Source organism: Desulfovibrio piger (assembly GCF_012843875.1).
In the GTDB taxonomy this organism is placed as follows: domain Bacteria; phylum Desulfobacterota; class Desulfovibrionia; order Desulfovibrionales; family Desulfovibrionaceae; genus Desulfovibrio.
Window position 1 is genome coordinate 1 of record NZ_JABAFY010000020.1, and the last position, 41,250, is coordinate 41,250.

34 protein-coding genes, 2 tRNA genes and 1 pseudogene are annotated in these 41,250 nt (G+C 49.1%); 8 read left to right on the forward strand and 29 right to left on the reverse strand.

Features of this window, described 5'->3' with window-relative positions; genetic code table 11:
- Nucleotide 1 precedes the first annotated feature (1 nt).
- Together HF854_RS06615 and HF854_RS06620 are read right to left on the reverse strand one after the other, a co-directional pair.
- Nucleotides 2-75, reverse strand: a tRNA-Glu gene (locus HF854_RS06615).
- A 312-nt stretch (nucleotides 76-387) separates the two neighbouring features.
- Complete coding sequence (locus tag HF854_RS06620; RefSeq protein ID WP_168935588.1) at nucleotides 388-693, reverse strand: sunset domain-containing protein; 306 nt, start codon at nucleotides 691-693, stop codon at nucleotides 388-390.
- Between the two features lie 309 nt (nucleotides 694-1,002).
- Here HF854_RS06620 and HF854_RS06625 point away from each other — a divergent pair, with 309 nt between their 5' ends.
- Complete coding sequence (locus HF854_RS06625) at nucleotides 1,003-1,425, forward strand: pentapeptide repeat-containing protein (protein WP_168935589.1); 423 nt, start codon at nucleotides 1,003-1,005, stop codon at nucleotides 1,423-1,425.
- Between the two features lie 143 nt (nucleotides 1,426-1,568).
- On the opposite strand, the gene HF854_RS06630 is transcribed toward HF854_RS06625, so the two are convergent.
- The 5 genes from HF854_RS06630 to HF854_RS06650 form a co-directional block, all read right to left on the reverse strand.
- The gene (locus HF854_RS06630; RefSeq protein WP_168935590.1) at nucleotides 1,569-2,117 is read right to left on the reverse strand and encodes a flavodoxin family protein; all 549 of its coding nucleotides are present in this window, start codon (nucleotides 2,115-2,117) and stop codon (nucleotides 1,569-1,571) included.
- 339 nt (nucleotides 2,118-2,456) lie between these two features.
- Nucleotides 2,457-3,218: an RNA methyltransferase gene (locus tag HF854_RS06635; RefSeq protein ID WP_168935591.1), complete on the reverse strand. Its 762-nt coding sequence runs from the start codon at nucleotides 3,216-3,218 to the stop codon at nucleotides 2,457-2,459.
- Nucleotides 3,219-3,225: 7 nt separating this feature from the next.
- Nucleotides 3,226-3,837, reverse strand: coding sequence for a DUF456 domain-containing protein (locus tag HF854_RS06640; RefSeq protein ID WP_168935592.1), 612 nt, complete (start codon nucleotides 3,835-3,837; stop codon nucleotides 3,226-3,228).
- A 5-nt stretch (nucleotides 3,838-3,842) separates the two neighbouring features.
- Complete coding sequence (locus HF854_RS06645) at nucleotides 3,843-5,141, reverse strand: phenylacetate--CoA ligase family protein (protein WP_168935593.1); 1,299 nt, start codon at nucleotides 5,139-5,141, stop codon at nucleotides 3,843-3,845.
- Between the two features lie 33 nt (nucleotides 5,142-5,174).
- On the reverse strand, nucleotides 5,175-6,242 hold the full coding sequence (locus tag HF854_RS06650) for a DUF1786 domain-containing protein (RefSeq protein ID WP_168935594.1): 1,068 nt from the start codon (nucleotides 6,240-6,242) through the stop codon (nucleotides 5,175-5,177).
- 170 nt (nucleotides 6,243-6,412) lie between these two features.
- On the opposite strand from HF854_RS06650, the gene HF854_RS06655 reads away from it, so the two are divergent.
- Nucleotides 6,413-6,497 (forward strand) — tRNA-Leu (locus HF854_RS06655).
- Nucleotides 6,456-8,510 carry a tyrosine-type recombinase/integrase gene (locus HF854_RS12875; RefSeq protein WP_168935595.1) on the forward strand — a complete coding sequence of 685 codons (2,055 nt, stop codon included), beginning with the start codon at nucleotides 6,456-6,458 and terminating at the stop codon, nucleotides 8,508-8,510. Before HF854_RS06655 ends, HF854_RS12875 begins: the two co-directional genes overlap by 42 nt.
- 162 nt (nucleotides 8,511-8,672) lie before the next feature.
- Here HF854_RS12875 and HF854_RS06665 read toward each other — a convergent pair whose 3' ends face one another.
- From HF854_RS06665 to HF854_RS06700, 8 genes and pseudogenes are all read right to left on the reverse strand, one after another.
- On the reverse strand, nucleotides 8,673-10,322 hold the full coding sequence (locus HF854_RS06665) for a cobaltochelatase CobT-related protein (protein ID WP_168935596.1): 1,650 nt from the start codon (nucleotides 10,320-10,322) through the stop codon (nucleotides 8,673-8,675).
- Complete coding sequence (locus HF854_RS06670; RefSeq protein WP_168935597.1) at nucleotides 10,316-11,320, reverse strand: DUF3150 domain-containing protein; 1,005 nt, start codon at nucleotides 11,318-11,320, stop codon at nucleotides 10,316-10,318. Before HF854_RS06670 ends, HF854_RS06665 begins: the two co-directional genes overlap by 7 nt.
- 327 nt (nucleotides 11,321-11,647) lie before the next feature.
- Nucleotides 11,648-12,634: pseudogene (locus HF854_RS06675) on the reverse strand (AAA family ATPase); the annotation flags it as partial.
- A gap of 94 nt (nucleotides 12,635-12,728) precedes the next feature.
- Complete coding sequence (locus HF854_RS06680) at nucleotides 12,729-12,941, reverse strand: hypothetical protein (RefSeq protein WP_168935598.1); 213 nt, start codon at nucleotides 12,939-12,941, stop codon at nucleotides 12,729-12,731.
- 85 nt (nucleotides 12,942-13,026) lie between these two features.
- Nucleotides 13,027-13,398, reverse strand: coding sequence for a hypothetical protein (locus HF854_RS06685; RefSeq protein WP_168935599.1), 372 nt, complete (start codon nucleotides 13,396-13,398; stop codon nucleotides 13,027-13,029).
- Nucleotides 13,399-13,423: 25 nt separating this feature from the next.
- Entirely contained in the window at nucleotides 13,424-14,593 is a 1,170-nt protein-coding gene (locus HF854_RS06690; protein ID WP_168935600.1) for a hypothetical protein, read from the reverse strand.
- Between the two features lie 15 nt (nucleotides 14,594-14,608).
- Nucleotides 14,609-15,322, reverse strand: coding sequence for an ERF family protein (locus tag HF854_RS06695; protein WP_168935601.1), 714 nt, complete (start codon nucleotides 15,320-15,322; stop codon nucleotides 14,609-14,611).
- 99 nt (nucleotides 15,323-15,421) lie between these two features.
- Nucleotides 15,422-15,763 (reverse strand): helix-turn-helix domain-containing protein, encoded by a 342-nt coding sequence (locus HF854_RS06700; RefSeq protein ID WP_168935602.1) that lies wholly within the window; start codon nucleotides 15,761-15,763, stop codon nucleotides 15,422-15,424.
- Nucleotides 15,764-15,938: 175 nt separating this feature from the next.
- Between HF854_RS06700 and HF854_RS06705 the strand changes: the two genes are divergently transcribed.
- Nucleotides 15,939-16,220, forward strand: a complete 282-nt coding sequence (locus HF854_RS06705; protein WP_168935603.1) for a hypothetical protein — start codon at nucleotides 15,939-15,941, stop codon at nucleotides 16,218-16,220.
- Nucleotides 16,221-16,284: 64 nt separating this feature from the next.
- Here the strand turns inward: HF854_RS06705 and HF854_RS06710 are convergent, their stop codons facing one another.
- Entirely contained in the window at nucleotides 16,285-16,791 is a 507-nt protein-coding gene (locus HF854_RS06710; protein ID WP_168935604.1) for a MucR family transcriptional regulator, read from the reverse strand.
- A gap of 88 nt (nucleotides 16,792-16,879) precedes the next feature.
- Between HF854_RS06710 and HF854_RS06715 the strand changes: the two genes are divergently transcribed.
- Together HF854_RS06715 and HF854_RS12695 are read left to right on the forward strand one after the other, a co-directional pair.
- Complete coding sequence (locus tag HF854_RS06715; RefSeq protein ID WP_205906060.1) at nucleotides 16,880-17,215, forward strand: DUF4160 domain-containing protein; 336 nt, start codon at nucleotides 16,880-16,882, stop codon at nucleotides 17,213-17,215.
- A gap of 84 nt (nucleotides 17,216-17,299) precedes the next feature.
- Complete coding sequence (locus HF854_RS12695; RefSeq protein WP_240937681.1) at nucleotides 17,300-17,446, forward strand: DUF2442 domain-containing protein; 147 nt, start codon at nucleotides 17,300-17,302, stop codon at nucleotides 17,444-17,446.
- A gap of 75 nt (nucleotides 17,447-17,521) precedes the next feature.
- Here HF854_RS12695 and HF854_RS06725 read toward each other — a convergent pair whose 3' ends face one another.
- From HF854_RS06725 to HF854_RS06755, 7 genes are read right to left on the reverse strand one after another with little or no spacing between them, the layout of a single operon-like run.
- A complete protein-coding gene (locus HF854_RS06725) occupies nucleotides 17,522-20,323 on the reverse strand; it encodes an ATP-binding protein (RefSeq protein ID WP_168935605.1) in 2,802 nt (933 codons plus the stop codon).
- On the reverse strand, nucleotides 20,320-20,838 hold the full coding sequence (locus tag HF854_RS06730) for a hypothetical protein (RefSeq protein ID WP_168935606.1): 519 nt from the start codon (nucleotides 20,836-20,838) through the stop codon (nucleotides 20,320-20,322). Before HF854_RS06730 ends, HF854_RS06725 begins: the two co-directional genes overlap by 4 nt.
- A complete protein-coding gene (locus HF854_RS06735; RefSeq protein WP_168935607.1) occupies nucleotides 20,839-21,882 on the reverse strand; it encodes an AAA family ATPase in 1,044 nt (347 codons plus the stop codon).
- Nucleotides 21,883-21,894: 12 nt separating this feature from the next.
- Nucleotides 21,895-24,780: a DUF1156 domain-containing protein gene (locus HF854_RS06740; protein WP_168935608.1), complete on the reverse strand. Its 2,886-nt coding sequence runs from the start codon at nucleotides 24,778-24,780 to the stop codon at nucleotides 21,895-21,897.
- Nucleotides 24,781-24,783: 3 nt separating this feature from the next.
- Entirely contained in the window at nucleotides 24,784-25,569 is a 786-nt protein-coding gene (locus tag HF854_RS06745) for a retron system putative HNH endonuclease (protein ID WP_168935609.1), read from the reverse strand.
- A complete protein-coding gene (locus tag HF854_RS06750) occupies nucleotides 25,556-26,926 on the reverse strand; it encodes an AAA family ATPase (protein ID WP_168935610.1) in 1,371 nt (456 codons plus the stop codon). The genes HF854_RS06745 and HF854_RS06750 overlap by 14 nt, the downstream gene beginning before the upstream one ends.
- The gene (locus tag HF854_RS06755) at nucleotides 26,926-30,417 is read right to left on the reverse strand and encodes a helicase-related protein (protein WP_168935611.1); all 3,492 of its coding nucleotides are present in this window, start codon (nucleotides 30,415-30,417) and stop codon (nucleotides 26,926-26,928) included. The genes HF854_RS06750 and HF854_RS06755 overlap by 1 nt, the downstream gene beginning before the upstream one ends.
- A gap of 138 nt (nucleotides 30,418-30,555) precedes the next feature.
- On the opposite strand from HF854_RS06755, the gene HF854_RS06760 reads away from it, so the two are divergent.
- Nucleotides 30,556-32,718 carry an AAA family ATPase gene (locus HF854_RS06760; RefSeq protein WP_168935612.1) on the forward strand — a complete coding sequence of 721 codons (2,163 nt, stop codon included), beginning with the start codon at nucleotides 30,556-30,558 and terminating at the stop codon, nucleotides 32,716-32,718.
- Between the two features lie 141 nt (nucleotides 32,719-32,859).
- Entirely contained in the window at nucleotides 32,860-33,432 is a 573-nt protein-coding gene (locus tag HF854_RS06765) for a recombinase family protein (RefSeq protein WP_168935613.1), read from the forward strand.
- 127 nt (nucleotides 33,433-33,559) lie between these two features.
- On the opposite strand, the gene HF854_RS06770 is transcribed toward HF854_RS06765, so the two are convergent.
- From HF854_RS06770 to HF854_RS06795, 6 genes are all read right to left on the reverse strand, one after another.
- The gene (locus tag HF854_RS06770) at nucleotides 33,560-33,841 is read right to left on the reverse strand and encodes a hypothetical protein (RefSeq protein WP_168935587.1); all 282 of its coding nucleotides are present in this window, start codon (nucleotides 33,839-33,841) and stop codon (nucleotides 33,560-33,562) included.
- Entirely contained in the window at nucleotides 33,838-35,334 is a 1,497-nt protein-coding gene (locus tag HF854_RS06775) for a Y-family DNA polymerase (protein ID WP_168935614.1), read from the reverse strand. Before HF854_RS06775 ends, HF854_RS06770 begins: the two co-directional genes overlap by 4 nt.
- A gap of 382 nt (nucleotides 35,335-35,716) precedes the next feature.
- A complete protein-coding gene (locus HF854_RS06780; RefSeq protein ID WP_168935615.1) occupies nucleotides 35,717-36,205 on the reverse strand; it encodes a hypothetical protein in 489 nt (162 codons plus the stop codon).
- 33 nt (nucleotides 36,206-36,238) lie between these two features.
- Nucleotides 36,239-36,811, reverse strand: a complete 573-nt coding sequence (locus HF854_RS06785; protein ID WP_168935616.1) for a YagK/YfjJ domain-containing protein — start codon at nucleotides 36,809-36,811, stop codon at nucleotides 36,239-36,241.
- A gap of 690 nt (nucleotides 36,812-37,501) precedes the next feature.
- Nucleotides 37,502-38,674 carry a HipA domain-containing protein gene (locus HF854_RS06790; protein WP_168935617.1) on the reverse strand — a complete coding sequence of 391 codons (1,173 nt, stop codon included), beginning with the start codon at nucleotides 38,672-38,674 and terminating at the stop codon, nucleotides 37,502-37,504.
- Nucleotides 38,675-39,103: 429 nt separating this feature from the next.
- Complete coding sequence (locus tag HF854_RS06795; protein WP_168935618.1) at nucleotides 39,104-40,264, reverse strand: phospholipase D-like domain-containing protein; 1,161 nt, start codon at nucleotides 40,262-40,264, stop codon at nucleotides 39,104-39,106.
- Nucleotides 40,265-41,250 lie beyond the last annotated feature (986 nt).

Consider the following 41,250-nt stretch of genomic DNA (forward strand, 5'->3'; position numbering starts at 1 on the left):
GCGTCCCCAAGGGGATTTGAACCCCTGTCGACGGCGTGAAAGGCCGTTGTCCTGGGCCGGCTAGACGATGGGGACGCGATGAGGTGTATCTACGGGAAAGACGGGCCGTCGTCAAGCAAAAAATCGAGGACTTCCTTTTTTCTTTTTCACACCTTCCGTGTGGCCTGTCCTGATGCGCTACGAGGCAGGCTTTCCCCGCTAATCCAAGGCTGCCCTCCCCTTTCCCCTTCTCTTGATCCCAACAGGCAGAAGAGACCAGTCCCCTGTACGCTCTTACCGTAACGTTAATAACGGCGAAACAGCCAGGAGAAAGCAGCTAAAAACGGCTTCCCCTGACGGGCCCGCCCGCACAGGAAAAGCCGTTCACGGCCAGCAACAGATGCGGCCCTAGCCCTTGCAGACCTTGCAGGGGCGGTACCCGGCGGCCTTGGCATCCGCCGGAGAGGCAAAAGTTTTGCTGACGCTCTTGCCCTTATAATAGCGGCAGGAAGAGTTGTGATAGATCTTGCTTTCCGGGTTGCCGCGATAGCCTGCCTCCATCTTTTGGGGCGCAGCCTTGGGGGCGGGTTTGGCGGCAGGGGCCGGAGCCGTGGTCGCCGCCGGAGCGGCCTGCTGGGCAGGCGCACTCAGGGCGAGACCGGAGGAAGAGCAAACGAGCCCCAGGATCATCAGGATGGCGAGCATTTTCTTCATGGCAGATACTCTCCGAAATATTTTTTAAACTATCCGCAGCCGGACGAAACAGCACTGCATCCGGCCCATGCCATGCAGGATACATCATTCTGCCGGAAGCATAAAGACACGGTCCTCCCGTTGCTGTATTTCTTTCCCGCCCTTCTGCTTGCATAGCCTCCTTCCCCCCTTGCGCCCCTCAGGAAGGACGCGCCTGCAAGATCCTGGCTTTACCCCTTCGCGGGAGCAAGGCATCCGTCACGACAAAACAGTTGTAGCAAAGTAGCCCTCTGGGCTATCATGACCGGAAACCGTTTCAGGAGGGATTCGATGAGCCATCAGCATTCCCACCCGCAAAGCATGGCGGGGAAAAATTTTGCCAATGCCGATCTGGCCGGCAAGGATTTTCGGGGCGTCGAGCTGCGGGGGGCCAATTTCGCCGGTGCCGACTTGCGGGGCGCCAATCTGGAGCTGGCCGATCTGGCCGGGGCCAACCTCGTCAACGCGGAGCTGGCAAAGGCCAATCTTTCCTGGGCCAATCTGGCGGGAGCGGCGCTTAATGAAGCAGACCTGAGTGATGCAGACCTGCGGGAAGCCCGGCTGAATGGTGCCATCCTGGAGAATGCCCTGCTGGACGGTGCGAATCTGACGAGTGCCAGTCTTCGGGGAGCCGATCTGAGTGGGGCCAGCCTGCGTGAGGCCTGTCTGGATGGTGCGTGGCTGGAAGGCGTCATAGGGCTTTCGGACAAATAAGCCAGAGCCTTCCTAAACAAGGTCTTTTCTAAAAAAACAGGGGACAGCAGCCGCTCCTGAAGGTGCCTGCCAAGACAGACACACGGAGGCCACTGTCCCCTGCCCTTTTCTGCTGCCAGAGGATCCGGCAGACAGGCAAAGTCCTAGCGGATGCCCCTGCCCATATCGCGGGCAGCATCCAGGGCCGCAGGCGTTTTCCGGATGTCGCCGGATTCCGTCACGCCCAGCGCCTGCACCACGCCGCACAACCGGGTCTTTTCAAAACAGACCACCCAGCCCTCCATAGCTTTCTTGGGGCCTTCCATGGTCTTTTCGTCCGTATCGGCAGCACTGGCCAACAAATAGATGTCGCGGAAAGCATAGTCCCCGGCAAACAGGGGGTTGGTGCGATCCAGCAGGGTCTTCAGCTGCCCGCACAGCGAATAGAAATACACGGGGCTGGCAAAAGCGATCACCTCGGCCTGCTGCATGCGCGGCAGGATGTCATCCATATCGTCCCGGAGGATGCAGTGCTGCGTTTTCTGACACCCGAGACAGCCCTTGCAAAAACCGATCTTTTTGTCATGCAGGTTTATCTTTTCCACGGTATGACCGGCTTCCCGAGCTCCCTCGATAAAGGCATCGGCCAGCAGATCAGAATTGCCCATCCGGCGAGGGCTGGAAGAAATGACGAGGACTTTTTTCCCACTCATGGATCTTTCTCCTTTTGGCTCTGACCGGGACACAGACAGATGACAGCGGCCGGCCACGTGAACGGGCAGATGGTCTTCTTTGAAGGCCCGTTCGTCAACCGTTTTTCATCAAAAGTTCCGGGGACGACCGCCGTGCCTTCCTCTCCCCTTCTGTCCTTCCCGGGCCGGATCAAAGATTCTCCCCGCCCCTGCTCCGTAATCTCCGGGAGCCGGGGAGCCCGGCAGTCATATCCTTTGCTGTTTTTGCCCGCCGCGCGGAGCACCCTGTAAGGATGCAGGATACAAAAACAGCCCCTTCTCAGGGGCTGTTCATGGAGCATGGTTGCAGCTGTCGGGCGACTAGGCTTTGTTGCCGCCATCCAGCTTGTTACGAACCTGACGGCACAATCCCATCAGCGCGTCGTATTCATGCCGCCGCACCTGGGCCCGGGCCAGCAGGCGCCGCCACGGCATCAGGAAATAATCCGGGTTGTCCCCGTGCAGGCAATCCAGACGCAGCAGCATGTCCTTCAGATTGTCCAGCAGACGCTCGTAGTCGGCAGAGGAGATGACGCGGCCGGAGCCGCCCTCCGCCGGAGCCTTTTCCCCGGCAGCCTCATGCTGGCGGGCCCGTACGGCCTTGGCGCACTCATACAGCAGCAGCAATACCGACTGCGCCAGATTGAGGGAGCTGGCCTCGGGATTGGTGGGGATGGTCACCAGCCGCTGGCAATGCTGGATGGCATCATTATCCAGCCCCCGATCCTCAGGGCCGAACACGATGGCGACCTTTTCTCCCCGCTCCAGGGCCTGGGCCACTTCTCCCGCGGCCCGCTCGGGGGAAAGCAGGGAACGCCGCCAGCCACCTGTCCGGGCCGTCGTCCCGATGACCAGCGAGCAATCCGCCACGGCAGCCGACACGTCCGGTAGGACCTGGACGTCATCCAGCACGCCCTGCCCTTTGGGAGTGGCCAGAGGACGGGCTTTTTCCCTGTCCCAGCGCTCCGGCGCCACCAGACGGATGCTGTGGCTGCCCATATTCACACAGGCGCGGGCAGCCATGCCGATATTCTCGGGAAAGCGCGTCTGAACCAAAACAACTTGTAACAAATCCAGTGACATGATCACCTCAACACAGCCAGTTCTTCAGCAGCATCACGACCTGCCCGGGTTCCGGCACCACAGGACGCAACGGCGGCGGTACTGGGGCCATATCCGGCCAGATGCGGTGGGCCGTCAGCACGACCATTGCGCTGCCCGTACCCAGTTTGCAGACCGTTCCCAGAAAACGCCCCATCATGGTGCCGAAGGCCGCATCAAAGGCCTCCTTGCCGGGACGGCCACGCAGCAGTTCCATGACCAGGCAGCCCAGCCAGGCGCCCACCAGAGCCCCGATGAACGCCCCCAGCCCGAAAAAGAGCGGTGCCAGAAAGATGGCCCCGGCGATGGCCCCCACCATACCGGCCACGGTGCCGGACGTGCTGGAGCCGTGCCGTTTGGCATTCATGACCTGCACGCCCATTTCCAGCACCTCGCCCAGGACAGCCAGGCCCAGGAACATGATCCAGAACCAGACATCCAGGGCCCCGGCGGCCGGGTGCAGGAACTTCCACAGCACCACCAGCAGCACCACCACCCAGTTGGCGGGCAGGCCAAGGATGTTGAGCAGCAGGATCAGCCCCAGCAGGACGATGAACGCATAGGCCAGGCTGAACGAGGCCAGCGCGATGAATCCTTCCATACAGGCTACTTCTTGACGCGGTTGTCGTACACGCGCACGGCCTTGCCTTCGCTGCTGGGCAGGCTGTTACTCTGCACCAGTTCCACGCGCGGCGTCACCAGGATCTCGTCACGCAGCCGCTGGGCAATGGTCTTCTGCAGGCCCTGCAGGCAGCGCATGTCTTCCACGAAGTACTCGTCGCGGATCTCCACCTGCACGCGCATGACGTCGCCGATACCGTCGTTCTCCAGCAGGATGCAGTAGTTCTGCCCCACTTCGGGGAAGGTCATGATGACCTGTTCGATCTGCATGGGATAGACGTTGACGCCCTTGATGATGAACATGTCGTCCGCGCGGCCCAGGATGCGGTCGATGCGGCGATGATGACGGCCGCAGGAGCATTCCCCGGGCAGGAAGCGGGTCAGGTCGCGGGTCCGGTAACGCAGGATGGGCATGCCCTGACGGCACAGGCAGGTCATGACCAGTTCGCCGATCTCGCCGTCGGGCACGGGCTCGCCGGTCTTGGGATCCACAATCTCCGGCAGGTAGGCGTCTTCCCAGACATGCAGGCCGTTCTGGTTCTGGCATTCAAAGGCCACGCCCGGGCCGTTCATCTCGGAGAGGCCGTAGGAGTTGTAGGCCTTCATGTCGAAAAGTTCTTCGATGCGGCGCCGGAATTCCACCGTATAGGGCTCGGCCCCCACCACGGCGATGCGCAGGGGGAAGTCGCGCGGGTCCTCACCCATATTGCGCAGATGTTCGCCAAGGATGAGCGCATAGGACGGCAGGATGTGGGCGACCGTGGTCTTGAAGTCCTTGGCCAGCTTGATCTGGCGGCGCGAGTTGCCGGGACCGGCCGGGATGGTCATGCAGCCCAAGCGCTCGGCACCGAAATGGATCCCCAGGCCCCCGGTGAACAGGCCGTAACCGGACATGTTCTGGAACACGTCGTCACGGCGTACGCCTACCATATAAAGGCAGCGGGCCATCAGATCGGCCCAGCTATTGATGTCGTTCTGCGTATGGCAGATGGCCACAGGACTGCCCGTGGTACCACTGGAGCAGTGCATGCGCACGATCTCGCTGCGCGGTACGCACAGGAGCCCCGTGGGATACTGGTCCCGCAGATCCTGCTTGGTGGTGAAGGGGATGCGCCGGATGTCGTCCAGCGACGTGATGCTCTCGGGCGTCACACCGGCTTCATCCAGACGGCGGCGATAGAACTCGCTCTTGCGCACATGGGCCACGGTGGCCTTGAGGCGCGTCAGCTGGGTGTGTTCGATCTGGTCCCTGCTCCACAATTCCGCTGCATCGAAAACTTCCATGTCAAAACCTTATTGCTGCTTGTCCATCTTGAATTACAAACGCCCGGCGGCGTCGCCCCTGTGCGCCCATCCCCAGAGCAGGCCAAAACAGCCTGCCAGCATCATATCGCCATACGGGGCCAGGAACTGTCCCTGTCCCTGCAAAAATTCCCGCTTCGGTCCCAGTATATAGGTGGGTTCGTAGCCTCCGGCCTCCTCACAGTAGGGACCGAATGCCGTCCCGTGCCCTCCGTGTGCAAGGACCTCCTCGCACGGCAGCCAGGAACGCCGGAACTGCTCAAGATCCGCAAGGTATTCCTGCAGGGTACGCATGCCGGTATGATGCTCGTAGATGCCGCGGACCTGCCCCTGATAGACCAGCGCCGCCACCGTATGGCTGTTGCCCACATTGATGATGGTGATCCCTTCGCGCCAGCTCCGCTTCATGACTTCCGGCACGCACAAGGCGCCCAGCAGGGCACAGGTCCCCGTATCCGCCACCGGGCCGCCAGTCTTTTTCTGCAAGGCCAGCAGACGGGTGCATTCCGCCGGCGGCTGTTCGTAGATCCAGTTGGCCGGCAGGGCCGATGCCTGCAGCAGGGCCGTCCAAGCCTGCATGCGTCCCATGCGGTTGCCGTTGGGGTGAAAACCATGATCCTGACAGCCCGCCAGTACCAGATGCGGCAACGGGAGCCCGGCCTGCCGCAGCAGTCCGGCAAAAAATTCCGGGGAATAATCGGAAAGAGGCACCGGCACGGCACCGGCCGGACACTGCTCCGCTACCTGGACGCCCATGCTGCGGACGACTTCAGGGTTGTCGTGCAGGGCGCTGGCAGCACTGGCGGTACTGTAGACAGCATAACCCGCCTTGATGTGGTCACGTACGGCAAGGCCAAAGCCGCCACCGATATTTTCACCGTACAGCCATACCGGCTGCTTGAGCAGGGTCAGCTCACGAATGCGCTGCGCGGCCAGACGGGCCGGTGAAGGCAGGACGAAGCGTGGCCAGTTGTGGACTTCCAGTCCCGGACGGGCCAAAAGGACATCCTGGGTGTCGCTGCCGATATCGACACAAAGGACAGGACCTGTTTTTTGTAAAAAAGTACGAACACCGTCATCCATGGTTTTTCTCCAGGCCAAACAATAGCAAAGTTTGCCGTTTCTTGGTGTACCGGTTAGCCGGGCCCAAGGCAAGCCCCCAGCCTTTCCGACAGGGCTGCTCAAAAAAATTTTTCCAAAAATGCAAAAAAGTTCTTGCCAAGCCACCCTGTTTTCTGTATCACTCCACTTGTGCCGAGGTGGTGGAATTGGTAGACACGCTATCTTGAGGTGGTAGTGGCAACCGCCGTGCGGGTTCGATTCCCGCCCTCGGCACCAGCAAGACATCAAGGGTTGTGGCAACTAGCCGCAACCCTTTCTTTTTTGGTTGTTTCGAGCAGCGCAGCAAGCCCAGCCCGTCCCCTGTTTTTCCTACCTTTACGAATTTGGGTCAAACAGGTGGTACAAAAGGTGCCTCAAATGCCATCCGCTGCCGCTTCTTCCGCTCACCCGCACGGCACTTGCCACTCCCACCCAATAACCCGCCGTTCCGGTCAGCATCTTCTTTGTGTGGGCCGCATCTTCTATTTTCGTTGTGCTCTGCCTGCTGCTGCCAAAAAACGTCTGGGGAATGCCGAGATACGCCTGAGCCTGGGAACATGTTTCCGTCAGGAAGCCAAGCTGCTTGCCTGCCGGCTTTTTGCCTTGCTGCATGCTTCGTTACCTGGCGTACCTGATCTTCCCACGCTGCGGCATATCCTTATCCGGCATCTGTCTTCCATGCAGGGAAAGGATGTCAGTGAATACGGGAAACGTGGTCCCCGAAAAACGGCTCTGCCCTGCTCTTTTTCCCAACCACCAGCAATGACGGTCACAAACAGTATGGATGCAAGAGATGCGAGAGGCTTCACGGCTCCTTCTTTTGCTTGTGATCGGCAACCTGCATCATCGGCCACAGGAGCCACTCCATCTGCCAGGAAACCTGTTTGTCAGGATACCTGTCTTCATCCACTATCCCAACAAGTTACAGCAAAAATTTCCCAGCTTTCCACAACGATATTTCCTGGGAAACACGTAGCTGCCATATCACCTGACGGGGCTTTGGCTTCCTCTTCGACTACTTCCTGTTCCGCTGAAAACAGTATCAGGACAGACCATCCTCACGGGATGCTCTGCCCTGATACCTTGCTGTTATTGCGTGAAGAACTTTTGTCCCGAAATAATCTGAACCCGGATACCATTCGTGAAATCTTCAAGCGATACTTGAATAACTATGCTCCTGTCACTGTAGCTGCGGAACCTGAAACCTCACCGGTACACGTTTCCCGTAAAAAACGGGGGATTCGACTTTCCACTTTCATCCGGCGCTATACAGAGAGCAAGCTGGCGGATAAGCGTTGGACGGCAGATAATTTGACTACTCAGCAAGGACGACTGGAAACCCTGATAGAGATCCTGGGAGACAGGGATATCCTTCAGCTGCAACGAGATGACCTGCGATATTATCGGGATACGCTACGCAAACTTCCTCCCAACAGGAAAAAATCTCCGCTGTACAAGGGGAAAAGCATCTCGCAAATACTGGCCATGTCTCCTGCAACCACCCTCAGCATCAAAACCGTCAATGTGACTGTGGAAGCTGTCGCCAGCATGTTTGAATGGGGCATCCGTGAGGGACTGCTCACTACAAACCCTGCGAAAGCCTTGCAAATCAAGGATACACGACGAGATATCGAGTTACGAGAAGCTTTCACACAAGAGGACATCACCCTGCTCTTTTCTCCCAAGACATTCACGGAAAGCAGCGTCAAGCATCCTTCCTTCTACTGGGCTCCGCTTATTGGGCTCTATACTGGTATGCGCCTTGAGGAAATATGCCAACTGCACTGTTCTGATATCCGGCAGGAGCAGAACATCTGGTATATCGATATCAACACTGACCATCACGACAAGCGCCTCAAGAACAGAAATGCATTCCGCAAGATACCTATACACAATGATCTGCTAGCCTATGGTTTTATCAAATATGTTGATAAGATGAAGCTGAATGGCCAGGAACGCCTTTTCCCGGAGCTGCGTAAAACTGAGAAATGTCCCAAGTACGGTCATATGGTCAGTAATTTCTTCAGTCGATATATTGAACGCTGTGGAATCACAGGAAAAAAGAGTTTTCATTCTCTACGCCATACGTTCAGTGACTTCTTCAAACGCCTCAACCTGCATACAGATGTGTTTCGGCAGATCTTCGGTCACGAGATTCCCCACCTGGCTACACGACAATACGGGAGCGAGTTTCCTGTCAGCCAATGCTATCAGGAGATAATCAGCCATTTGGATGTACACAAAAAATGAAAGCCAGCTCGGGGAGGGATATTCCCTCCCCAAGCAGGCTATAATAGTATTTATCCAGACAGTTAGTTGCTATCCTTGCACTCGTCCATGATGACTTTGATAGCTCTCAGCACAGCAATGGCGATGAGGACCCATCCTGTTGCGGAGATAGCTTTCACTTCCTCAGTCATAACGCGTCTCCCTGAGCAAAGCATGTTGCAGCACTTCGAAAAGGGCTGGTGAAAGTTCCTCGAATCTGGAGATGACCCTGCTGCTGGTATCCGGCAAGAGACTTGAAATACAGTCGAATTTCATGCCTATGCCGTAAACCTCCACACCAGTCTTCCTCAGTGCTTCCAGTGCCTGCAAACATTGGGTCACGTCATCAGGAACACCATCTGTCAGGATCAGCACGACCTTTCTGGTTTCCCTGAGTATGAACATCTGGCGCATGACCCACCAAAGAGCTTCCGCCAGAGGAGTTCCTCCATGAGCCTGCATCTGCATCCTGTCAGTCATTTTCTGCCCATGTCTGACCAGGGGGAACACACCGATCTTCCCATCTCTGTAGGCTGGAAAGGAAGTGATCCCAAGGGATATCCCGGACAGATGTTCCAATGCCTTACCCACAGCATAGCAGGCTTGTACTGCCAGTTTGATGGATTCACCGTGCATACTCCCACTACTGTCCAGGAGGATATGCACTGCGGTATCAAGTTTGTGTACGCTGGCCCTTTTCTGGAAAACCCTGGTACTTCCCGTACTCAGTCGGTACAGCTTTCCTGTCTCCAGTTTACCCTGCCTGCCGGAAATAGCATGACGCAGAGTATGTGCCTGGAGCATACCCAGCATTCTGGCTTTCAGAGCCGTTGCCATGCGCACAGCTTTTTCCCTGTCCTGATCCGGTAACAGATGCACCTCACAAGAGCCTTCCACAGCCATCTCGACCTTTCTTCCAGAGTCTCCCGCTGCATGTGCTTCCAGTTGCTTCCCCAGCCAATTCCCCATGTCTACTGGCATTGACGGGATACCTGAAAGAATATCCTGCTCTGTTTCCCCTGCCGGTGAGCATGAGTTTTCCGCAGATGATGTCCCATGAGTTGAAGCCTCGGGTGTGCTTGCTTCGCTGCCTTTTTCCGATGCGGAGGTGTTTTCCGTCTGGGTTCCACTCTCCTGGTGTTGTTCCTCCTGTGACGGGGATTTCCAGGACTTGAGGCAATGTGCCAACTGGCGGGCATAATGGATGGCACTGGACGTATCTGGGCATTCCTGCCTGATTTGTGCAAGGATGAGATCCAGAGACTGTCGCATACCGGGGAAGTGAGTATCCAGAGAGGTCATTTCCTCTCCCAGCGGTTGTGACACTTCAGGGACATCCCAGGAACGCACTGTCAGCAGCACATAGTTCAAAACAGAAAGAGCGGGGGATCTTTCCCCCGCTCTTTCTTTGGTCGCATCTTCCACGAAGAACCGGTGTATCAGCTCGTGGAAATTGTGCCTGCATCCCGGGAATACCGCAGCCAGTCTGTTTTCCACCCTCCAGTCTTCGATGGCATTGAACAGATTTTTCGTCACCGCATCCAGAGCAGCCTCCTTAAATGCCTTGAAATCCGTATACCGGATATGGGCAGATTCATGGTCGATAAAGCCCCTGACCAGAAGCAGCAGCTCTTCCCCACAGTCTACAGGCAATGACGGTAACTGGATCATGTTCCCATCCGTACAGGCATCAGACCCACCAATACGCACATGCACACCATAGGTATTCCCAAGTACGGAAGCCAGAAGAGGCAAACAGCCCAGGATATCTTTCTCTCGCAGCTGCATCACCATAACCCCATGCTAGGAATCTCAGGAAGTACCGGTGCGGAAACGACTTCCGGCAACACAGGCAACTCAGCAGTCCCGAAAGGATTGTCCTCATCCGGCTGAACGCTTTCATCCTTTTTGAGCAACGCATCCAGAACGGAACCGGTCGAATTTCCTTCGATGACTTTCTGGGCATGAAGGATGAGCGCATGACTGTCCTTGAGAAGACAGACAAGACCTTGCAGGAGGATCAAATCGCTTCCCGTGATATTCCCTCTTTTGGGCATTCTATCCAGAGCGGACTGGATGATATCAGCCACAGGGCTCACATGAGGTTCCACAAAGCTGAGGCCTACCAGTTTGGATTGGAGAGTGCGCAAAGGTGACAGGGCCTTGTGAGTCACTTCTGTTCTTCCCTCATAAACACGCTTCCAGATATCCTTTGCAGTCCGGGACAGATCATCGAAAAGAGTGTTACCGAGCCCTTCCACTTCTTCCGCCAGACCAGATTCCAGCACAGCTTTTTCATCAGGATGCTGCTCCAGGGGGGATACCTTGTACAGCTGCCAGCGAAAGTCCATGCGAGCCCGAACATATTCAGGACTTACCGTGGAATCTCGGATGATTTCCGACCACTGGGAATGCTTGTCTATCCAGGCTTTGACGGATTCATCATAATCCGCCAGGAATGCTTCTTTTTCCCGCAGGAATTCGTCTCGGATGGCCACCAGTTCCTGGATGATGGCACCAGCTTTCTCTTCCGGGATAGCCCAACCAGACATGAAACGTACTCCATGTCTGTCCAGAAAACTGAAAGCACGGGCTTTCAAGGTGGAGAAAATCTTCAACGAACTGGGATCGGCGATACGCTTGGAACCCAAAGAAGCCAGGTCTTCGGGAGGAAGTTCAGCGCCACCGAAGTCTTCCACGGTCATTTTTTTCCGAGCTGACCAGAGACTGATATCCAGGTTCAGAGCCAGCAGATTGTCCAGGATGCGGATATCGGAAATGATCTGGGTCATATGATCCTCCTAAATTGAGCTTTTGGTTTTGATGAGGGCATACCCTTCACGCAATTTTTTGGCGGCTCGGGATGTCAGTTCCAGTATGGGGCTTTTGTCCTTGCAGGTATCCACAGGAACGAAATGCTGCTGTCCGCTTTGTCCAGAATGTCCCCAGGTAATGGTCAGTCCTTCAGCACCAGCATCGCCTACCCAATCCTTGGTCAGAGTTTGCCCATCCAGTACGTATTCCTTGCGCAGGAAAATACGGGGATAGGGAACAGCACTACTCCGCTGGCAATGCAGCTTCACGAACCCGAGTGCTTCCTCTCCCATGAGCAGATCACTTCCATTCCCTGTTAGATGCGGAAACATGCGTTGAGCCAGTTCATGCAGCATGGCTCTGGTCTCACGTGAAGCCCTGTAGGCAAGAGCTCTGTCCAAAGCATATGTCACCGGCTGGATTCCCTGTTTTGCCAGTGGCTGGAAACGCAAGGTCAAAGCGCCCCAGCGCAAAAGACTGCGCGTGGAGAACGTAATCTCGATGCTGCCGCTCAGAGTGCTTCCACTCACCTCTCCCATGAACAACCTGCGGACTTCATTGGCATAGTCTACCATCGTTTCACACAGGGATACGGGCAACGCCGGATAGCGATCCCGTAAGAGCTTCTTTTCCACAGAGGGATCAGGGTAGCCCATCTCGCAAAGGATGAATCGATCCGTGAAAGCCAGGTTCTGTCGCTGAGTTCCCTGGTAAAGACCGGTGTCATCCCCTGCGCCATTGGTATTGGCTGTAGCCACGAATCGGAACATAGGATGAGGGATGATGAGTTCCCCACCATTTTCCGGGATACACAGAGGAGAACCGTCCAGGATGCCATGCAGTCCTGCTGCGACTTCCGGTGAAGCCATATCCAGCTCATTGACCAGACAGATGCCTCCGTAACGCATAGCAAGCGCAAGTGGTCCGTATTCGTAGGACATACTCCCTTCATGCACGGTCAAATGTCCTGTGAGATCAGCGAACTCCAACCTGCCGTGTCCCGTCACTTCGAACAGGGGATAGTTCAAGCGTGCAGCCAGTTGTTTGACACACGATGTTTTCCCACAACCGGAAGGGCCAAAGATGTACAGGGGTTCCTCCGGGGAAAGCAGCCAGACGATGATGTCCCTGCTGGATTCATGGAACAGGTAATTGGGGTCCAGCCTGGGGGTATACAGAGAGGGGGTGGCATATCCCTTGATGGGAGTACCGGAAGGATTGCCGCTAAAAATCTGACCAGCATCCAGTTCGATGACCTGAAGCCGGCTCAATTCGTCTGATATGGTTTGCATCGTCATCTCCTTGAACAAAAAGGCCCCTGATCCGTTGAAGAATCAGGGGCCTTTTTCGTTGTATCTGGCGGTGATTTGGGGGAATTGTTTCCTGCTATCGGGATACCTGAGAGCCTTGGCATCGCTGCTCCATGTTTTCCAGTATAGGCAATGACGTTTTCTCTATGTGCCCGTCAGGATAACGCAAAACATAGTGCCCATCCTGGTCGATATAGTTCAGCGGTATTCCCTTCTCGAGTTCTTTTTGCAGGATAATATGCTGATTTTCCACAGCAGTTTCAACAAGCTCTTCCAACGTCAGAGGCATGTCAAACTCCTGTTGCCATCATGGCTGTTTGAAGATTCCTTAGGAGATTGTGACGTAAGAGGGCGTCACAGGCAAGATACCTCCCCTACCCTTCAATAGCTTCTCTCATGGAGATGCCACGGGACACCTCCATCTCAAAAGGATTCTCGCACCAGCTACCGTCTGTCTCCACATCATCGAATTCCTCTCCAATCCGAATGAAGTAGAAGTCCTGGGCATCAAGTTCGTTGAGCTGTGCTTGCAGCCAGTTGATCTCGGGAAACGTGCTGTACCACTTGGTCCAGTTCCAGAACCAGAGCTGATCGCCTTCTTTGCTCGTGTAGTGGGTATCCGCATGCGCCAACAGGTTTTCGACAACTGTGCGCAGTTCCGAATCTTCCAGCGTTGTCAGTTTTCCAGTGAGCTGATTATAGCCTGCGGCAGAAATGGTGAGGCCAATTTCAGAGTAGTATCCCATGATGTCTCCTTACATGGTGAGGGGGTTAGTGGATGGGAGTGATGGACAAACGGGCAACAGGCTTTCCTTCCTGCTCATGCCGCTGGAACAATGCGTCCACATCGATATGATCAAGACCTTCCTCATGGAAGATATGCGCCAATTCCTGTGCCAATCCCTTGCGATCCAAAGTACGTCGGCCAGATGACATACCCAGACGAAAACGATGCTGTCCTGTACTTATCCAATCCGTAGTGGATGCGAGTTGATGCGCCTGTTTGAGAGCGCTTTCGATCTCCTTGATACGGATATCCAGGGTGGAACGTTCTTCCTTGAGCTGTTCAAGTCTGGTCACAGCAGGTTCCCATTGCGGTTGAAAATCCCCCTGACGGAATTTGGGACATCCCTCATTGAATGAGCAGGTAGCGCACAGAAGATGGAATCCCCTGGCATAACGGAGAGCATCCAGTTCACGCTGCTGTTGTCTACATGAACAGGTCTCCTGCCAGAATTGTTCAGCCGTTTTGCCTACAACTTCCAAGGTCTCTTTTCCCGAAACAAATGGGCCAAATGCCCGACAGTCTTTCATGGATAGGTAGAGCAACCAGCCTTCCAGATCGATTCCCTCTGGAGTATCCGGCATAACCAGTCCCCATTGCAGCTTGCATATCTCCGGAAAGGTTCGGGCATGGCATATCTGTTCCCCGGAAGTGTTCCTCACGGAGAAAACAGGTTGATGCCACAAGGCAGCCAGAAGACTCGTTTGACCTTTGACCTGGATCAGATGTGATGGGTATGGTTCTGTAGGAATGTTTTCCGTACTTTTTACCTCCAGAATACGAACCGCCTTCCTGGGGGAATCCCATACCAAGGTGAAATCCAGATGTGCCCGGATGGGTGTATCCTTATATATCCAGTCGATCTCCAGCTGAGGGAGAACACGCAGGCCAAGCGCAGATAATCCTTCCCCGATACCCTGTTCAAACCAGTGACCACGTTGCAGAGGAAGCAGGCGATCAAGGTTTTCCGGCTCAGGAAAGATCCTGGAAGCCACCGCAGCCCGGGGACATTCCAGATACTTGCCCACATCGCTCATACCGACATATGAGGTACGATCTCCAAGCATGGCATGCGTCTGGGAACGTGAAGAAACGAGAAAGCCCTGCCGGATCACTTCCAGCAGGGCTTTCTCCCGTACAAGAGATGAAGGGGCCATGTTCTCTCCTTCAGGTTAGGCAGTTCCGGCATACTTCCACCAGAACTTGCGCTGTGCATTCCAACGAAAACCAGCACCCGAAAGTATCTCACTGCGAGTCTGGGTATCTCCTGTCGCCACGATGCACTCCCTTCCATCCTGTGCGTTGACTATCTGATAGCTCACGCCATCCAGCTGGGGAAGATCAGCAAAAGGTCCATACTTCCGTTTTGAGGTGCCTGAATTTTTATCCGCTTGTGTTCGCCTATCTTGAAAGCCTTTTTGCACCTGAGCCCCGTTTCTAGGCTGTTTCACGCGTCCAGATGTTTTAGGTTGCATTTTTGCGGCTTCTCCATCGTCATCCTCCTCTGTGATTATGCCCAGCATGGCTGTCAGAGCATACCGTCTGGCATAGGTGATGGCACTGCCCATCCCCTGCGGATCAGCTTTTGGCAGAGGAACGACTGCCAATGAGCTTTGCCACTGACCGGATTCCGCATGTGTGAGTTTCGTCAGCAAACCGATATGTCCCGGACCAAGCTCCACAGGTGCAGGAACAGGAAGCTGGGTCATCCAGATACCATGTGCAAGAAGGACATCACGGCAAGCCTCCATGACTGAGTTGAGCGTGGCGTAATTGCTTCGGGTGAAAGGATTGGTGCCATCTCTGGCCGCAGGCAACAATTCGCGCTGTACCGCGATAAGAGCCTTGGCCAGTTCCGATATTTCAGCAGAACAATATTCCAGCATGAGACCTCCCTACGGAAAAAAAGAAGCCCCGGAAGATGAATCCTCCGAGGCCACATGTGTTTCTTTTTGATAATATATATATGAAATTTTTTGATTTCTTTATTTCAAACGCTGGATGATCTTTTCCGCAAGGAAAATGATTTCACTCCTGGTGACGGTCGGCAGTTCTTCCTGCTTCGGGGACGAAAAGCTGATCCGGTATTTCTCCAGATCTTCCTGGGTCATAAACAGCTCGGCGACAGAACATTCCAGGATTTCAGCGATCTCTTCCAACCGTTGAAAGCGAGGAGCGACAAGGCCACGTTCGATTCTGGAAAGCGAATCTGCTCCCATCCCCAAACGCTCGGCAAAGGCCGCCTGATTCCATCCCAGCAGTTTTCGTCGTGCGGTAATGTTCGCACCTACTATGACCGCGAGTCGCTGCTTTTTCGTCCCAGCCACGTATCCCTCCATTTTTGCGTACAAAAATAAGGGAAAGCGCGGGCTTCAAAAACAGCATAAAAACCAATTCTTGACATTTTATACAATTATCACTACCGAAAATTAAAGCGAGGTATGGCTGCACACCCAAACTGTCACGCACAGACTGTTCAGCAACAATTTTAGGAGATCGTATATGGCTGAAATGTATATTAAATGTAACTGCTGTTATTACAAAGAAACTCTCAACAAGCGATTTTTCGTCAAAATCCTTGGTGGAGCCGTCAGCGGCTTCGGCTTTTATTCCTGGGTAGCATATCTTTTTGCCGGAACCGGTTTTGCTCTTGCAATTTGCGTCGCCATCGTCACTGGTGGAGTTGCTATGGCAGCTTTTTCTGACGAAATTGCTGAGTGGGTAAGTTCACGCTATGAATGTCCGGTATGTCATCAAAAAGATTGGAAAGTCGTCAAAGAATAACCCAGAATTCCAGACTAAATGAAAAGAGCCCGACTGGTCATCCCAGCCGGGCTCTTTTAGCAACTTATCCTTCCTGCCCCTCTTTTTCCATACGCTTCGCAGCTCTGGCTTCCTGGGCACGTCTGGCATTATCCGTCATCTTTGCGAGATATTCCCGAGCCATGAGTTTTTGTGTCGGCTCATAGCCACAAAGTTTTTTGTAGTCCTCTACGCTAATCTCGTGGTGGGCCAAGTGACGAGCAGTCAAAGTCAGAGCTTGCTTACCGCAAAGGCAACAGGTGATGCTTTTATCCGTAATGGCCGTAGCAGGAGCGAACTTCAGATCCGCCTGCGTATACTGCTTCTTCTGGGGAACAGGCTTCTTCTCGATTTCAGGGATCAACGCTACCTGCTTGACCGGAGCAGCCACAGGCTTAACAGGGGCTATAGGATCAGCCTGCTCCATGAGCCTTTTTTCGATCTCCATATTGAGGCGTTTGGCCTTCTCGTATTCAGCCATAACGTATTCGATAGGTTGATTACCATGTTTTGCAAAAATCGCTGCAAAAATATCCTTATCATCGAGTGCCATTTTTGTCTCCTTCCAAGTAAAATATAGGTGCCAGCTTTTTATGTCAAAAAAACTTTAATAAAAATATACTAAGCACAGATAATTAGCAATGAAAAAAGAAAGTATCCCCTTGCTTAAATCCTTGGAGAGTAGGCAGTGGACGGCCAGAGAAAAAGTCGGTATCCTTGCAAAAACAGGAGAAAGGATACCAGTTATTTTAAATATAGGAGCATATCGATTTTTCTTCTATTCGAATGAAGGAAATCCGACAAAAGCTCCGCATATCCATGTAAGAAGGCAGAATGGCGAAGCGACAATTTCTCTTGTTGAGCCCTATGCTGTGATGCTCAATGCAGGATTTCAGCACAGGAGCTGCGCAAATTTGCAAGCTCGTCCAGAAAAACGGGAGATCCTGAAGGGAGCCTACCATGACTCTTTCACCTAAGACAGTTTGGTTCGATGAGGATTCCATGTGGGGTGGTTTGAATGATGCCAGAGTGATTGGCGTTCCACTTGCTGGTTTCCTCGCCTGCTTAATGCGGCAAAGGCTGAACGGGAACAGTATGAACTAAGCTCTTTCGGGATCCACTGGGACCACTTGAATGAGGATATCTCTGTGGAGGGACTTCTTGCTGGGCAGGGTGATCTCACAAAGACTCCTACCCAAATAACTTAACTATTTGCAGGGATGACAGCAAAAAGGCTCCTGGACATCATCTGCCCAGGAGCCTTATCAGGCCAGATTCTTTATTTATTCGAATTCTGCAATCGTAAATTTCAGCTGCCGGCTATTTTCTCGCACTGTGCGCTGAAGTGCGGTATCAAATCCTTTAGGATTATCCGTTTCCGCCTGGATTTCCAAAGTGATGGTAACGGTGCTTCCCGAATATTCATCCAGATGCTGGATAACCTCATCAAAGATGGACTGGGTATCGACTTTCCCCATCATGGGATCTATGGACACATTGCCGATAAAACGGCGTACCACTTTTTCCCGGGTTGTGGCCTCTCCTGTTTTACCAGGTGTGGGACGCGGTTCTCCCCCACCGGAAGCTCCAGGGTTGGGCTGAGGACCTGTATCCCCACTGCTGATGGATGCCTGCTCTGCCTCATAAGCCACAGCGCGTTCAGAAGATATGAGCAACGTGGAGGAATCCAGAAGAACGAGGTGGGGTTTCCCGAAAATGAAGCCCAGGAATTTTCCTCCCTCCTCTCCCTGTGCAAGAGCAAAGAAATCACGGGATCCTGTAGCATCGCTCAATGTCTGCGTAAAAACCCCCTTGTTGCTCAGGCGTGGCAGATAGAGATAACGACACGTTGCCTGCCAGACATCCAAAGCTTTTTGCAGGGATACGCCATTCTTCCAGAACCAGTTCTCCAGCTCATTCTTGAGGTGAATGGGTGCCCAGCGTTCGATGACGAGCTCGTTTTCGCGCAATTGCCGCTCGATCTCATCCATCAGCTTGGTCGCACCACTGGGGATGGCGATTTTTTCCCAACGTGTCTCAGCCAGATTCTGCTTGCCGCAGTAAGGCACCAAAAGCCACTTGAAGGCTTCCGTAACGGAACACTTGGCAACGTTGAACGCATTTTCCGCAGATTTCTGGACATTTTTGATCTGGAGCGTATCCAGCACCAACCGCTCTTCCGAACTGTCCGCAAGGATGGACTGCCATGCCAGATAGGTTTTGATCTGATCGACAAGCCGGGAAATCGTATCGTATTCCGGTGCCAAGAAGATGAGCCGGTTCCGGTTTTGCCGTGGCAGATCCCCCCGCTGTTCCAGAATGGCCTGGGCCGCAGCTTGGGCATTGTTGTCTATGGTCTTGCTATAGGCATCACGTGGGGGCAGAACCACCAAGCGCAACTGCTCATCATCAGGGATATCACTGGCAGGAGCAAAGATGTGGCGTGCGGCAAACATCCCCTGTCTCAAACTCGTATGCAAACACTTCTTGATAAAGGGCAAGGCCTCTTCCATCCCATAGCGTCCCTTGCGGTCTTCCATCTCCCGACGCAGGTTGGGATGTACATTGAACCAGTATTTGTCATTCTCCGAATTCAGATAATACAGCCTGTCCTGCAAGCGCTGAAGAGAATCACGGAACAAGGCGATGGCAGTGGACGGCAGGGCTGCCCCCAGATAAACGCGCTTCTCGTCGATACCCCGATACGCGTTACCACTGCCCAAATTACCCGCTGCAGCTGAGCCCAGAAAAATGGTACGCGCCACTCTGCGGCAGGACTGGATATTGCCAAAACGCGGCTGCGACATATCCAGCTGTACAGGTTGGGCATTATCCCCATCGATATCTTTGTCCACTACGGGGTCCCAGCCTTGCGGCAGGTAGTAGATGATGTCTGCTCGCGTTCCGGTATCATACAGGGGCAGGCTTCCGGGCATGATAAGGGGATCACTGCTGCTGTCTTTCCACAGGCGATGGATGACCTTGGCCATGAACTTCAGCACGCCACGTGTACGCTGGAAATGATCCAGGGAAGACCAGTCTTCATACAGGCGGTCAAAAACTTCCGGATGGATGGGATAGGCCGCGCGCAACCTGGCGGCATAACGGCTTTCCTGGGTCTCCTGCGGGAACGAGTCGGGATTGGCAAGATAGAAATCCACAAAGGCCTTGCAGACTTCATCCGCAGCCTTTCTGTCGGTGACTTCGGCAAACAGACGGCGACGCACGACTTCAAAGGCTTCTTCCGCGCCCACAGGTTTCCACAGCGCCTGTACACGGCCAAAGGTATGGGAAAGCATCTCCAAAGCACGCTGTCCGTTGGCATCCCCGGCCTCTGTAGCGGACTCCGGCAAGGATGCCAGCAGGACAGCATTGGGGACCCCTTTCATGGCTTCTGTCAATGCCTGCACAAAGCTCAGATTGGACGAGAACGTCCCCCCGGACAACGGCTTTTCGCTGAATTGGCGGATATAGGCCACAGCTTCGTCCATGAGCACGATGCACGGTGCGGCCATGCGCAGCAATTTTTCCAGCACGTCCTTGCCAGGAGATGTCCCGGCCTTGTCCGAATCAGCCAGCAAAGCATAGCCTTCCGGCCCAACCAATTGCCACGCCAGCTCTCCCCACAGCGTATTGATGGCCAGACCATCGTGCTCCACAGGCTGATTGGGCGACATGCGGATACCATCAATGACCGCTATACGGGCACGAGGCAATTCCATCAGGCCAGCGGCATCCAGCAGCGCCGGAATCCCGGGCAGTTCACTCACAGGACAGGTAGCTGTAGCCAGGTGATAGACGGCCAGCAATGTATGGGTCTTGCCACCACCAAAGGCGGTCTGCAACTGGATGACAGGATCCCCTCCCTTTCCGGAAAGGCGCTGCAGCACGGAATGCAGCAGCAGCTTCATGCCTTCGGTAATGAAGGTACGCTGAAAGAAAAGCGCCGGATCCTGATATTCTTCCGTAGCTGTCCCACTGTGGACACGGGAAATATCCGCAGCAAATTCCGATTGCTGGAACGTACCGCGCAGAACATCCGAATGGGGCGTGACCAGTTCACGCCAAGGTTTGAGCATGGTCATGGCTGCACCGTCCACGGTATCTGTGAAGGCATGTCTTGGCTGCTGACAACAAGAGCGTGAGGATCAATAGCTTTAAATATCATCTTGAATTTTTTCTGCAAGTCTGCCGGAGTAAAGCTTTGAGGAAAAAGTTTTGATGGTTTTCTGGGCTGCTCTCCCTGAAAGACAACGCGAACTTTAGACACCTTGAGTGCGAACTTGGCAAATTGTTGTTCTCTGTCAGTGGAAGCATTGACGCTAGTCGGTAAGAGTGCTGCAAGCGTAGCGAAGACTTTCTGCCATATTTCTTCGTATAGCGGGAGAGATTTTTCTCGCCTTTTGCGACGAAAATCTTTTACTTCTATCAGCCAAAGTGTTGCCCCATTCGGGGAGATCGCCACGATATCGACTGCCTTGATTCCATCATGCATTTTGAGAAAATGGTTGCGATAAAACGTCAAGTCATCAAATTTCGTTGTTTTCCAACCAGTTGGGAAGACAAAAGACAGTCCATCTACATCTTCTTTGACAGGCATCTATTCCTCTCCGTAGGAAAGCTCCATATACCGATCAGACTGCTCGAGGTTGGCGTCTAGTGCAGCAATATCGCCGATATCGTTGGAACTGTCTCCCTGCTGGATCTCTACGACGCCATCTTCGGCAAAGTGCAGACCAAAATAACGCGCATTCTGTAATTGCTGCTTTTCCTGCAATATTTCCAACTCGCGCAGAAGGAAAAGGCTGTGTGTAGCTATTGTGACCTGCATAATCTTACTGAGTTCCACCAGAATTTTTGCCAACTTTGCCAGCAAGCGCGGATTCAGATTGGCCTCTGGCTCATCCCAGAAAAGGGCAGAACTTTTACGCAGCTCGCCATTCATCATCAAGTAGGCCAACATCCCAAGCTTTCGCAGGCCCTCAGCAACAAGCTGCGCCTCAAATTGTCCGGCACCGTTTTTGGCCAGGAGGTAAAATCGATTTTCCTTTTTTACAACGGAAAATTTAATGATATCTTCAAGATCATCAATGAAGTTGGACGTATCCCCCGGACGTTTGCCGCGCAGCGGCGCAGGATTGAGTGCTTTGCTCAATGCCAGGTAGGTGCCATCAAAAGCCAGCTCTCTTTTTTCCAAGGCACCTTGAAACCCTTCAAAAATAGAAAGAATTTCCTTTGGCGGGATAAAAAGTGTCGAGGACGACAGCTGTTCATACTGGAACGGGCTTGCCAATGATACCTTTTCAGAATGGCGAGTGGAAAAGGAAAATTGCAACTTTCCTTTCTTGCCCCATAGACTTTCAATAGAAGCGGTTGAATGACCGTGAACGCGCGAAGCCAGTCGCCCCAGTGTTTCCGGTCGGAAAATATCAACAAGACTCTGTTTAAACGAGCGTTCTGCCACTTCATTGGGCGGTATTTTTTCGCCAAAGGATTCCAGGGTACAAAGAATGGCATATCCTAGCTTCAGTAAATGGCTCTTGCCCGTGCCGTTTTCGCCAATGATGACATTGAGGCCCGGCGAAAATTTCAGCCTGGCTTCTTTGAATACCGTAAAATTCTGAAGTTTCAGTGTCTTGAGCATTAATTATTCTCCTTACAGCAGCGAACCCTGTTCAGGCTGCGGCACAGATGCCTGGAGCGACGCCTGTTCGATATCTGACCAGGCGACCACAAGTTCATTGTAGGCGCGGGCATCGTCCGCCCAGCCTTTACGTTCACACAGGGTATACAAGCGATAGGCCAGAGCGCGTATGGCGCCGGTCTGCGTGCCGCAACGAGCCAGCAACGCACCGGCGGCCCCTTCCCCATGCAGGTTCAAATGGCGGATCAGTTGGTGCAGGGATTCCCAGACAGGCTTGCGTGCATCATGCACAGGGTCCCAGCCATCCGGCATTTCCTGCCAGCGCAACAGGCGTACCTCTCCCCCACCGGATTCAGCCACACCTGCCTGAGCCAGACCAGCAGCACTGGTGCCCTTGGCACGTGCCAGCACATCGGCTTCACCAAACTTGCCAGCCGCCCAGCCATTGGCTGCAAACCAGTCAAGGCAAAACATGGTATCATTGTCAAAGTCATCATCTTCGCCGAAGAAACGGTTGATGATGCGCAGGGCTGTCTTGACGCTCATGGGGGAACCATCCGCTTCCAGCACAGTTTTATATTTGCTGAACACAGCCATACCGGGACCGATGATGGCCTGGGAAAGGTCTACAGGTGCCACAGGAGAGTTGACGCCGCCACGCGTCATTTCTTCGAAGGCCACAGGCAGGACATCATTCAGCTCACGCAGAAATTCCCGGCGACTGATACTCGGCGCATCGTCAGGACGTTTGCGACAAACCAGCACGATGGATGAGGCAAGGGCATTGGTGCCGGAGCTGATCATGCGATTTCCCAGCTCAGTGCGCATAGGCCATGTCCCGCAAATGGCAAAGCCCGCCCGCAAGACAGCTTCCAGAAAAGTCTCCCAACCTGTACTGGACGTGCCAGAATCAACCTGTGTTTCTGACTGTTTGAAGGCATAGTAAATAGTGACCGGAAAAGCCGGATGCGCATGCTCCGCCAGATTGCGGATAGCCTGGCTCATACCCTGCAAAAAGAAGGCTTCCGCTTCTTCCTTATTTCCATGACGGTAAGGGGTAGCTACCAGCTCTTCCGTTTTGGGCACAGACATGGTGCCATACAATCCTGGGAAAATTGACCGTAACGTGCGACGCATCCAGACATAAAAAAAGTCAGATAAATCTGCATAGCCGATATTATCATAGTACGGAGGGTCTGTTGACACTATCTTTCTTAAACTTACATTCTGTGTCTGAGCATCAATTTGCACTGCACTAGCAGGAACATTTTGAGGAAGGCTTTGAAATGATTTAACAAGATTTGAAAGACTTGTTCCGTAGTCGCCAGCAGCTCCTGCAAATACATTATTTTCAGCAAAATCCCAAATCATAGGAATTGCTTGTCTTCCAAATAAATTTCGAACTTGAGTTTTTGTCACCTCCCAACGACAAAGTGCATTACAAATATCAGTAAGGCGACTAACTGCCAGCCCTAGATACACCCCAACAGCCTCGGCATAGGCTTGTGCACCCGTACCGCCAGCTTCCAATCCCAGGCCGTCATCACCCATACCAGCAGCAAGGGCATCCTGATGGCAACGGATGATGGCTTCCTGAACCAGGTCAGAAAAAGTCGTCAACGCCACAAGCTGACGCGGTGTGAAGAGGTCGCCCCACTCTTTCAGGCCGTAAGGAACACAGGTTCCACCAGTCAATCGACTAGGAACTTCTCCATGAGGTCTCCACTGAGGCATGGCCGTACTGGCGAGTTCTTCTTGCTCTGGTAAAGGCGAAAGATAGACACGCCCTCTTTTTCCTTCAGCCACGATAGCCATGAGCCTCGCCCCAATTCTCTGGACTTGCCCTTCTGCTTTGATATATTTTCCTTCGATGGGAGACTTTGACAGCAAACACAGAAAATTTGCTCCTCGTCCAGATGACTTGGTACCCCTCTTCGCCGCTTCCGGCGGTTTTCCCATGCGTACCGTAAAGCAATAGCTGTCGCCATCAACCACAGGTTCCACCCAGGCTTCCTTGCCTGCTTTGGACGACAGCACAAAGGTGGAAGCCAGCGGCACATCCACATGGGCAAAGGCAGGGTTGGGGCTTTTGACCGTGCGTGCCCACAGCCAGGCGATAACGGTCAACTTTTTGCCTACATATTCCTGCAAATCAGGACGTTCCTGTGCCATATCTGCCGTGATCTCCACCTGCGGGTACAGATGCCCGATGCGTTTTTGGGCTTCTTCACGCATCCAGTGACCATAGCGGCGCACATCTTCCGCAAGCCCCTGCGCACCTTTCCAATCCGATATGGGCAAGGCTTTTTGCGTGGAGGGAGGGACAGGCCCCACAGGCTTGCGCCCCGCGAGCCTGGGAGGGATCTCGATCATGGCCTTGTTGATGGTCACGGCCACAGGATTGAGGTCAGAGGCCCAGGCTTCCAGCCCCAGACGCTGCGCTTCCAGCGGCAAGGCCCCACCACCGGCAAAGGGATCATGGAAAGCGGGCAATTTGTCAGGATCGAACAGCTCCGCCGCCTGTGGATGATCCCGATTGAGCTTGCAGGTCTCCTGCCAGGACTTGCGGATCTCGGCCCGTGCCCGCTCCAGCACATCCTCGTTGGTGGTGTTCTCCCACTTCACCAGGTCTTCGATGATACCAAAAAGACGCTCCCGCTCTCTGGCCGCGGCTTCCTTGTTCATCCCGCGCTGATACTGACGTTCATAGCCGGGATCATTGACCATCTGGGCAAAAATGACCGCACGCGCCGCCGCCAGCGGACGACGTGCCCACCACAGATGCAAGGTGCTGGGATGCCCATGACGAATGGACTTTTCACGCGCTGCCGCCGCGTTGATGGCATCCAGGGGCAGGGCCACTTCAATGAGCTTTTTGGGGGTCTTTATGGAGTGCATGGGTTATCCTTGAAAGGCGATGGAATGGAGATAGTCTTCCGCGTATTTTCCAAGACGACAACGAATGGTCGTAAAGTAGGCTGGCCATTTTTTTGAAAAATACTGGTGGACAATCGCTGGAAGAGCAACATCAGGCCTTTTACCAGCTTTTTTTTCTTGTGCAATTCTCTGATTAAGAAATAATAATACGGTCCTTCGATTAGCACGAAGTCTATCGCAGTTTAGATTTAAGCTATCAATTGTATTCTGTACGAGATCTTTTGTTGTTGCCAACTTGTTTCCAGGGATAAGAACTTGAGAACAAGCACTGTCATCAGGCTTAAGTTCCCCTGAGCCACCATCGACTTTAAAAAGATTGGGAAAAGCTGCAAGTTGGAGAGGATTCATAATCAATCCCTCACATTGAATAGATAGTCTCCCTGTTTGTATCAGGTAGTTTTTATACGAATCACAGCTTAAATTATTAGGATGGGGATATTTTTTTCTTTTATTTTTATCAGTCTTGCCATTACAGGCTGCCAGCATATTTTGCCAGTCAAGATGCCAATTCTTTCCCGCAGATACCGTATCACTTTTTTGGTGAAAATGTTCTACCCGGCAAAAATTCTTAATCGTCTGATGATGAAGACTACATTCACAATAACAACAAATGTTGCCTTGTTGCTTCATACATTTGTAGCGACAGTGCCTGCGCAGTCGTGCAGGAACTTTTTGCCATGTCCCTAAGGGGTGTTTTCTCCTGTATTTCCTGAGTCTGCGAGGCTCAATTTTCTTATTAATCAGTTTCATAACCAAGCTCCCACTTTCTGTTCTCTATATAGAGATCAATTTCTGTGAGTAGCGGCTCCTCATCTCTATAATTCTTATTTAATTTACTCCGAAGTTCCTTGGCCCTGGGAGTATCCCACTGATCTTCATAGACAAGATTTCTATATTCCTGAAGTGCAATAGTATACTCATTTTGGGGAGGACGGAGGTTTACATCAAATATCCTTTTTAAAATTCGTGACGATTCTGCACCTTCAGTTCCATGGGGAGCATCGTAGACGACACCCTCATCAAGAATACGAATATTTTTTGAAGGGATAGAAGAAATTACCTGAGGACTGTGTGTCGTCACGATGAACTGGACTCTGGGGAAGGCCTTGCGCAAATCAGAAAGAATGGTTTGCTGCCATGCCGGGTGCAGGTGCATATCCACTTCATCGATCAGCACGATACCGGATGTTTCCTGTGCGGCGTTTTCGCCCAGTGCGGGATTCAGCAAAAGGCACCTGTAGGCAATATCCGCAACAACAGCAAAGATGTTCCTGATACCGTCACTGAGCTGGTCAACGCTGAGTTCTCCCAGGGTCTCATGACTCAGCGTCAGGGCGTTTTCCTGTGTAGAATAACGGATATCTTTCCAGCCTGTCAGATCCGTTATCACAGCATTGATACAACGCTGCACCACTTTGACAGGGATACGACGTTTCTCGATCTCCTCGCTGTTATCGATATTTCTTTCCAGGGCAATGATCTGCGCATCCCGATAGGATTTAAATATCTGTATATACCATTCCGCGAAATATTTGAACGTCGAGGAAGGATCAAGGCATCCTCTGTAGCCGAAGGTTCGGGAAAGGCTGTTGTCATCCCTGGCATCAGACATGAGCTTACGCATGTTCCACAGACGACCAGTTCCGTAATAGGCCACTATGGGCAGTTGGATATCCTGCCCAAAGTTCTCCGAGAAGATTTTTTTTTGCAGCGCGGCTGCCTTTTTCTTCAGCTCCGAAGTTCCCTGGCCGTCTTTCGTCCTTGTTCGCCTGTCGATACTGTCACGATATCTTCTGTCGGAGATAAAAGATGTCCTGGTATGCAGGGTGAGTTTGGCACTGATCGAGGCAGGCAAAACGGGTTCCATATTGCCGGCTTCTGTTTTTTTTCGCAGGATATCGCAAACTTCGATACCTGTAGGCTCATTTGTCTGCTTTCCAAGATCAAAACCGGACACATACGGCCACAAAAGTATCTTTATGGCATCAAGGACCGTACTTTTTCCCTGGCCATTTTTGGCAACAAATACCGTCAGGTCATCTTCAAACGTTGTTTCCATGTTTTTAAAACAACGGAAGTTTTCTATTTTTATCGACTTGATATTCATTATTGCCATCCCAAAAGATCTTTGATGGTGTAGTTCACACTGGCGACGCTCATTTCCGGTTCCTGCGTGAAGGGCTGTTGCACATAATGCGGCCCATCCACACGCTCTCCATCCACGAAGACGATAGCAAGCCAGAATTTTTCTTGCTGGTTCAGGGCGGCACAAATCTCGTTGTGGCTCACTGTCACCGTCGTTTGTCCTGCGGCACGGCCTTTGACCTCGATATGCCGATCAGGCAGCAGGGAACCATCGGCAGACCGGGGCGGTATGCTCGTGATATCCCAGCCACAGTTCTGGGCAGACACATCCACACATGTATACCCTCGTGCCTGTTCTGCCTGAATGACAGCCTGCATGGCAAGCTTTTCTATCCGTTTGCGTGCGGCAGCATCGACACTGTGCAGCGTGACGGAAGAGTCATGTCTCCGCTCTGCCAGCAAACCGGCAGGGATGACAAGCGCCCCACCAATAGCTACAGGGGATGTAGAGACAACATGCTTCATGGCATCCAGCTCAGCTTCTCGCAAAGCACGCCGGTCGCGCAGCTCTTCAAGGATTTTGCGTGTCTGCTCTATCTTGAGCCGCATATCTCCGCCCTGCTCGGCTTTTGCCTTATACTTGAGCAGCAAATCCTGCTGAAAGCTGGCTTCTTTGGCCAAGCGAACGCGCACAGCATCGCGAATCCTGTCGGCCTGTTTGCACCTCCGCTGACTGACCTCTTCAAAATGCTGGGGAGCAAGGTCGTCCGAGGCGTAACCGATAGCCATTTTTTCCAGATCCTGACTGATCCAGGGCGATTGGAGGATGTCTTCGATAAGCTCTCTATCCTCCTGGGGAAACGGCTCATATGAAAGATAGGGTGCCCAGCCCGCATCCAAAGCCTGGCCATCCTGTCGCATTTCAACAAACTGGATACGCCGGGAGACGATGACAGATGGATCTTTTTCTTCACGAATGGTATGGCTGAGGAACAGCAAGACCCGGGGAAGGACGCCATCATCCTGAGGATCGAGGAACACACAGCCCTGTTTGAGCTGATCACGCCCATGTTCCAGAACGGCATCCAGAACGGCTTTCATCAAGGGATGACCAGGGTGCATGAGCTCCGCCATAGGAGCGGATACGCGAAACGGAAGCTGAATCTGTTCTTTCTCAAAACAAATACGCTGATACCTCGGCAGGATACGACTATTTTGCTGACGCAAAGAATCTCCACGTGACCTGAGCAATTCCGGTACATGCGTGATTTCGTATCGCTGTTCTTCCCGAGGATGTACGATACCGCGCAAGTAGCGGAACGCATCCATGAAAAAAGAGCGCATGTAATGTGGCTGGAGCTTGCGAGCCTCAGCCTTGTCCATTTCTTCCTTGACGGCGAACAAACGATCCGGAGTCATCAGCTCCTTGCAAAGGGCACTCCTGTCCAGGATATCCCGCAGGCGTTCAGTATCCAGTGCCCCCTCTACCCGCTGATGCAGGTAGGCCATTTTCTCGGGCTGTTCCCCGTAGCGGATAGCCTCGATCAACAGGTCTTTGAGGCTCTTTTCGTTGAATACTTCCCCCAGGATATCAAAGACCCGACCACCAAGCGCCTGGCGCTCCACTTCCAGCTTGTCAAAAAGTTTTTTGAAAACATCGCCTTCGCGGGTCCCGCTCGCGATCAGATTCCACAAATGGCATATCTGCTGCTGGCCGATACGGTGGATACGTCCGAATCGCTGCTCCAGCCTGTTGGGATTCCAGGGCAGATCATAATTGACCATCAGGTTGGCATTCTGCAGGTTCACCCCTTCGCCAGCGGCATCAGTGGCAACCAGGACCTTGACCATTTTATCATTTCGGAATTGGTCTTGCACATGACGCCGGGCTTCACGATTGACTCCACCGTAAATAACGACAACGGCATCTGGCGCCCCCAACAGGTTGCCGATCCGATCCGCGAGATACCTCAGGGTATCCTTGTACTCGGTAAAAATGATGAGCTTGCGCTGGACACCTTCACTATCGCGCATGAACTCATTCTGCTGGAGCAGACAAGAGAGCTCGTCCCATTTTCTGTCCTTGCCAGAAAGAACGACTTCATGAGCCTGACGTTCCAGGTCTTCCAGAACAAGTATCTCGGCTTTCAGCTCTGCCTCAGTCCGGGAGGCTGTCGCCTGATCGACAAGCTCCTCCTCCACCTTTTCGAATTCTGCGGCATCCAGAGCCTCTTCCATTTCCCATGCGTCATCCGGCATATCGCTATTTCGCCAGGACAACGTGGTCTCCTGCTTGTTCCGCAGCTCTTCCAGACGTTTTTCCAGACGCTGCTTACGGCGTCGTAACGTTTGATAGATAGCTTCCGGGCTGGAGGCCAGACGTCGCTGCAGACCGGTCAGTGCAAAACCAACCCGACCACGATGGCTGCCTTGCAATCTGTCTGCTTTACCCATCTCCTCTTTCACGTAATGGGTGACCGCCTCATAGAGCTCCTGCTCCAGCTCAGACAATTGATAGTTGAGGGCATAGGCACGTCGCTCAGGGAACAAGGGCGTACCATCAAACTTGACCAGATCTTCTTTGACCATTCGGCGCATGATATCACTGACATCGACCTTGGCCGTCGTCCCTTCCCGAAACTTACCGTAAAACCGCTCCGCATCGAGCAGGGAGAGAAAAAGCTGAAAGTCCTCTTCCTTGCCATTGTGGGGCGTAGCCGTCATCAAAAGGAAGTGCCGAGTGCGCTTGCTCAGCAGTTCACCAAGCCTGAAGCGCTGCGTCTTACTGACCTTATTGCCAAAAAAGGAAGCCGACATTTTGTGAGCTTCGTCCACAATGACCAGATCCCAGGAGGACAGCCACAATTTTTCCTGCAAATCTTCAGCACGAGCCAGCTGGTCCAAGCGGGCAATCAACAAATCATGATCATCAAATGGATTACCACTATGTGACAAATCCAGCATACGGCGATCAAACAATTCGAACTGGAGTCCGAATTTCGATGACATTTCGTCGTACCATTGTTCGCTTAAACTTCCCGGAGAAACGATCAGGATGCGCTTGGCATCCGCCCTCATGATCAGTTCACGGATAAGAAGCCCCGCCATAATAGTTTTACCCGCACCAGGATCATCAGCGAGGACATAGCGAAGTGGCTGCCTTGGGAGCATCGACTCGTACACCGCAGTGATCTGGTGAGGTAACGGCTGAACATTGGATGTGTGGACCGCCATCATAGGGTCAAAAAGATAGGCAAGACTGATACGACAGGCCTCAGCGGCTCGTTTAAAATCTTGTGCTGGAACAGAGAAATTCCAAGGACGGCCAGAGTCTGCAATCGAAATATTTGGCTCGTCGATACGAGTCAACATTCTCTCTTGTGGTACTCCGTCACGCTTATAATACAATGTCGCAGAATTTTTACCAATGAGCTGTAGTGCTATGACTTCACAACACTTTCCCTGCTCAATACCTGTCAAAATCTGTCCACACTTGATATCCTCAAGGCGCATATCAGCCCCCTTAGCTCCGTAAAACGATATAAATAGGCTAACATAAATCACTACAAAAATCGAGAATATTTACTAATCTTTCAGTATTTTATATCATGAGTGCTGTAGGAAATATGCCCCCGAGATAACTTACTGCAAATGAGCGAATACACCATGCAAAGCTTTCCCATTTTAACTCCCCAGGACACGCAGTTTTCCTTTATTAGAAAATATACAAACAGAGATAATAATTTATGCTTTGAGATATCTGATACATTGAATAAGCTATATTTACATTATACAGAAGAATATATAGACAGCCTAAACATAACTGCAGAACTCATAAATAAAAGACAAAAAATTTGCACTACATTTATATTGAATCCAATAAAAATCATAAAAGCCATTACCCAAAGAGAATATATTCCCGAGAGTGCATATAAAGTTAAAATCAGAGATTTTGAAATATATATCAAAGAAAGTAAGTCTTCTTTTTTTGAATATACCCCCAATATTGGTTTTTGGATAGAAAGTTTACAGGCCCCTTCTCTATCTGGTCAGAAGGTATTTGGCTTTGATATTATCTCATTTTATGCGCACCTCAACTCCAAAAGCTACAGTGCATCCATAGAAGAGTTGTATGACTATATCAGCACACATCTGAAAACGGAACCTGACACACAAAGACCAAAACATTTTTACGTCCAAGAAAATAATCCAATTTATTCAGATAAAGACCTGCTTGAAGATACGTTTTATTGTCATTTTTCTTATTTCCATACACGCCTCGTCAACAATCATGGTACATATATTGGAGATTTTTATGGAATCAAAACTTGCGATAATGAATTTGTGCCTGCGTACATTACACTTTGGAGACATCACAACAGCCAAATATATTTTAGAATTCCCACACCTCCATCTATCATTGCATACCCTGAAGAACCTGGCAATCTACAAAAAAAAGATAATATTTTAATCATAAATAGCTGCAATGAAGATAATGTTGAATATCTCTATAATGTATTAAAGAGCGACCTTAGCCGAAAAGATTATACTGTTGCCCTATTGCATGGTGGGATAAACAATATATCAGATGATGCAAAAAATCTAACAAATAAAAATATAATTTTTTTATTTGACGATAGTTTTGACTACTCACAGGCTTTAGAGGCATCAAAAAAGCTAAAAAAACTCCATCTACCATACGAATTTCTTGACATTAGATCTGAAATCATAATGGAGACTTTTCATTCAATAGATACTGTCCTACACGAGCTAAAAAAAGATAATACTACTGTTACTTTGCCTAAACAAAACATGATAGCCTCTCCCAATGATAAAATACCTGGATCCACAAGAAAGTCAATTTCTCTCCTTAACCCAATCATTGATACTAGCAGTATTATTTGGCTCTACGCAAAAGAAAAAGCAGGAAAAACAATTTTAGCATTAACAATTGCGCAAGCAGTTGGAATGGGACATAGATCTATCGGTCCTTGGAACTCTTGTGAACCACAAGATGTTCTTTATATTGACGGGGAAATGGCTGGACAAAGAATAGATGAGACTATAGGAAAAATTATACGCGCCTACGATATTTCTGGCCATGAGAAAAGAAGTTTTTCTGTGTATTCATTTATAGAAGAAGATATTGATTTTTCGACAATACTTGATAAAGAATGGCAAGAAAAGTATATCCATCAACTTAAAAAATTTAAATTAATCATCATTGACAATTTTTACAGCTTAATTTCTGCGCATGACCCAACTAATTTTATCAAGTGGATGAGAGGGTTAACGAAAGAGGGAATCTCTTTTCTTGTGGTAGACCATACAAATAGTGAAGGAGAACTGCAGGGGAGCATCACAAAAAGAAGAGCAATGGATTTAGGAATAAAATTAGAAGTACTGAGTAAAGATGAAATCCTTGTCGAGTATGTTCATGATAGATATAATAAAGGAAATGGTGAAAATTTTATTTTTATAAAAAATTTCACAGATTCCTCTATGGCTTTTATCGAGAAGCCAGCTACTAGTATTTGTACGAATGAAACAGAGAAAGATATTCGATTAGCAGCAATTTATATTTGTAAAAAGAACAAAAGAAAAAATAATGAAACGGCAAGAATTCTTGAAATAGGTGAATCGAAAGTATCAAAGGATTTAAAAGCACTAGGATATAACCACGATCTTAAAAGTCTGCAAAATATTACTAACGAGATTAAAGAACGAAGAAAAACAATCGAATATATTCTGACAAAATACGATAATAATGAGGAAAGAATCCTGCAAGCCTATAAAAGTATAGTGAATAGATAATAAATTTATGTATTTTTAAACTGTACCCCAAATGGACACCAACAAATGGATGGAAAGATGTCCATTTAGAGCCCATATTCCATTTAATTGACAAATACGTTTAGTCTCTATAACCTTATTTGAACAATTTGGAGGCTAAGCATGGAAGGAAAGCAGATCGGCTACATCCGTGTCAGCAGCACAGATCAGAACACAGCCCGGCAACTCGATGGTTTTCACTTGGACAAGGTCTTCACCGACAAATGCAGTGGAAAGGATACTTCCAGGCCACAGCTGGTTGCTTGCCTGGACTACCTCCGTGATGGGGATACGCTGCATGTGCACAGCATCGACAGACTCGCTCGCAATCTTCAGGACCTTTTGCGGATCATCGAGAGCTTGAACCAACGGGATGTTTCTGTCTCCTTCCACAAGGAAGGACTCACCTTTTCCGCAGGCAAAGCGGAAGACCCCTTTCAGAGGCTCCAGCTCCAAATTATCGGCGCAGTCGCCCAGTTTGAACGAGCCATGATTCGGGAGCGGCAGCGAGAAGGGATTGCCATTGCCAAAGCCGCAGGGAAGTACAAAGGACGCAAGCCATCCTTCACACCAGAGCAGGCAGAACTCGCTCGCAAGATGGTCGCTGATGGGCAGAGCAAAACGGAAGTCGCAGCTTATTTTGGGGTGAGCAGAACTACCCTCTACAAGGCCTTGCAGCACGTCGAGAGGCATTAGGTCCCACTCTCCTCCCTCAATTTTCCCTTGTAGACTGCCCCCTAAACAGGCATCCTGGAATCTAGGGAAATATGGAAATTATTCCAACAACACACTTAAATATAATGATATTTTTTTGAATTTCCCATCAATTTTCTAGAAAATTTTCTTTCCCAAAGTCCACATCATCCGCCTTTAGCGAAGTCCTCCCAGCAGCAGCATATCGACGACATGGCTCTCCCCCACGATCTATCGGTTCCTCTTGGCTGGAGAGCGCTTCTACCAGATAGGCTGTCTCTCGAATGGCTTCCTCGTGCCCTGTCAAGGCAGCAAAGGGAGAGAACTGGGCAGCTCTGTTGGCTCTGGGCATACGGGGATACTTGGACTCAGGACGTGGCAGATTGATGATATCATCGTACTTGTTGCTCATGCCTTGTGCCCTCCTATCTGCTGGTTGCGTTCCCTGGTCGTTGCTCCCTCTTCCAGGTTCATGCCCTTCAGCAGGGCATTTTTGCCATAGCGTTCACGGATCTTCAGGATGGCCTCCTGTTTCTTGCGTTCTTTCTGGAGCTGTCCCTGTTCCTGCTCTTCCCGCTTCTGCTTTGTCGCATAATCGGTAAAAAGGTCAAGTTGCCTGGGCTTTTTGTCTTTGCCTATCTGGCTTTCATGCAAGACATGGGCTGCTACCAAGTTGATACGCCTGACCAGCAACTTTTGATCCACGATGCGATCAAAAAGCTCCAGAACAGCATGTGTCATCCGTCTGCTGGAAGATGTGAACTGGCCCAGATTGACCGTACCATGTCCATGCTGAGGAAGCTGTCGCCCATAGCTGTCCGTAATCACCAGACCGGTATAACCACGCTCAGGAGACAGACTCTCGATATCATATCCCACCGTCAGTACCAGCTGATCCGTCACCAAACGCTTGCCCACCAAATCCAGAGCAAGCGAGTCCACCATCTCCTTGACCACCAGACGAGCTTTTTCCACCTCATAGGGAGAATGCAGCACTTGTCCTGAACCTATGCTCCTGGAAGATGGCTGGTATGCCTTAATATCTGCCATCGTACACGGTTCATAACCCCAGGCATGATCTATCAGCAGCTCTGCATTCACCCCAAACAGACGAAAGAGTAAATCTTCGCTATGGATGGAATAGCGGGCAATATCTCCCATCGTTTTGATGCCGTACTTTTCCAGCTTCTGGACATATCCTCTGCCAACTCTCCAGAAATCCCTCAAGGGGGTGTGATGCCACAACTGCTGGCGATACGACATCTCATCCAGACAGGCTATACGCACACCATCCTCATCTGCTGCTACTTTTTTGGCCATGATATCCATAGCCACTTTTGCCAGATAGAGATTTGTGCCTATACCTGCTGTAGCTGTGATACCAGTGCTGCGTAGCACATCAAGAATGACGGTCTTAGTGAGTTCATGTACGGATGTACGATAATTTTTCAAATAGGAAGTAGCATCGATAAAGACCTCATCGATGGAATAAACATGGATATCATCAGGAGAGAAATACTTCAGATATACGCTGTAAACTCTGGTACTGTGCTCGATATAGAGAGCCATACGAGGCACAGCTGTCAGATAACTTATGGCTAGGGAAGGATCAGCAGCTAGCTCAAGAGCATCTGAGGATTCTCCCGTGAATCTCCTCCCTGGAGCTTTCTGTCTGCGCAAGGCATTGGCTGCATGTACCTTCTGGATGACCTCAAAATAGCGTGCTCTACCTGGAATACCATGAGCTTTCAATGAGGGAGAAACTGCCAGACAAATGGTCTTCTCTGTCCTGCTGGGATCAGCTACCACTAGGTGAGTAGTCAACGGATCAAGACCACGCTCCATGCATTCCACAGAGGCGTAAAAAGACTTGAGATCGATGGCTATATAACTGCGTGCTGGCATATGAATCATGCTGCTCTATCTGTATCTGGAGGTTCTTCGGAAATTCTATCTATCATCTTGATATTTTTACTAGTCAGCGGCAAAACTATAGCAAGAACAAAAAAATTTCCAAGTGATAAAACATATTAGTTTGATAAAATATTCGTCAAGGAAAGATAATAATGTTTTTATCTGAAAATATAAAGACCAATAAGATGAAAATATATTATGCAGATGAATCCTCTTGCAAGGATAAAATTGATCTTATACAGATAGTTTTTCTCCCGTAATACTGTGATGATAAAACTCAACAATAATACACTCTATCATTTTTGATGAATTTTACAGGGAAGGAGATAACCTATAAAAAGACTATCTCCTTCCACTATTTATATGTGTATATTTATACTCTATTTAAAACACGAATCATTTCATTTACTTCACCTACTGTTGCCTTATCAAACTCATGATCGAACATTTCTTCACACAAATGTCCAGCATGTACTTTCTTCTCCTCAGCCAAATCTATAACATAATCCTTTTGACCTGTATCAGCCATTTCATCATCACCGATATTTTTACTTTTAGCTGGAGGTAATGCTATTGCATCAGAATTCTCTTGAACTATCTTTGCAACATCTCTATGCTCTTCATCTATTGGATTAGAAATTATATACCTTATTTGTTTTTTAATCTGTTCCTGAGCGTCAGCTCTAGCAGCATTGATAATTGTAACTGCATTACAGGTATCAGCTGTGCTTGGATTTGCAATACCGTAGTTTGAAAGTGAAACGTTATTAGCACTCAAAGATACAGACACGATAGCTGTATACTGATTTTGTACAGATGGGAACTGACGAATCGAATAATTATAAGAGCTTTTACGAGCCATGATAAACTCCTTTATGATGATGGATATTGGAATCTATATTTTCGTTTTAGGTAAACGTGACATACCAAAGTTTCTCTGTCCATCATAGAGAGGACCTTTGGTATATGCTTTTGCCAAATATAAAGCCTGCTGTTTCACCTCATCTAATCTTGAATCAAACTTTTCAACATCAGATGTCCTGGTAATCATTTTACCGTTATAATCCCTATTGGATTTCTTCGTGCAGTAGTCTATCAATCCTTTTGAATCTCTATCTATATCTAGAGTAGAATTCCAAATTGTCTCAACACTTTTAAAGACATGGTTATAAGTTTTAACTCTAGTTCCATCTAACAAGAACAAGCAATGGTAGTGAGGATGATCACTTTTGTTTTGTTCACGTACCCAAATATAATACGGATCACATTTACGACGTTTATACTTTTTGACCATATGTGCCATGCAATCAGATATATTTTTTGATGAGGTATCTCCGGTATAATCTTGAGGATATCTAACATCAAACCTGATGGATAATGTTTTACGATGATTGTCTGCATAGAAGTCTAACAACTCATTGACACTATTTTTGATATTATCCAGATACTGTACGTTTTTGTTTTTCATATTTCCACCCCACATTTAGACAAAGAACATAAAACAATAATGAGCCAATACTCTGCAAATATGCTGATGACATGTTTGCAGTGTATTGGATAAATATACTTCCACATTCCATATTGCTTTTTTGTTAAATCAATTACTTTTCTATATTCAACATTCAATCAGCATATTTAGTTGTCGTTTTAATGTTTAAACAATTACTAACCATTTCCCATATAAAGTTACTATTTTAATATATTATATTAGTATTACATACCCCCTATATGGTTAAGTGTTATAAACCTTAAGAGCAGAGACCATGAAGAGTAAAACTTCATATTATGTATGTCCGAATTATTTTATACATAAAAAAAGAGCACAGCTTAATACTATGCTCTTTTTTTATTCTCATTTGACGAAAACTATATCACAAAAGTAACCCTCTTATATAAACAGAGAGCCTTCAAAGCTTACCTATGCACCATAGCTGACTAGCAGTTTGAGGAGAGGGGACAGCATTTTTTATCCGATTTTTCCGCTAAAAATTCGCTCTACACCATTTTTCCCCTGATCGAGAGAAGATTTCCATAGTTTGAACCGTCTCTTCGGATCATAAAGAACTTCTATGGAATCCTTGTAACGCTACTTGCATGTCTGCTTCTGAAGGACATTATTCTAATACAAACCTCAAAGGTGTTCTCATTCTCTATTCGTCTACCAGAAGCTCAGTTCACTCTCGCTATGAGTCTCCCCTTCAAGTAGCAGTGATGCCCTCTTCTGTACGGCAATTTCAATATACTTCAAACGCTTTGAAGAAAGGTTATAACGAGGATGTTTCTTCAGCTTAAAGTTTAGGAGATGTCGTAATCCTTCACGATGTCTTGACTTCATACAAGACTTAGCTACAGAGAAAAAGTTGCTGTAACACACTGGTGCTTGGACATCAGTGAAATTAATAAAATCATCCTTACTCTCCATTTCTATGGGAGAGGCAAAATTAAACAATGAATTCCCGTGATCAAACAGCGGTGCAGGAGCTTTGAGAGTATTTGTTGCAGCATCCACAAGGAAACCAAAGTTTCCAAAGTGGCGATCAGTATTGGCAATGACAGCATCAAAGACGAACATATCCTCCAGCATATCCCTATACTTAGAATCAAGCGTTCCATAGTAATCGATAACTGCCTGCATTCCTCCTTGCTTTACAATATTGCCCACAGGAACAAATGAAATATCCTTGCTTGTGAAAATTTCACACTTTGAGCAAAGTCTCGATTTCCATTTGGCGATATTATACTCGATTGCATTCACACCGAGTATCTGGGCAATCTGCCATGCATAGTATTCTGAATAGGGCTCATTTCCTGTATTTGATACCCCTACAGTACCACCTTTATAAAGGTATATTTTACCAGATTGCCTGCGCCAGCACTTCGGAAGCATACCGTTCGTTGTAAATTCAGGACTTGATACTACAGATGTACGAACAGAGCTGCCATAGCCGGTAAAAGCAATATTGGCTAACAACTCACTGAATTTATTGTCGTAAAGATTGCACTGGTCAAAGGTTTTGGAATCCCCTTCCCGTACAACCCAGTAGCTGTCGTTGAGAGAAAGCCCCTTGCTGACATCGATGATGCCCATTGTGCTATTCGCAGATAGACCGATCTTTGCCAGAAACGAATGGATGTACGCTCTGTTCCTGGGAATCTTTCTGTGCTTCAGCCAACGGGCAAGGCCCCTATCCGACACTTCCATTCCAAGCGGCATGAGTGACAGAGCATCCTGATCTATGCGCGTTATGGAGATCTCAGGAATATCACCGGTATCCTTAGCGAAAAATCGAATCAGCTCCCTGTCGAAGAGCTTCAAGATGTAATCAGCCATACCTGCTCCGTTTTGGGCTACTCGCTTGCTTACCTGAAATTTTTTCCATGTGTCGAGCTGTGCACATCTGCACGCAAAACGCCTTTCTTCCTCTCCTCCACCTGGATGAGGAAGCTCCGTGAACCATCCCCCCAATTAGGGGATACCACAAACCCTACACACTCTATGCCTCGGATATACCACGTTTTCCTTAAATCAAAAAGCGTGCTGTTCCTCCCCAATGTCATGGTCTTACGAATCCAATTTCAGCAATGTTTCTCTCGTGCTCCTCTGGAGGAGTCCGGCTAATGGAACGAACTTTTTACCTGGTTGAAGAGTTTCCTGAATTCAGGCCTTTTTACTGACGTTATCTTTACAGTTTCATGGAGCTACGTTATCTTATTCTCGCCATTTGAAGAAAACGAGTATAAGTAAATTAATGATTACTTTTTATATTACATCATTTACTTCATAGAAAAACATGTCTGCTTCATGCATATTTGATAAATACAATTCCTCTGAGATTTTTTTTATCAAATTACAATAGTCGGCATATTCTTTTCCGTTGAAAGAACTATGGGTTTTATGTCCGAAAGTTACGCCTGCTTTTTGTGTGAGTACAGTAAAAGGTATGCTATTTAATATAGCAAAATCTTTTGAATTATATGAAATCATAATTTCTGTGATGTAATTCACCCCAACACCTCGAATTTTTTTTGCGCGTTTCTTTGCTTCCGAGAAAACATAATCCGCACATTTTGATTTATTGCACCGGATAAAACGAACTAGCTCAATAAATCCCTTATAAGATTTATAAATTGATGTTTTTCTTCTCTGTAATCCTCTTGAATACCAAATCTTTAATACATCTTCGAGCAACGGAATGAAATCTTTTTCAGTCAAAGAAGGTTCGTCTGCAATTTTATTCAATATTTTTACGGCATCGCAATATGACTTTTCTCGTATCGAAAGATCATCTTTTAATTTTTTTTGTATTTCTTCGGTAAGGCACTTCTCTAATCTAGCATAGTTAACATCATATCGCTGAGGAATAGAATTTATTTTTTTATTATAAACTAGCTGCTTATCATAATAGATTCTATATTGCTCAATTACCTGACGAGTTACTGGTATAGAGTTTGATATGTAAGTATTAAATGTTGATATTGATTGTTTCCAAATATCAGAATTAAGTTCACATTCAAAGCTAATCGATATCTCGTTATTTGAGCTTATTCCTCCTTTGGTCATATTTGCAGAACCTAAAATAATTTTACATTTTTTATCTGTTTCAAATAAATACATCTTTGGGTGAAAAATACTGTCAGCTAATTCAGCTTTGTAAAGATACAACTTTGATCTTTGATATTTTTTTAATAAATTAAGTAGGCTAGCTAGAGCTTCAGGATCAGTCAGTCCGAAGTTTTGTCCTGCGATAATGTTGAGCTCACCATTCTTGGAGAGAAATATTTTTAATGCGTCTATAATAAGGCTTAAACCTGACATTTTTAAAAAAGCAACTGAAATGTATGCTTTTTTAAATGTTTTCAGGCAGTCACAGAGTTCATTTATGTGGCTTTGTGCGTCGTTTAAATTATTAAGGATTTTCATTTTCTTCTCCCAAGAATGATTGCGGGTTACCCAGTATTGTAAAAATTTTAGATACTATTAGAGATTTTCTTCTGAAATGTGCAGATAAATACATTTTGACAAGATGTTCTTCATTAATTTTGATAGCGTTACTTTATCCATCCGCACTACAAGTTGATAGCTTCTCCAGTTTGTCTACAATATATTTTCCATACACACAACTTATTTTTAGGATCAACACTACCGTATTTCATAGAGTTCGATAAAATAGCATCGCTAAATGCAGGTTTTTCAAGTGTATTTTTGCAATTTCCATGATTTACTTCAAAACATACCCCAGAGGAACACCAACGAGGCTTACTATATCCCTATTGATAATCCTAGTGTGTACAAAATTATAGCTATAGTCTTTTGTTATGCAGCCAACCAGGAGAAATTAATCTCGTATAAAATGAACAGGATTTGAATTTAATTTACTCCTTCAGTCAGACAAAGATTCGCGTAATCAACTCGGTAGCGATCTGACGACTGCTGATATTCCCATGATTCAACCCAAAAACTTCGGATATCCCTTGGCACAAAAAGTCTTCATGACTAGTACGCTTCAAACAAGCACGCTGGTACTCGACATCGGCATTAGTAGAGGCATCTAACAAAAATCGTTCGTTTCCATACTCTAGAATTGAAATAAGAAAATATATGCCTGATCAAAATTTCACTGAAATTCTGTACAGACAAATATACTCTACAAAATTTCTGTAAAAAAATAAACTTTATCTTGTACTATTTCCTGCAATACTATAACACTAAAAAAAGTGTTTACTTGGAAAATTTTATTTTTCATTAACGGCTTGCATTGGAATTTTTAGTATTCCCGCCCTCGACACCAATTAGAACTCATTTCATAATTAATGGGCAATTTTTATAACTTTCTCAACAAAATCATAGAAAAAGCAAGGTGGACAAGAGCCGTAAAACGTTCAACGCACCTTTCCCAACGAGTTATT

What these genes read in the sequence shown, in the direction of transcription:
- HF854_RS06620 (WP_168935588.1), bottom strand. Translation starts at nt 693, where the DNA reads ATGAAGAAAATGCTCGCCATCCTGATGATCCTGGGGCTCGTTTGCTCT.
- HF854_RS06625 (WP_168935589.1), top strand. Translation starts at nt 1,003, where the DNA reads ATGAGCCATCAGCATTCCCACCCGCAAAGCATGGCGGGGAAAAATTTT.
- HF854_RS06630 (WP_168935590.1), bottom strand. Translation starts at nt 2,117, where the DNA reads ATGAGTGGGAAAAAAGTCCTCGTCATTTCTTCCAGCCCTCGCCGGATG.
- HF854_RS06635 (WP_168935591.1), bottom strand. Translation starts at nt 3,218, where the DNA reads ATGTCACTGGATTTGTTACAAGTTGTTTTGGTTCAGACGCGCTTTCCC.
- HF854_RS06640 (WP_168935592.1), bottom strand. Translation starts at nt 3,837, where the DNA reads ATGGAAGGATTCATCGCGCTGGCCTCGTTCAGCCTGGCCTATGCGTTC.
- HF854_RS06645 (WP_168935593.1), bottom strand. Translation starts at nt 5,141, where the DNA reads ATGGAAGTTTTCGATGCAGCGGAATTGTGGAGCAGGGACCAGATCGAA.
- HF854_RS06650 (WP_168935594.1), bottom strand. Translation starts at nt 6,242, where the DNA reads ATGGATGACGGTGTTCGTACTTTTTTACAAAAAACAGGTCCTGTCCTT.
- HF854_RS06665 (WP_168935596.1), bottom strand. Translation starts at nt 10,322, where the DNA reads ATGGTGATGCAGCTGCGAGAGAAAGATATCCTGGGCTGTTTGCCTCTT.
- HF854_RS06670 (WP_168935597.1), bottom strand. Translation starts at nt 11,320, where the DNA reads ATGACCCAGATCATTTCCGATATCCGCATCCTGGACAATCTGCTGGCT.
- HF854_RS06680 (WP_168935598.1), bottom strand. Translation starts at nt 12,941, where the DNA reads ATGCCTCTGACGTTGGAAGAGCTTGTTGAAACTGCTGTGGAAAATCAG.
- HF854_RS06685 (WP_168935599.1), bottom strand. Translation starts at nt 13,398, where the DNA reads ATGGGATACTACTCTGAAATTGGCCTCACCATTTCTGCCGCAGGCTAT.
- HF854_RS06690 (WP_168935600.1), bottom strand. Translation starts at nt 14,593, where the DNA reads ATGGCCCCTTCATCTCTTGTACGGGAGAAAGCCCTGCTGGAAGTGATC.
- HF854_RS06695 (WP_168935601.1), bottom strand. Translation starts at nt 15,322, where the DNA reads ATGCTGGAATATTGTTCTGCTGAAATATCGGAACTGGCCAAGGCTCTT.
- HF854_RS06705 (WP_168935603.1), top strand. Translation starts at nt 15,939, where the DNA reads ATGGCTGAAATGTATATTAAATGTAACTGCTGTTATTACAAAGAAACT.
- HF854_RS06710 (WP_168935604.1), bottom strand. Translation starts at nt 16,791, where the DNA reads ATGGCACTCGATGATAAGGATATTTTTGCAGCGATTTTTGCAAAACAT.
- HF854_RS06715 (WP_205906060.1), top strand. Translation starts at nt 16,880, where the DNA reads ATGAAAAAAGAAAGTATCCCCTTGCTTAAATCCTTGGAGAGTAGGCAG.
- HF854_RS06725 (WP_168935605.1), bottom strand. Translation starts at nt 20,323, where the DNA reads ATGACCATGCTCAAACCTTGGCGTGAACTGGTCACGCCCCATTCGGAT.
- HF854_RS06730 (WP_168935606.1), bottom strand. Translation starts at nt 20,838, where the DNA reads ATGCCTGTCAAAGAAGATGTAGATGGACTGTCTTTTGTCTTCCCAACT.
- HF854_RS06735 (WP_168935607.1), bottom strand. Translation starts at nt 21,882, where the DNA reads ATGCTCAAGACACTGAAACTTCAGAATTTTACGGTATTCAAAGAAGCC.
- HF854_RS06740 (WP_168935608.1), bottom strand. Translation starts at nt 24,780, where the DNA reads ATGCACTCCATAAAGACCCCCAAAAAGCTCATTGAAGTGGCCCTGCCC.
- HF854_RS06745 (WP_168935609.1), bottom strand. Translation starts at nt 25,569, where the DNA reads ATGAAACTGATTAATAAGAAAATTGAGCCTCGCAGACTCAGGAAATAC.
- HF854_RS06750 (WP_168935610.1), bottom strand. Translation starts at nt 26,926, where the DNA reads ATGAATATCAAGTCGATAAAAATAGAAAACTTCCGTTGTTTTAAAAAC.
- HF854_RS06755 (WP_168935611.1), bottom strand. Translation starts at nt 30,417, where the DNA reads ATGCGCCTTGAGGATATCAAGTGTGGACAGATTTTGACAGGTATTGAG.
- HF854_RS06760 (WP_168935612.1), top strand. Translation starts at nt 30,556, where the DNA reads ATGAGCGAATACACCATGCAAAGCTTTCCCATTTTAACTCCCCAGGAC.
- HF854_RS06765 (WP_168935613.1), top strand. Translation starts at nt 32,860, where the DNA reads ATGGAAGGAAAGCAGATCGGCTACATCCGTGTCAGCAGCACAGATCAG.
- HF854_RS06770 (WP_168935587.1), bottom strand. Translation starts at nt 33,841, where the DNA reads ATGAGCAACAAGTACGATGATATCATCAATCTGCCACGTCCTGAGTCC.
- HF854_RS06775 (WP_168935614.1), bottom strand. Translation starts at nt 35,334, where the DNA reads ATGCCAGCACGCAGTTATATAGCCATCGATCTCAAGTCTTTTTACGCC.
- HF854_RS06780 (WP_168935615.1), bottom strand. Translation starts at nt 36,205, where the DNA reads ATGGCTCGTAAAAGCTCTTATAATTATTCGATTCGTCAGTTCCCATCT.
- HF854_RS06785 (WP_168935616.1), bottom strand. Translation starts at nt 36,811, where the DNA reads ATGAAAAACAAAAACGTACAGTATCTGGATAATATCAAAAATAGTGTC.
- HF854_RS06790 (WP_168935617.1), bottom strand. Translation starts at nt 38,674, where the DNA reads ATGGCTGATTACATCTTGAAGCTCTTCGACAGGGAGCTGATTCGATTT.
- HF854_RS06795 (WP_168935618.1), bottom strand. Translation starts at nt 40,264, where the DNA reads ATGAAAATCCTTAATAATTTAAACGACGCACAAAGCCACATAAATGAA.